Origin of the sequence: Asticcacaulis sp. AC466, from assembly GCF_000495815.1 — a bacterium.
GTDB lineage: Bacteria > Pseudomonadota > Alphaproteobacteria > Caulobacterales > Caulobacteraceae > Asticcacaulis.
On record NZ_AWGE01000001.1, the window covers coordinates 230,687 to 286,529 of the forward strand.

Annotated in this window: 56 protein-coding genes (2 of these 56 cut by a window edge); 35 read left to right on the top strand and 21 right to left on the bottom strand. The window is 60.1% G+C overall.

From position 1 onward, the window contains the following. From rlmH to rplU, 7 genes are all read right to left on the bottom strand, one after another. Positions 1–34, bottom strand: the start of a protein-coding gene (gene rlmH / locus AEAC466_RS24125) for a 23S rRNA (pseudouridine(1915)-N(3))-methyltransferase RlmH (protein ID WP_023456260.1). Its footprint begins 458 nt before the window's first position; only the first 34 of its 492 coding nucleotides appear in the window; its start codon is at positions 32–34; its stop codon lies beyond the left edge, outside the window. A gap of 11 nt (positions 35–45) precedes the next feature. Beyond that, positions 46–510, bottom strand: coding sequence for a ribosome silencing factor (rsfS, locus tag AEAC466_RS0121880; RefSeq protein WP_235074075.1), 465 nt, complete (start codon positions 508–510; stop codon positions 46–48). A 65-nt stretch (positions 511–575) separates the two neighbouring features. Further along, positions 576–1,199 (bottom strand): nicotinate-nucleotide adenylyltransferase, encoded by a 624-nt coding sequence (locus tag AEAC466_RS24130; RefSeq protein ID WP_369794467.1) that lies wholly within the window; start codon positions 1,197–1,199, stop codon positions 576–578. 30 nt (positions 1,200–1,229) lie between these two features. Beyond that, positions 1,230–2,276 (bottom strand): GTPase ObgE, encoded by a 1,047-nt coding sequence (obgE, locus tag AEAC466_RS24135; protein ID WP_023456263.1) that lies wholly within the window; start codon positions 2,274–2,276, stop codon positions 1,230–1,232. 74 nt (positions 2,277–2,350) lie between these two features. Then, complete coding sequence (locus AEAC466_RS24140) at positions 2,351–2,986, bottom strand: GNAT family N-acetyltransferase (protein WP_235074078.1); 636 nt, start codon at positions 2,984–2,986, stop codon at positions 2,351–2,353. Positions 2,987–3,272: 286 nt separating this feature from the next. After that, complete coding sequence (gene rpmA, locus AEAC466_RS24145) at positions 3,273–3,542, bottom strand: 50S ribosomal protein L27 (RefSeq protein ID WP_023456265.1); 270 nt, start codon at positions 3,540–3,542, stop codon at positions 3,273–3,275. 25 nt (positions 3,543–3,567) lie between these two features. After that, complete coding sequence (gene rplU, locus AEAC466_RS24150) at positions 3,568–4,095, bottom strand: 50S ribosomal protein L21 (RefSeq protein WP_023456266.1); 528 nt, start codon at positions 4,093–4,095, stop codon at positions 3,568–3,570. A gap of 371 nt (positions 4,096–4,466) precedes the next feature. Here rplU and AEAC466_RS24155 point away from each other — a divergent pair, with 371 nt between their 5' ends. From AEAC466_RS24155 to AEAC466_RS24170, 4 genes are all read left to right on the top strand, one after another. Further along, positions 4,467–5,585, top strand: a complete 1,119-nt coding sequence (locus AEAC466_RS24155) for a CobW family GTP-binding protein (RefSeq protein ID WP_023456267.1) — start codon at positions 4,467–4,469, stop codon at positions 5,583–5,585. Between the two features lie 94 nt (positions 5,586–5,679). Further along, entirely contained in the window at positions 5,680–6,672 is a 993-nt protein-coding gene (locus AEAC466_RS24160) for a WD40 repeat domain-containing protein (RefSeq protein WP_023456268.1), read from the top strand. Between the two features lie 19 nt (positions 6,673–6,691). Beyond that, on the top strand, positions 6,692–7,468 hold the full coding sequence (gene mtgA / locus AEAC466_RS24165; RefSeq protein ID WP_023456269.1) for a monofunctional biosynthetic peptidoglycan transglycosylase: 777 nt from the start codon (positions 6,692–6,694) through the stop codon (positions 7,466–7,468). 254 nt (positions 7,469–7,722) lie between these two features. Then, positions 7,723–9,597 (top strand): M2 family metallopeptidase, encoded by a 1,875-nt coding sequence (locus AEAC466_RS24170; protein WP_031238008.1) that lies wholly within the window; start codon positions 7,723–7,725, stop codon positions 9,595–9,597. Between the two features lie 118 nt (positions 9,598–9,715). Here AEAC466_RS24170 and AEAC466_RS24175 read toward each other — a convergent pair whose 3' ends face one another. Continuing rightward, the gene (locus AEAC466_RS24175; protein ID WP_023456271.1) at positions 9,716–10,705 is read right to left on the bottom strand and encodes an alpha/beta hydrolase; all 990 of its coding nucleotides are present in this window, start codon (positions 10,703–10,705) and stop codon (positions 9,716–9,718) included. Between the two features lie 90 nt (positions 10,706–10,795). Between AEAC466_RS24175 and AEAC466_RS43530 the strand changes: the two genes are divergently transcribed. Beyond that, the gene (locus AEAC466_RS43530) at positions 10,796–11,563 is read left to right on the top strand and encodes a LytTR family DNA-binding domain-containing protein (protein WP_162148913.1); all 768 of its coding nucleotides are present in this window, start codon (positions 10,796–10,798) and stop codon (positions 11,561–11,563) included. Between the two features lie 24 nt (positions 11,564–11,587). Here the strand turns inward: AEAC466_RS43530 and AEAC466_RS24185 are convergent, their stop codons facing one another. Beyond that, positions 11,588–12,538 carry an isopenicillin N synthase family dioxygenase gene (locus AEAC466_RS24185; RefSeq protein ID WP_023456273.1) on the bottom strand — a complete coding sequence of 317 codons (951 nt, stop codon included), beginning with the start codon at positions 12,536–12,538 and terminating at the stop codon, positions 11,588–11,590. A 233-nt stretch (positions 12,539–12,771) separates the two neighbouring features. Here AEAC466_RS24185 and AEAC466_RS24190 point away from each other — a divergent pair, with 233 nt between their 5' ends. From AEAC466_RS24190 to pseI, 7 genes are all read left to right on the top strand, one after another. After that, the gene (locus AEAC466_RS24190; RefSeq protein WP_235074080.1) at positions 12,772–14,559 is read left to right on the top strand and encodes a S1 family peptidase; all 1,788 of its coding nucleotides are present in this window, start codon (positions 12,772–12,774) and stop codon (positions 14,557–14,559) included. A 238-nt stretch (positions 14,560–14,797) separates the two neighbouring features. Next, the gene (locus AEAC466_RS24195) at positions 14,798–15,493 is read left to right on the top strand and encodes an OmpA family protein (RefSeq protein WP_235074083.1); all 696 of its coding nucleotides are present in this window, start codon (positions 14,798–14,800) and stop codon (positions 15,491–15,493) included. 59 nt (positions 15,494–15,552) lie between these two features. Beyond that, the gene (locus tag AEAC466_RS24200) at positions 15,553–16,368 is read left to right on the top strand and encodes a WecB/TagA/CpsF family glycosyltransferase (protein ID WP_023456276.1); all 816 of its coding nucleotides are present in this window, start codon (positions 15,553–15,555) and stop codon (positions 16,366–16,368) included. A 59-nt stretch (positions 16,369–16,427) separates the two neighbouring features. Beyond that, positions 16,428–17,414, top strand: a complete 987-nt coding sequence (locus tag AEAC466_RS24205; protein ID WP_023456277.1) for an SDR family oxidoreductase — start codon at positions 16,428–16,430, stop codon at positions 17,412–17,414. A 99-nt stretch (positions 17,415–17,513) separates the two neighbouring features. Further along, on the top strand, positions 17,514–18,557 hold the full coding sequence (gene pseB / locus AEAC466_RS24210; RefSeq protein WP_023456278.1) for a UDP-N-acetylglucosamine 4,6-dehydratase (inverting): 1,044 nt from the start codon (positions 17,514–17,516) through the stop codon (positions 18,555–18,557). A gap of 25 nt (positions 18,558–18,582) precedes the next feature. Further along, positions 18,583–19,767: a UDP-4-amino-4,6-dideoxy-N-acetyl-beta-L-altrosamine transaminase gene (gene pseC / locus AEAC466_RS24215; RefSeq protein WP_023456279.1), complete on the top strand. Its 1,185-nt coding sequence runs from the start codon at positions 18,583–18,585 to the stop codon at positions 19,765–19,767. Continuing rightward, the gene (gene pseI / locus AEAC466_RS24220) at positions 19,764–20,813 is read left to right on the top strand and encodes a pseudaminic acid synthase (RefSeq protein ID WP_023456280.1); all 1,050 of its coding nucleotides are present in this window, start codon (positions 19,764–19,766) and stop codon (positions 20,811–20,813) included. Before pseC ends, pseI begins: the two co-directional genes overlap by 4 nt. Here the strand turns inward: pseI and AEAC466_RS24225 are convergent. After that, entirely contained in the window at positions 20,810–21,670 is an 861-nt protein-coding gene (locus tag AEAC466_RS24225; RefSeq protein WP_023456281.1) for a pirin family protein, read from the bottom strand. The two genes, pseI and AEAC466_RS24225, sit on opposite strands and share 4 nt — an antisense overlap. Before the next feature lie 114 nt (positions 21,671–21,784). On the opposite strand from AEAC466_RS24225, the gene AEAC466_RS24230 reads away from it, so the two are divergent. Both AEAC466_RS24230 and AEAC466_RS24235 read left to right on the top strand, forming a co-directional pair. Further along, on the top strand, positions 21,785–22,396 hold the full coding sequence (locus tag AEAC466_RS24230) for a glycine zipper 2TM domain-containing protein (RefSeq protein ID WP_023456282.1): 612 nt from the start codon (positions 21,785–21,787) through the stop codon (positions 22,394–22,396). 47 nt (positions 22,397–22,443) lie between these two features. Beyond that, on the top strand, positions 22,444–23,076 hold the full coding sequence (locus tag AEAC466_RS24235) for a trimeric intracellular cation channel family protein (protein WP_023456283.1): 633 nt from the start codon (positions 22,444–22,446) through the stop codon (positions 23,074–23,076). Positions 23,077–23,137: 61 nt separating this feature from the next. Here the strand turns inward: AEAC466_RS24235 and AEAC466_RS24240 are convergent, their stop codons facing one another. The 3 genes from AEAC466_RS24240 to AEAC466_RS24250 are packed head-to-tail and all read right to left on the bottom strand — an operon-like array spanning position 23,138 to position 25,376. Further along, positions 23,138–24,379 carry a M24 family metallopeptidase gene (locus AEAC466_RS24240; RefSeq protein ID WP_023456284.1) on the bottom strand — a complete coding sequence of 414 codons (1,242 nt, stop codon included), beginning with the start codon at positions 24,377–24,379 and terminating at the stop codon, positions 23,138–23,140. A 40-nt stretch (positions 24,380–24,419) separates the two neighbouring features. Next, positions 24,420–25,109 carry a pseudaminic acid cytidylyltransferase gene (gene pseF / locus AEAC466_RS24245; protein WP_023456285.1) on the bottom strand — a complete coding sequence of 230 codons (690 nt, stop codon included), beginning with the start codon at positions 25,107–25,109 and terminating at the stop codon, positions 24,420–24,422. Between the two features lie 45 nt (positions 25,110–25,154). Continuing rightward, on the bottom strand, positions 25,155–25,376 hold the full coding sequence (locus AEAC466_RS24250; RefSeq protein ID WP_023456286.1) for a phosphopantetheine-binding protein: 222 nt from the start codon (positions 25,374–25,376) through the stop codon (positions 25,155–25,157). A 138-nt stretch (positions 25,377–25,514) separates the two neighbouring features. Between AEAC466_RS24250 and AEAC466_RS24255 the strand changes: the two genes are divergently transcribed. The 11 genes from AEAC466_RS24255 (at position 25,515) to msrB (ending at position 34,474) form a co-directional block, all read left to right on the top strand. Continuing rightward, positions 25,515–26,582, top strand: coding sequence for a 3-oxoacyl-ACP synthase III family protein (locus AEAC466_RS24255; protein ID WP_023456287.1), 1,068 nt, complete (start codon positions 25,515–25,517; stop codon positions 26,580–26,582). Beyond that, complete coding sequence (locus tag AEAC466_RS24260) at positions 26,519–27,697, top strand: aromatic ring-hydroxylating oxygenase subunit alpha (RefSeq protein WP_235074085.1); 1,179 nt, start codon at positions 26,519–26,521, stop codon at positions 27,695–27,697. The genes AEAC466_RS24255 and AEAC466_RS24260 overlap by 64 nt, the downstream gene beginning before the upstream one ends. Continuing rightward, entirely contained in the window at positions 27,687–28,460 is a 774-nt protein-coding gene (locus AEAC466_RS24265; RefSeq protein WP_023456289.1) for an SDR family NAD(P)-dependent oxidoreductase, read from the top strand. Before AEAC466_RS24260 ends, AEAC466_RS24265 begins: the two co-directional genes overlap by 11 nt. Next, a complete protein-coding gene (locus tag AEAC466_RS24270; protein WP_023456290.1) occupies positions 28,457–29,293 on the top strand; it encodes an alpha/beta fold hydrolase in 837 nt (278 codons plus the stop codon). Before AEAC466_RS24265 ends, AEAC466_RS24270 begins: the two co-directional genes overlap by 4 nt. Continuing rightward, on the top strand, positions 29,280–29,516 hold the full coding sequence (locus AEAC466_RS24275; protein WP_023456291.1) for an acyl carrier protein: 237 nt from the start codon (positions 29,280–29,282) through the stop codon (positions 29,514–29,516). The genes AEAC466_RS24270 and AEAC466_RS24275 overlap by 14 nt, the downstream gene beginning before the upstream one ends. Positions 29,517–29,519: 3 nt before the next feature. After that, positions 29,520–30,599 (top strand): AMP-binding protein, encoded by a 1,080-nt coding sequence (locus tag AEAC466_RS24280; RefSeq protein ID WP_023456292.1) that lies wholly within the window; start codon positions 29,520–29,522, stop codon positions 30,597–30,599. Then, positions 30,596–31,339 carry an SDR family NAD(P)-dependent oxidoreductase gene (locus AEAC466_RS24285; RefSeq protein ID WP_023456293.1) on the top strand — a complete coding sequence of 248 codons (744 nt, stop codon included), beginning with the start codon at positions 30,596–30,598 and terminating at the stop codon, positions 31,337–31,339. Before AEAC466_RS24280 ends, AEAC466_RS24285 begins: the two co-directional genes overlap by 4 nt. A gap of 13 nt (positions 31,340–31,352) precedes the next feature. Further along, entirely contained in the window at positions 31,353–32,357 is a 1,005-nt protein-coding gene (locus AEAC466_RS24290; RefSeq protein ID WP_031238014.1) for a ketoacyl-ACP synthase III, read from the top strand. Between the two features lie 65 nt (positions 32,358–32,422). Beyond that, positions 32,423–33,415 carry a UDP-2,4-diacetamido-2,4,6-trideoxy-beta-L-altropyranose hydrolase gene (pseG, locus tag AEAC466_RS24295; protein WP_023456295.1) on the top strand — a complete coding sequence of 331 codons (993 nt, stop codon included), beginning with the start codon at positions 32,423–32,425 and terminating at the stop codon, positions 33,413–33,415. Continuing rightward, a complete protein-coding gene (locus AEAC466_RS24300) occupies positions 33,408–33,980 on the top strand; it encodes a GNAT family N-acetyltransferase (protein WP_023456296.1) in 573 nt (190 codons plus the stop codon). The genes pseG and AEAC466_RS24300 overlap by 8 nt, the downstream gene beginning before the upstream one ends. Before the next feature lie 11 nt (positions 33,981–33,991). Continuing rightward, the gene (gene msrB, locus AEAC466_RS24305) at positions 33,992–34,474 is read left to right on the top strand and encodes a peptide-methionine (R)-S-oxide reductase MsrB (RefSeq protein WP_023456297.1); all 483 of its coding nucleotides are present in this window, start codon (positions 33,992–33,994) and stop codon (positions 34,472–34,474) included. A gap of 95 nt (positions 34,475–34,569) precedes the next feature. Here msrB and AEAC466_RS24310 read toward each other — a convergent pair whose 3' ends face one another. Continuing rightward, a complete protein-coding gene (locus AEAC466_RS24310; protein WP_023456298.1) occupies positions 34,570–36,003 on the bottom strand; it encodes an aldehyde dehydrogenase family protein in 1,434 nt (477 codons plus the stop codon). A 260-nt stretch (positions 36,004–36,263) separates the two neighbouring features. Here AEAC466_RS24310 and AEAC466_RS43535 point away from each other — a divergent pair, with 260 nt between their 5' ends. From AEAC466_RS43535 to AEAC466_RS24345, 8 genes are all read left to right on the top strand, one after another. Beyond that, positions 36,264–37,118: a hypothetical protein gene (locus AEAC466_RS43535; protein ID WP_023456299.1), complete on the top strand. Its 855-nt coding sequence runs from the start codon at positions 36,264–36,266 to the stop codon at positions 37,116–37,118. Between the two features lie 103 nt (positions 37,119–37,221). Beyond that, on the top strand, positions 37,222–38,388 hold the full coding sequence (locus AEAC466_RS24315) for a DegT/DnrJ/EryC1/StrS family aminotransferase (protein WP_031238016.1): 1,167 nt from the start codon (positions 37,222–37,224) through the stop codon (positions 38,386–38,388). A gap of 258 nt (positions 38,389–38,646) precedes the next feature. Beyond that, entirely contained in the window at positions 38,647–39,942 is a 1,296-nt protein-coding gene (locus AEAC466_RS24320) for an ammonium transporter (RefSeq protein ID WP_023456301.1), read from the top strand. Positions 39,943–40,241: 299 nt separating this feature from the next. After that, positions 40,242–41,711, top strand: coding sequence for an NAD(P)-dependent oxidoreductase (locus AEAC466_RS24325; protein ID WP_023456302.1), 1,470 nt, complete (start codon positions 40,242–40,244; stop codon positions 41,709–41,711). Between the two features lie 2 nt (positions 41,712–41,713). After that, a complete protein-coding gene (gene gltB, locus AEAC466_RS24330; RefSeq protein ID WP_023456303.1) occupies positions 41,714–46,225 on the top strand; it encodes a glutamate synthase large subunit in 4,512 nt (1,503 codons plus the stop codon). A 145-nt stretch (positions 46,226–46,370) separates the two neighbouring features. Further along, the gene (locus tag AEAC466_RS24335; RefSeq protein ID WP_023456304.1) at positions 46,371–46,793 is read left to right on the top strand and encodes a response regulator; all 423 of its coding nucleotides are present in this window, start codon (positions 46,371–46,373) and stop codon (positions 46,791–46,793) included. Positions 46,794–46,802: 9 nt separating this feature from the next. Continuing rightward, entirely contained in the window at positions 46,803–47,468 is a 666-nt protein-coding gene (locus tag AEAC466_RS24340; RefSeq protein ID WP_023456305.1) for a protein phosphatase CheZ, read from the top strand. Positions 47,469–47,572: 104 nt separating this feature from the next. Beyond that, a complete protein-coding gene (locus tag AEAC466_RS24345; protein WP_023456306.1) occupies positions 47,573–48,736 on the top strand; it encodes a sensor histidine kinase in 1,164 nt (387 codons plus the stop codon). Here the strand turns inward: AEAC466_RS24345 and AEAC466_RS45180 are convergent. Further along, positions 48,720–49,208: a BLUF domain-containing protein gene (locus tag AEAC466_RS45180; protein ID WP_369794470.1), complete on the bottom strand. Its 489-nt coding sequence runs from the start codon at positions 49,206–49,208 to the stop codon at positions 48,720–48,722. The two genes, AEAC466_RS24345 and AEAC466_RS45180, sit on opposite strands and share 17 nt — an antisense overlap. A 59-nt stretch (positions 49,209–49,267) precedes the next feature. Here AEAC466_RS45180 and AEAC466_RS24350 point away from each other — a divergent pair, with 59 nt between their 5' ends. Beyond that, positions 49,268–49,828 carry a lipocalin family protein gene (locus AEAC466_RS24350; RefSeq protein WP_023456309.1) on the top strand — a complete coding sequence of 187 codons (561 nt, stop codon included), beginning with the start codon at positions 49,268–49,270 and terminating at the stop codon, positions 49,826–49,828. 11 nt (positions 49,829–49,839) lie between these two features. On the opposite strand, the gene AEAC466_RS24355 is transcribed toward AEAC466_RS24350, so the two are convergent. From AEAC466_RS24355 to cysG, 5 genes are read right to left on the bottom strand one after another with little or no spacing between them, the layout of a single operon-like run. After that, positions 49,840–50,586 (bottom strand): phosphoadenylyl-sulfate reductase, encoded by a 747-nt coding sequence (locus tag AEAC466_RS24355; RefSeq protein WP_023456310.1) that lies wholly within the window; start codon positions 50,584–50,586, stop codon positions 49,840–49,842. An 11-nt stretch (positions 50,587–50,597) separates the two neighbouring features. Next, the gene (locus AEAC466_RS24360) at positions 50,598–51,107 is read right to left on the bottom strand and encodes a DUF934 domain-containing protein (RefSeq protein WP_023456311.1); all 510 of its coding nucleotides are present in this window, start codon (positions 51,105–51,107) and stop codon (positions 50,598–50,600) included. Further along, positions 51,094–52,737 carry a nitrite/sulfite reductase gene (locus AEAC466_RS24365; RefSeq protein WP_023456312.1) on the bottom strand — a complete coding sequence of 548 codons (1,644 nt, stop codon included), beginning with the start codon at positions 52,735–52,737 and terminating at the stop codon, positions 51,094–51,096. The genes AEAC466_RS24360 and AEAC466_RS24365 overlap by 14 nt, the downstream gene beginning before the upstream one ends. 1 nt (position 52,738) lies before the next feature. Further along, on the bottom strand, positions 52,739–53,044 hold the full coding sequence (locus tag AEAC466_RS24370; RefSeq protein ID WP_023456313.1) for a DUF2849 domain-containing protein: 306 nt from the start codon (positions 53,042–53,044) through the stop codon (positions 52,739–52,741). Continuing rightward, the gene (cysG, locus tag AEAC466_RS24375) at positions 53,041–54,420 is read right to left on the bottom strand and encodes a siroheme synthase CysG (protein ID WP_023456314.1); all 1,380 of its coding nucleotides are present in this window, start codon (positions 54,418–54,420) and stop codon (positions 53,041–53,043) included. The genes AEAC466_RS24370 and cysG overlap by 4 nt, the downstream gene beginning before the upstream one ends. 196 nt (positions 54,421–54,616) lie before the next feature. Between cysG and AEAC466_RS24380 the strand changes: the two genes are divergently transcribed. After that, positions 54,617–55,048 carry a group III truncated hemoglobin gene (locus AEAC466_RS24380; protein ID WP_023456315.1) on the top strand — a complete coding sequence of 144 codons (432 nt, stop codon included), beginning with the start codon at positions 54,617–54,619 and terminating at the stop codon, positions 55,046–55,048. Positions 55,049–55,111: 63 nt separating this feature from the next. Here the strand turns inward: AEAC466_RS24380 and AEAC466_RS24385 are convergent, their stop codons facing one another. Next, positions 55,112–55,843: the 3' portion of an NAD(P)/FAD-dependent oxidoreductase gene (locus AEAC466_RS24385; protein WP_023456316.1), read on the bottom strand. It continues 375 nt past the right edge of the window; only the last 732 of its 1,107 coding nucleotides appear in the window; the start codon falls outside the window, past its right edge; the stop codon is at positions 55,112–55,114.

Sequence of the window (55,843 nt, forward strand, 5' to 3'; positions counted from 1 at the left end):
CCAGTTTGCCGACGGCGCAGAGCGTCAGGCGCATTCAGGCAAGCTCTAGACCGGAATGGTGTGGCCCGTGCCGTCAGGCGACAGCGACCAGATCTTCTCGATATTATAGAAGCTGCGGACTTCCGGACGGAAAATATGCACCACGACATCGCCGACATCGATCAAAACCCAGTCGCAGGCCGGCAGGCCTTCGATCTTGGCCTTGCCGTGGCCGGCTTCCTTGAGCGCGCGCACGACGTGATCAGCCAGAGCGCCGACGTGACGGTGCGACCGGCCAGAGGCGATGATGAGGGTGTCGGCGACGGACGATTTGCCGCGCAGGTCGATACAGACAATATCTTGCGCCTTGTCGTCATCGAGCTTGTTGACGATGAGCGTTTCGAGCGGCAGCAACGTGTCGGAATTGAATTCTTCGTGGGCGTCGAGGGACGCGGGAGCCTCAAACTGAGGGGTTTCGGGCGCTGTGTGCGCAGGTTGACGAGACAGGGCTTGGGTTCCTTTATGATCCACGATGAATGACGCATAGCACAAAAAGCGCCTGAGGTCATCCATTGATGGGGAAGTAACGGGAATTTTTACGGACGGCGCTTTTGGGCGCGCAGGGCCGTAGACGAATGGGCGTGCAGCGGCCCCTTGATGTAGGTCCAGGCCGGCGCCTCACGGTACGCCAGTTGATGGGCGGCGCGCTCATCGATGCGGAAGCGCGAAAATCGAAGCGCCGCTGGCGAAAAACGTGCCTTCATCAGGGCGCCTGGCCGGGAGACGATGGCCATGGGCATCATATGCATCAACTGAACCCAGCCGCGCCATTTGTGAAAGCTGGCCAGACTGTCTCCGCCCATGAGCCAAACGAACTTGACGCCGGGATATCGCCCTTTGAGCGCCCGCAGCGTATCGAGGGTGTAGGTGGCGTGAATGCGCGTTTCGAAATCCGAAATCACGTCGTCCGGTCCGATAAAGGGGCGCAGGCCCGCCATGCGCTCGGCCAGGGGCGCGGTGTCGTTGCGGGACTTTAGCGGGTTTTGCGGCGACACCAGCCAGATGATCTTGTCCAGCCCCAGCTTTTGCCGGGCGGTCTCGGCCACGTGACGATGGCCTTCATGGGCCGGGTTGAACGACCCGCCGAACAATCCGACTGTCATCCCGGGTTCGAGATGAAAGCCGGAGCGCAGCCCCCCTGCGGGGACGGCCGGCGTCATGGGCGCTAAACCGGCGAACCACATCCCGCGTCAGTTATCCCAGGGGCTGTAGGGCGCATCGGCCTGAGGCGCATTGGCAGGCTTTTTCTCGCCCTGAATCGTGGCCAGGGCGGCAAACAGCATGTCGCGCACCCCTTCGCCGGTGACGCCGGAAATCATATGCGGCGTCTGGCCGCTGACCTTCTTGATCTTGGCGGCCAGCTTTTTACGGGCGTCGGCATCCAGCGAATCGACCTTGTTGATCGCTACCAGCTCGGTCTTGTCGCCCAGGATGTGATCGTAGGCGTTCAGTTCCTTGCGGATGATCTTGTACGCCTTGACCGGGTCTTCGCCCGTTCCATCGACCAGGTGGATCAACACTTTCGTGCGTTCGACGTGGCCCAGGAACTTGGTGCCGAGGCCGGCACCTTCCGACGCGCCCTCGATCAGGCCAGGGATGTCGGCCAGGACGAAGCGTTCCTCAGGCCCCAGGTCGATAACGCCGAGGTTCGGCACCAGGGTCGTGAAGGGATAGTCGGCAATCTTGGGCTTGGCCGATGACGAAGCCGCCAGGAAGGTGGACTTGCCGGCATTGGGCAGTCCGACCAGGCCCGCGTCGGCGATAAGCTTCAAGCGCAGCCAGATCCAGCGTTCTTCGCCGTCCTGGCCGGGCAGGGCGAAGGTGGGGGCCTGGTTGACCGGCCCCTTGAAACGCGTATTGCCCCAGCCGCCATTGCCGCCCTGGGCCAGCAGGTAGCGCTTGCCGACTTCGTCGAGATCGACAATCAGGGTCTCGTGGTCTTCCTCGAGCACCTCGGTGCCGACGGGAACACGCAACACGATATCTTCGGAATTGGCGCCGTGCATCTGACGGCCCTTGCCGTGCTCGCCTGTCCGAGCCTTGAAATGCTGCTGATAGCGATAGTCGATCAAGGTGTTGAGGCCTTCGGTGGCTTCGATCCACACGTCGCCGCCTTTGCCGCCGTCGCCGCCGTCGGGGCCGCCATTGGGAATGAACTTTTCACGGCGGAAGGAGACGGCGCCTGCGCCGCCGTTGCCGGACCGGATAAAGATTTTGCACTGATCGAGGAATTTCATCGCGTTTCTTTGAATGAAAACGCGCGCAAGATCAATGATCTTGCGCGCGGAATAAGGCTTTGCGAGGGAGTGTGCTACAGAATCCGGATCATATGCAGCGCCAGATGCTCGCCATCGCGGGCCAGCGAGGTCTCCAGGGTCTTGCGACCGGTGTACAGGAAATCGGCAGTAATCAAGGCACGCGCCGAAGCTTCGTTGTCGGCAAAATGGGCGGCGTGGATGATGCGATGCAGGCGGCGCTTCTTAACCCAGCGCAACAGACCGTCCGTCGCTTCGATCGCATATCCCTGACCCTGATGGGCGGGCGCGATAAAGACGCTAAGGTTTGGGCCGAAAGAATGGATGTCGCCGGCGGTTCCGCACGTCGAACGGGTCAGGCTGATGATGCCGATCAGTTGTTCATCCTCCAGGCGTATGGCCCAATGGCTGAAGGGCGTGGACGACATACGTGCCAGCAGACTTTCGGCTTCGCTACGGCTCAACGGGTGCGGGATCGCATGGGTCATCCGCGCTGAATTTTTGTCGGCAAAGACGGCCATGAAGGCGTCGATATCGCCCGGGCGCACTGGTAGCGCGCTCTGAGACGGGTTTGGGGTGGACGCACTCAGGGGCGTCAGGCTGAGACGCGTCGTCTCGACACTCAGGTTCTGGGGGTTGGGGGTGGCGTGCTTGGCGTGTCCGGGTTCCGGCCGGACGTGTTCGTTGCGCATGATCATCTCTCTCACTCCAGGCTTTCGCCGCGTTGTAAGCGCAGGCTGAGGCCTATTTAGGGTCGAACTGTGTCAGTTCCACCATCTTGCTTGCAGAGCGGGATCACGATCGGTTGTTTCTATAATCGGCGAGACCCGGAATCGGTCGGGCTTAAAAAACCAGTCAGGGTCAGAAACAATGGTCGAAAACGAAAACGGGAGCCCGGTAAAATCCGGACTCCCGCTCTAAACTCGGTCCGGATCGGCTTAAAAGGTCAAGCACGATCCGAAAATGTCGAGGTCGTACTTATTCGGCAGCGGCGGCTGTCGGGATGATCGACACGTAACAGCGGTCATCGCGCTTCGTCGTGAACTTCACATTGCCTGTCGCCGTGGCGAAGAGGGTGTGATCGCGGCCGAGGCCAACATTGTCACCGGCGAAGAACTTGGTGCCGCGTTGGCGGACCAGGATGTTGCCAGCGAGGACGGATTCACCGCCGTAACGCTTTACGCCGAGACGCTTGGATTGTGAGTCGCGGCCGTTGCGGGACGAACCACCGGATTTTTTGTGTGCCATGGGAGGTGCTCCTTAGGTTCGGAAATTATGCTTCGTCGGAGGTCGCTTCAGCGGCCTTCTTCTTTGCCGGGGCCTTCTTCTTCGGAGCGGACGTGGCATCTTCAGCCACGACCGGAACCGAAACGACTTCCGGGGTTTCGATGGCGGCTGCCAGGTTGCGCGGTGCCAGGTTACGGGCACGAGCGTCCATTTCAGCCTTAGTGGTCAGCGAAACGGTGCCTTCCCACTTCGCCGACTTGCCGGCGCCGAGGATCGAGGTGACGCGCAGAACCGACTGGATCTGACGGTGACCACGGGTCCGGCGATAGCCCTGACGGCGGGTCTTCTTGAAGATGCGGATCTTTTCGCCCTTGCGGGTTTCGATCAGGGTCGCTTCGACCGCGCCGCCTTCGACCAGCGGAGCGCCGACCACTGCGCCGGCATCATCGCCGATCATCAGTACGTCGTTGAAGGTGATAGCCGCGCCGGCTTCGCCTTCGAGCTTTTCGACAACCAGCAGATCGCCAGCCGAAACACGGTATTGCTTACCGCCTGTTTTGATGACCGCGTACATGGCCAGAACCTTATGCAGTGGCGCAAGGCTTCGACAAAGATTGTCAGCTTGCGCAGGAAAATGGAAAAACGCCCCAGGAACCACAGGGCTCCGGGCGAGAGGCGGCGACTTATACAAGGATATCTCGGTGAGTCAACGGGTTTTTACCCCATTACGAGCTTAAATGACTATGCTCTTAAAACATCGCCTGTCGGTGCACCGGGATCGGCTTGAGTTATACACGGTTCGTGCCTGGCCTGCCACCAGGCAAAGGCGCAGAATCGGGAAATTGTAGCCCTGAGTGCCGACTTCCGCTTGATTTCAGGCCGCAAAGGCATACTTAAGCCCCAGATCCATTTCTATTATAAAGTAACAGACCCGAAAGCCGCAAAATGCCCGATACCGCTGCTGTCTCCGCAAAAACCCCCGTCACTGTGCTTACCGGCTATCTGGGCGCGGGCAAGACCACCCTGCTCAACCGCATCCTGTCGGAAAACCACGGCCAGAAATATGCGGTCATCGTCAATGAATTCGGCGAAATCGGCATCGACAACGACCTGATCGTCGGTGCGGACGAAGAAGTCTTTGAAATGAACAATGGCTGCGTTTGCTGCACGGTTCGTGGCGATCTGATCCGTATCCTGTCGCAACTGATGAAGCGCAAGGGCCGTTTCGACGCCATCATCGTCGAGACGACCGGCCTGGCCGATCCCGGCCCTGTGGCCCAGACCTTCTTCGTCGATGAGGAGATCAAGGCCAAAACCTATCTCGATTCCGTCACAGCCCTGGTCGATGCCAAGCACTTCGACAGCGCGCTGAAAGAGGACCGCGTCGTGAAGGAGCAGATCGCCTTTGCTGATCACATCATCCTCAACAAGGCCGACTTGGTCGACGACGCAAAGCTGGACGAAATCGAAGGCCGGCTGAAAGGGCTTAACCCGCTAGCCCGCATCACGCGCGCCCAGCGCTCCTTTGTCGATATCTCAACCTTGCTCAACCAGCATCGCTTCGATCTGTCGAAGATGGACAGCATCGGTGCCGACGATCACGATCATCACCACCATGATCATGATCACGGGCATCATCACGATCACGACCGCGGGCACGCGCATCATGACCATGACCATGACCATCACCACGGGCCGGCCCATGGCGAAGCAGGCCACGTCCACGACGAGCATTGCAGCCATCACATCAATCCAATCCATGACGAAGAGATCAAGAGCCTGTCACTGACCGCCGACAGGCCGATCGACGGCATGCGGTTCACGCAATGGCTGGACAAGCTGCTGGCCGAAAAGGGGCAGGATATTCTGCGCGCCAAGGGCATTCTCGATGTCAAGGGCGAGGACAAGCGGCTGGTCTTCCAGGCGGTCCACATGATCCTTGAAGGCGAACTGCAAGGACAATGGAAGGACGGCGAAAAGCGCATATCGCGCGCCGTCTTCATCGGCCGCCATCTCGACACCGCGGCGCTCAAGGCCGGGTTCGAAGCGACCATCGCCGCCTGATCACCGTTTCCAGCTCGAAATCAGCTCCCTCTGACGGTCAGGGGGAGCTCTTTTTTGAGTATTCAAATGTCATTCCTGGACCTATAAGCGCGCCATGACCTTCGCCTATCAAAAATCATTCGAATCCTATGTCGTCGCCGCCCTGTTCGATGCGCTGGACGACCCCATCGTCGCCCTCGGTGACGGCCGTATTGTCTTTCCGGATGCGGATAAGGTCTTCGACGCCCATCCCAATGCGGGCGTCCTGTCGGCCGTGGTCCATCCGGCCGGGCTCGGCATCATCACCGGTGGTGACGACGGGCGCGTGGTCTGGACATCGAAGGATGCCGGCCCGATCGAGCTGGCCAGGCATCCGGGCGCCTGGATCGATGTGGTTGCGGTCGCGCCCGAGGGCCAGGTTATCGCCTATGCCGCTGCCAAGACCGTTTACGTCCTCGACCTGCTCAAGAAGGAAACCAAGACCTTCAAGCATGAACATTCGGTGTCGGATCTGTGTTTCGAACCGAAGGGACGCAAGCTTTATTGCGCCACCTATAACGGCGTCAGTATCTGGTTTTCGCGCATCGCCGAGCAGAAGCCGCAAAAGCTGTTCTGGGCGGGGTCGCACACCAAAATCGCTATGGCGCCGTCCGGCGAGTTCGTCGTTACCGCCATGCAGGAAAACGCCTTGCATGGCTGGCGTTTGAAGGATTCGAAAGACATGCGCATGGGCGGTTACCCGGCCAAGATCAAATCGCTCGATTTCTTTGCCAAGGGTAAGCTGCTGGCGACCTCCGGCGCCAATGGCGCGGTGGTCTGGCCTTTCCTGCGCCCCAATGGCCCGATGGGTGAGGAAGCTTCCGAAATCAATCCGCAAGAAGGTACGATGGTCAGTGTCGTCGCCGGTGCGCCCGAGGACACCATCCTCAGCGCCGGCACGGAAGATGGACGCGTCTGGCTGGCCGAACTGCAATCGACCCATGTCGAATGGATCAAACGCGAAAAGGGCGCGGCGATCACCGCCCTGGCCATGTCCGGAGAGGCCAATCGCTTAGTATTTGGCGATGAAGACGGTTTCGTCTATATCTTCCAGACCGAAGCCGAATAACGGCAGACGCGGGGGCGCGATGAGTGACGGTCATACTGACAAGCCGCAGCCGGAAGACGTCATTCCAGGCCTGAGCGATGCGGTCATCTATGACAAGGTGCCCGCCGCCGCGCCGCCGCGCAAGACGCGGACGCGCTTTAGACCCTTCCGTTTTATCGGGGCGCTTATCGTCGGATTTTTCGCCTTTTCCATCCTGTCGGTGGCCATTCACCGATTCGTACCCGTGCCCATTACCCTGCTGATGATCCAGCGCGTGATGGAAGGCGAGGGGCTGGACCATCGCTGGGTGCCCGCCTCGCAAATCAGTGACAATCTCAAACGCGCCGTCATCGCCTCGGAAGACGCCAAATTCTGCCTGCACTCTGGCTTCGACCTGACGGCAATCGAAAAGGCGGAGCGCTACAACAAGACGCACAAGAAGAAGCGTGGCGCCTCCACCATATCCCAGCAGACGGCCAAGAACGTCTTCCTGTGGCCGAACCGGTCGTGGGTGCGCAAGGGGTTTGAGGTCTATTACACCTTCCTGATCGAGCACATGTGGTCGAAGGATCGCATCATGGAGGTCTATCTCAATTCGATCGAGATGGGGCCTGGTGTTTACGGCGCCGAAGCCGGTTCGCAATATTGGTTCGGTCATAGCGCCAGCACACTCAGCCGCGGAGAGGCCGCGCAATTGGCGGCGATTTTGCCCAGCCCGATGAAGCGCAAGGCGAAGGGCAATAAGCGGTCCAGCCGCATTGCCGCCAATGCTCAGACCGTGGCCGGACGCGGTCTGGATACTTGTGCGGCAGAATAGGGCGCGGCGCCTTGACGTTGGATACAAAGACGCGTCCTTGTGAGGGTTCAACGACCTGGAAGGCTGAGATCATGAAAACCTGTCTTGTGCTGACGGCAATGGCCGCCATCGCGATCCTGCTGTCTGCGTGCGTAATGACGGCGCCGGCCATCTCCTGACTTGACGCTGTCGTCTAAATGGCATTTGCTCTCAAAATTAACGATTTGGCCAAAACCGAATTAGCGGGCCAAAACGAAATAGCTGGGAAGGCTGTCATGAAACATCTGTTGGTTTCCGCCGCGTGTATCGCGTTACTTACGGGGTGCGCCACGACCTCGATGCCGAAGGCGCCGCTGGCCGAGGCGACGCCCGTACCTGTCGCCCCGCCGCCGGCGGAGGCAGCACCGGCCAAGCCCACCCCTGCCGAAGCCAAGGCGTTCGTCGATGCCGCGGAGGCCAAGTTGGCCGAACTGGGCGAATATGATGCCCACGTCCAATGGGTGGGGGCGACCTACATCACCTACGACACCGAATGGCTCCAGACCCGTGCCGACGCGGCGCTGAACGAAGAAACCGTCAAGCTGGCCATGGCGGCCGCCAAGTACAACGATGTCGACGTCGATCCGGTCACCCGTCGCAAGCTCAACCTGCTGCGCCTGTCCCAGACCCTGCCGGCGGCCGACCGTCCCGGCGCCGCCAACGAACTGGCGGCGATCAGCACCAAGCTCAATTCGATCTATGCGACCGGCAAGTTCAATTATGCCGGCAAGACCTATAATCTGGACGATGCGTCGCGCACCATGGCGTCGTCGCGCGATCCGAAGGTCACGCGCGCCATGTGGGAAGGCTGGATGGCCGTCGCCGCGCCCATGAAGTCCGACTACGCCAAGCTGGCCCAGTTATCGAACGAAGGATCGCGTGGTCTCGGTTTCAAGGATACCGGCGCGCTGTGGCGGTCGGGTTACGACATGGACCCGGAGGCCTTCGCGGCGGAGACCGACCGTCTGTGGAACCAGGTCGCGCCCTTCTACAAGAACCTGCACTGCTACACGCGCCGCAAGCTGAACGAAAAATACGGCGACAGCGTTCAGCCGAAGTTCGGCCCTATCCGCGCCGACCTTCTCGGGAACATGTGGGCCCAGGATTGGACCAATATCTATGACGTCGTGGCGCCGAAGGGCATCAAGTCAAGCTACAGCCTCGACAAGCTGCTGGTGCAAAAGAAATACGATCCCATCCGTATGATGAAGACCGGCGAAAGCTTCTACACCTCGCTTGGCTTCGAAGCCCTGCCGCAAACCTTCTGGGAGCGGTCGCAATTTACGCGTCCGCGCGACCGTGAAGTCGTTTGTCACGCCTCCGCCTGGGACGTCGACAACATCTCCGATTTGCGCGTGAAGATGTGTACCGAAGTCAATGGGGAGGACTTCTATACGGTTCACCATGAACTGGGTCACAACTTCTATCAGCGCGCCTACAAGGATCAGCCCTTCCTGTTCAAGAATGGCGCCAATGACGGCTTCCACGAAGCGATCGGCGATTTCATCGGCCTGTCATCGGTGACGCCGACCTATCTCAACCAGATCGGTTTGCTGAGCACGGTGCCAAGCGATTCGGAAGACATTCCCTACCTGCTGAAAATGGCGCTGCAAAAGATCGCCTTCCTGCCGTTTGGTCTCGAAATCGACCGCTGGCGCTGGGAGGTCTTCAACGGCCAGATCACGGAAGCGCAATACAATAGCCGGTGGTGGGAATTGGTGAAGAAGTATCAGGGCCTGGAGGCGCCGGGTATCCGTCCGTCCTCCGCCTTCGATCCGGGTGGCAAGTATCACGTGGCTGCCAGCGTCCCCTACACCCGTTATTTCCTGGCCGACATCCTGCAATTCCAGTTCCAGCGCGCCGCTTGCCAACAAGCCGGCTGGACTGGCCCCCTGCACCGCTGCTCGGTCTATAACCAGAAGGCGGTTGGCCAGAAGCTGAACGCCATGCTGGAAATGGGTCAATCCAAACCGTGGCCAGACGCCCTCCAGGCCTTTACCGGCCAGCGTGATATGGACGCCTCGGCGATCCTCGATTATTTCGCGCCGCTCAATACCTGGCTGGAAGAGCAAAACAAGGGCCAGACTTGCGGCTGGGATGACTCAATATAGGCTTTGGCTTTGGGGCCTGTGGCCCCAAGCCTTTCCTAATCAAATAAAAACCCTGGTCATGAGGCCAGGGTTTTTATTTGAAGAGAAGATGTGGGGCAAGGACCCCACACCCCGGACCTTATTTGAGCATTTCTACGGCGGCGTCGGTTTCGGCCGCCAGCGCCTTGGTGTCGAACATCAGGGTCATATGGCCCTGACCGGGTAATACAGTCACCGGTATAGCCGGGTTCACCGCCTTGAAGGCCGGTGGATAGGCCTCGGCATGGAACAGTTCGTCATTCGCCCCGATCAGGACGCGGGTTGGCGCGTGGATGGCCGCCAGTTGCGCCTTCCATTGGCGTTGCAGGTTGGACGAAGACAGCAGGGCATGGGTGTAAAAGCGGGGACGGTGCTGCGCGTTCGGCGGCACCGCCATGGCCAGGACATTCAGATGGTCGAGCGCGGAAATGCCAAATCCATTGAGAATGCTCAATACGACAATACGCGGGACACTGACCACGGTCCAGCCGCCTTCGCCCGGCCGATCCATAGGGGTATTGGGCGCAATGAAGGGCGCCAGCGCCAGATAGCCGTTGAAATTGCCGGCATAGCGGCTGGCGGCGGTGCGCAGAATTACGGCGCCGCCCATGGAGTGACCGACCAGCAGGCGCTTTTCGCCGGGGTGCTCGCGCTGGATAAGGTCGGCCAGGTCGGCCAGATCGTCTTCATACTGGCCACGATAGACAACATCGCCCAATCGACCATTGGGACCGGGGCTCATGCCGTGACCGCGCAGATCGGGCGCATAGACGGTAATGCCGCTTGCTGCATAGGCCGTGGCCAGGCCATGCACGGCCAGGGAGGTGCCGGAAGAGCCGTGCACCACCACGGCGACGCCGCCGCCCGGTTTGCCCGGATAGTAGTGATAGGCCAGACGCGTGCCGTCGCGGGCCGTGAAATAGCGATAGGTGGGCAAGGCTCGCGCATAGGCGGCGAAGGGGTCGTTTGCCTTTTCAACCGCCGCTATGGCCGGGGGTGTTTTGGGCGCCGTGAAGGCAAGCGTGCCGGCGATAGCGGCGATGAGCAGGAGCGGTATTGCGATAGAGGCGCGGATAAGAAATTTCAGCATCGGGATCCCCGTTGAAGTGACCCGGCTTGCTTAGGTATGCTGAGCGCCCTAGTCTTGCGGGGTTTCGCCGATGGTCGCAAAATTTCGCCAATGGATATTTTTCGCTTTCTCATCTTCCGCTATTCGCCGCGCCGATCATGGAAGGCGCTCGTCGTCCTGCCCTGTCTGGGCCTCCTGCTGGCGCTCGCCGGGCCGTTCGGTAGCTATACCAGCATGGGCTTCTGGGAGAGGTGCGCCCACTTCGCCCTGTGCTTCATGATCATCGGGTGGATGATTATGGAAGGCGCCTATCGCCTGGCGCGGCATTTCTTTGCCGGTCATTGGCCGTTGTGGGCGTCGCTTCTCTTTGATGTGTCCCTGGCCGTACCATCGGCGGCAATTGTGTGGGCATCCCTGCACGTCTTTGGGCCGCGGGCCCTGCCGCATGTCGGCTTTATCGACCTGATCTGGCAGAACCTGTTTCTCACCCTGGCCGTGCAGGCTGCCATCGTGGTCGCGGCCCTGATGCGTGGCAGCCGACTATTGCAGGCCGACACGCCACCCGCCACGGGCGACGTTTATCCATTGGCGCATCGCCTGCCGTTTGCATTGCGGCGGTCGGCGGTGCTGGCCCTGTCGTCGGAAGACCACTACTTGCGGGTCTATACGGCGCGCGGCGAAGCCCTGATCCATATGACCTTGACCGAGGCGGTAGAGCTTCTCAAGGACGGGTTTCAAATACACCGTTCGCACTGGATCCATGACGGGGCGGTCCAAGATTACAAGGACAATCAGGTCGAATTGACCACCGGGTTGCGTCTGCCGTTGAGCCGGCATCGCAAAAAAGCGTTCGAGATGTGGCTGGCGAAGGTGGCGTGACGCTGAGTGCTAAAATCCGTTGCGCTAAACCAGTTTGATCTCGCGCAGGCGCTGCATCAGGAAGTCCTGCGCCGTGATCGGCTGTGCCCCCAGGTCCGGATGATCCGGTGTGATGCAGTTCGTTAGGGTTTCGATCAGATAGGGCGGCTCGAAATGCAGGAAGAATGGCGTCGAATAGCGCGGATAATCCTTGCGCGCTTCCGCCGGGTTGATGACGCGATGCTGAGTCGATGGCAGGACACCATTGGTCAGGCGCGACAGCATGTCTCCGATATTGCAGACGATGCAATCTGCCGGTGGGGTGATGGGCAGCCACTGGTCATCGCGGTCGAGCAGTTGCAGGCCGGGTTCCTCGGCCCCCAGCAGCAACGTAATGACGTTGATGTCGCCATGGGCGCCGGCACGCACCGATTCACCGGGCGTCGTGACCGGCGGATAGTGCAGAAGGCGCAGGACGCTGTTGCCTTCCTTGACCGGGGCATCGAAAAAATCCGGCGCCAGATCGAGATAGACAGCGATGGCGCGCAACACCTTCTTGCCCAACTGATCGAGGGCCTCATAGAGCGCATAGGTGCTGTCATGGAAATCGGCAATTTCCAACGGCCATACGTTTTGCGGCATAAATGGCGTATATGGGTGCCCCACGGGCAGTTCGCGCCCGATATGCCAGAATTCCTTAAGGTCGTGATGAACGTGACCCTTGGCAGTTTCTATGCCGAACGGCGTATAGCCGCGCTGTCCGCCGCCGGATGCCGCGTGATATTGGCGCTTGACGTCTTCGGGCAGGGCAAAAAAGGCCTTGGTTGCCGAAAGGGCGCGGTCCAGTAAAACCGGGTCCAGGCCGTGCCCACCCAGCACCGCGAAGCCATAACGCTCGAACGCCGCACCCAAGCTCTGCGAAAACGCATTAAAGTCGCTGTCGTAAAGCGCGAGCGGGACGGGAGGAATGGCGGAAACGGGGGCAGTGTCGGGCACAGAGCGTACTTTCGGCGATCTAGGGTAAAAGTTACCGAGGATATTAGAGCGCTTCCCGACAAAGTGGGAGTACTTTTTCGGGTCAAACTCATCGCGGCGCGCCTAAAATCCCACAGCCCGCATTAACCTTCCCGCAGGGGATGATTTTTAACGAGAACTCGTCTATGACCGCTTGATATGAACGCGACTCGCCAGAGGACGCGGTGTTTTGTGTTGCCAAGGCGGATTTGGGATTGTTTGCGGGTATGGGCGCGGGTCTGGTTCAACGGATGAAGGGGATAGGCCTCGGGCTTCTGGCTGCCGGTCTTCTGTGTCTGCCCGTTGATATGTCTCCCGCCTTTGCGCAGGATGCCAATTCGTCCAGTCTGTCGCAATTGTCCGACCCCGATTTTCAGCCCGTTAATTCGACGAAGGCGCTGAAGGCTTCCGAACAATCGGTGGTTCGTGTGCTGGTCGTCTATCGCGGCTATGGCGGCGTGCCGCTCGATACGGTCGGCATGGGCTCGGGATTTGTCGTCGCACCAGGCTATATCGTCACCAATTACCACGTCGTCCAGGTGCCGCCTGAGGCTTCGAGCGCTGATATCTATATCGTCCCGCACAAGGACTCCGGGGCCGGATATCAGCCGGTACAGCTGATGAAGTCCTGGATCCAGGGCGATCTGGTCCTGCTGTCTGCACCGAACCTCAAAATTCCGCCCCTGAAACTCTTCCTCACGCCTTACAAGAATGAGCGCGTGGTTTCGATGGGCTATCCCGACGTAACGGATCACCTGCTTAACCGGTCGGGCACGGCGCTTCTCGAACCGGCGGACGCCTACGTGACGCAAGGGTCCATCGCCCTGTTCGCCGCCACCAATCCGGACGGCAGTCGCGTCGAAACCCTGTTTCACACCGCGCCGATCAATCACGGCAATTCCGGCGGTCCGCTGCTGAACGAATGCGGCCAGGTCGTTGGCGTCAATACCTGGACCGCGCCGTCGACCCTGTCAGCAGGGGGTAACCTGGATATCTCGGCGGGCCAGTTCGTCGCCACCCACGTTTCGGCGTTGAATACCTTCCTCAGCTCGGCCGGTATATCGCCGGAGATCGTCAGCACGCCATGCTATGCCAAGAGCGAGGACGAGATCGTTAAGGACGACGCGCTCTCCAAGGTGCTGTCCGCCGCTGCGGAGGCCCAGGTTCAGCGCCTTGTCGAGCAGAAAAAGGCCGAAGCCGATCGCGCCCTGATGGAGCGTCTGCAACTGGGCGCCATGGTGGTCCTGTCCGTCCTGGTCCTGATTCTTATCGGCCTGATCATTCGCCGCGAAATCCGCCACCGTGCCGAAATCCACCGCTCACGTGAGCCCGATGCCCCGACAGCCTTCGACGAAGCGCCGGTCGAACGCGTCAAGCCGGAGCGCGTTCGCCACCGTATCGAACTGCGCGCACCGCCGCCAGTCAAGGTGCCGGGCATCAAGCATCCGATACCCTGGGGCTGGATCGCCTTGGCCGCCGTTATCGTCATTGTCGTTGCGTGGTTCCTGATCAAGGATCGCGACATCTATCGTCGCCTCAGCAAACCGAAGGTCGCCGCCCCTGTGGCAGAAGCTGTCACGGTGAAGATGTCCTGCGCCATCGACCCCACCGCCTCGCCTAATCCGCTAAGCGGAGCGGGGCCGATCGAGTTCGAATTTGACTCCGTCCATGCCTGCGTCAATGGACGTACGCCGTATGAGCGTCAACCGAACGGCTCCCTGCTGCGTTTTGCAATGGGCGAAGCCAATCCTGTGGCGGCGCGGATGGAATTTTCCGCCGACGGTCAGGTCTTCACCCGTTATGATTACCGGCTAGACCCGGTCCAATATACTAATTTCAATAACCAGATGAAGGCGCTGGGCACTTTGCGTTGTTCCACGCACAGCAATGCTGGTGCGCTTGCGGCGCTTGCCAATAACCTGGCCCGCGTGCGTACCCTGTCCCAGACCTACCTGACGATGGCGCCGGAAACTAAGACGGTATGGCGCTGCAAACAGACATGACCACACGTCATATCGGCGTCTTCATGTTGTGTTCAAAGTCAAAGTCGTAAGCCAGTATACATATCCTCTACGGCCCCTCGGAATCGGCGGATGGCCTTATGGGATTCTAACGAGTTTTTACTGCGTTCCGGTCAACGCCCTTACCCTGCCTCTGGCATAAGTGGAGGTAGTGGCCTGAGATCGGACCCGCAAATAGGGCCCTTGATCGGGACCAACAGCATCTGAGGAGTCTACAATAATGCCTGTATTAAATATGCCCAAACTGAATATTTCCGGCCGAAGCGCCATTTTGGCGGTGACCGGTATCGCTTTCCTTCTGACCGGCTGTGAGACCATTGATACGTCCAACGGTGTCAAGACACGCAGCAACACCAAGACAGGCGCTCTGATCGGCGCGGCGGTCGGTGCCGGCGTCGGCGCCCTGTCAAACAATGACCAGCGCCGCAAGAACGCCGTTATCGGTGCGGGTATCGGTGCTTTGGCGGGTGCGGGTGTCGGCGCCTACATGGATCGACAGCAGAAAGATTTGCGCGCCGAACTGGAAACGCGCGGCGTCTACGTTACCCGCCGTGGCAATGATATCGTCCTCAATCTGCCGTCCGACGTCACCTTCTCTTCGGGCAGTGCCGACATCGCCGGCTCCTTCCTGCCGGTGCTGGATGATGTTGCCACCATCCTCAATCAATATCCATCGACCTATATCGACGTGGTTGGTCACGCCGACGGCCAGGGTTCAGATGCCTACAATCTCGACCTGTCAGAGCGCCGCGCCAATGCGACAGCGGGGTATCTCGTTGCCCGTAAGGTCAAGGCCGAACGCATCTACGTCGCCGGCATGGGCAAGCGTCAGCCGATCGCGACCAATAGCACGCCCGAAGGCCGCGCCAAGAATCGCCGTGTCGAAATCACCCTGCGCCCGGTGGTTGAAAACTGAGCGGGCATTAACCCTGTCCTTTGAGGGTTTCTCAAAACTAACTGAGTAGGATTGGCGGTATGGACACATGCCGCCAATTCGTTTTTCACGACAGCCTGACTGAGGATCCACCTTATAAGCGCTTTTCGCTTTTGGGGGCCGAGGTCGATGCGGTGACCCCGACTTGCGTAATGGAGTTTGTCGGCGCCAAGGTGGTCGCCGGTGAGCGCGCCATCGTGGCCAACCATAATCTGCATAGCCTGTATCTGTTTCAGAAGCGGGCCGACATGCGCGCCTTTTACGCCAAGGCGGATCTGATCGAAATTGATTCGACGCCGATGATTGCCTGGGGCCGTCTTATGGGACTTCCGGTGTCGCGGCAGCATCGGGTCACCTATCTTGATTATCGCGAAGATTTCTGGGCGCGTGCTCAGGTTAATGGCTGGCGCGTCTATCATATCGGCGGCGAGGCGGCGCATAACGACCGCTCGAAAGCGGCGATTCTCAACCGCTATCCCGATGTGCATCTCGACCTGCATACCGGCTTCTTTGACATAGGGGGCGCGGAAAACGAGGCCTTGCTGGCGGATCTGGCGGCTAAAAAGCCTGATGTTCTGCTGGTTGGCATGGGCATGCCGCGTCAGGAAACCTGGATATTGGCCAATCTCGACCGTCTGCCGGATTGCGTTATCCTGCCGGTCGGAGCGGCGTTCGACTACGAGGCCGGTGTCATCTACACGCCGCCGCGCTGGACCGGGCGACTGGGTATAGAGTGGCTGGTGCGGTTTCTTCATGAACCGAAACGTCTGTTCGAACGCTACTTTGTCGAGCCCTGGCATCTTATCCCTCAGGCGTTGAACGACGTGTCGCGCCGTCTGGTCCCTATCGATTTTTGATGATGCGGCGGCTGTAATGGCGGCGGGGCAGGGGCTCCACGCTATCGCAAGGTCCGACCATGACACCGCTCGAGTATGAGGAGGAGGCGGAAGACACCGTCGCCATCCAGCGCGCCCTCCAGGCAGAACGACGACAAACCGACAAGAGGAAGTCAGAGGGCGAATCCAAGTCCGCCATGCAGGCCGGGGCGCGGATATATCCCGAGCCGCCCCTGCCGATGCAAACCCTCGATAAGCCCGGCAATGAAGCGGGTATGGTACTGCAACCTCTCTGTGACGCGCCCTACTATCGCGGGTCTGGCAAGCTCGAAGGCAAGGTGGCCCTGATCACGGGAGGCGACTCCGGTATCGGTCGCTCCGTTTCCATCCTCTACGCCCGTGAAGGGGCGGATGTCGCCATCGTCTTTCTGGACGAACACGAAGACGCCGAACTGACCCGAAGCCTGGTCGAGGCCGAAGGACAAAGATGCCTGTTGATTGCCGGAGATGTCGCCGACCGTCAGTTTTGCCGGGATGCTGTGGCCCAAACCGTCGCGCGCCTGGGCAAGCTTGATATCCTTGTCAACAACGCTGCATTCCAGCTTCACGCCAAATTTGCGGACTTGAGCGAAGAACAGTTCGACCGGACCGTGAAGACCAACCTCTACGGCTATTTTCACATGGCGCAGGCGGCGGCGGAACACATCCCTAATGGCGGCGCCATCGTCAATACCGGATCGGTCACGGGTATCGAAGGCAGCCCCATGCTCATCGACTATTCGATGACCAAGGGGGGCATTCACGCCTTTACGCGCTCTCTGGCCGGGCAGTTGGTCGAAAAGGGTATCCGCGTCAATTGCGTGGCGCCGGGGCCGGTCTGGACGCCGCTCAACCCCGCCGACAAGTCTCCGGAGGACGTCGCTGAGTTTGGCGCCCAGACGCCGATGAAGCGCCCCGCCCAGCCTGAGGAGATCGCACCGGCCTATGTCTTCCTGGCATCGCCACAGATGTCGTCCTACGTTACGGGCGAGGTCCTGCCGGTGATCGGCGGCTATGGCGGCGGCTGACCGCTGCGGGCGTAGATTTACTTAACGTGACTTTAACCGCCCGTGGGCAAGATGCCACCCACGGGCGAGATGCGTCCGGCTTTGAGTGCACGGATCGCCATGACCTATCGTGATTTTTCGCCGCAAACCGACCCGGTCAAGGGCAAGGTTGTCCTGATCACCGGCGGCACAGGTTCTTTCGGTCGTCGCATGACGCAGACCTTGCTTGAGCACCATGATCCGCGCAAGGTCATCATCCTGTCGCGCGACGAACTCAAGCAATACGAGATGCGCGGCGAACTGGAAGAGCGCTTCGATAAGGCGAAGATATCAAAATTAAGGTTCTTCCTTGGCGACGTGCGTGATCGTGAACGTTTGAAACTGGCCTTCCGCGGCGTCGACATCGTCATTCATGCGGCCGCTCTCAAGCAGGTGCCTGCCGCCGAATACAACCCGTCGGAATGCATCGCTACCAATATCAACGGCGCGGAAAATGTTGTGGCTGCCGCCTTCTCCGCTCGCGTCCAACGCGTGGTGGCGCTGTCAACCGACAAGGCCTGTTCCCCCATCAACCTGTATGGCGCGACCAAGCTGGCTTCGGACAAGATCTTCGTCGCCGCCAATAACATGGCCGGCGACATTGGTTCGCGCTTTTGCGTCGTCCGCTACGGCAATGTCGTAGGCTCGCGTGGTTCGGTGGTCCCCTTCTTCCAGCGCCTGCTGGCCAAGGGTGCGACGGAGTTGCCGATCACCGACCCGCGCATGACGCGCTTCTGGATATCGCTCGATCAGGGCGTCGCCTTCGTCCTCTCCTGCCTGGAACTGACCCAAGGCGGCGAAATCTTTGTGCCGAAAATTCCCGCGACCCTGGTCACCGACCTGGCTACTGCCCTGGCGCCCGAAGCGCAGCATAAGGTCGTCGGCATCCGCCCCGGCGAGAAATTGCACGAGATGATGATTTCCGCCGATGATGCGCGCTCAACCTATGAGCTGGACGACCGCTATGTCATTGAGCCGGAGTTCGTTGAATATACCCGCAAGAGCTTCTCCAAGGTGCGTGGCATCAAGAAGGTGGCCGAAGATTTCTATTATGCCAGCGATATCAACCCGGAGCGTCTGGACGCGGCCGGTATCCGCGATATGATGAAAGCCTATCTGGGGTGAGGCGATTTTTCGTGTGCGAGGCCCCATGACCTTTCTGCCCTATGGCCGCCAGTCTATCAGCGAAGCCGACATCGCCGCCGTCGCGGATGCCCTGCGCTCCGATTTCCTGACAACCGGCCCGTTGGTCGAGCGTTTTGAAAAAGCCTTGGCCGAAGCGGTTGGCGCCGCAGAAGCGGTCGTTGTATCGAACGGCACGGCGGCGCTGCATCTGGCGGTGATGAGCGAACAATTGTCGAAATGCTGCGTGGTCATCGTCCCGGCCATCACCTTCGCCGCCAGCGCCAATTGTGTCGCCTATTGCGGCGCCGAAGTGGTCTTTGCCGATGTCGATCCGGTGACCGGCCTGATCACGGACGACAGCTTTGACGAGGCGCTTAATATCATTGCCCGCGACTATCATGGCCATCGCTTCGCCGGTGTCATTCCGGTCCATTATGCCGGCCGGCCGGTCGATTTGCGTCACCTGCGCACGGTATGTGATGAATATGGCGCCTTTATCATCGAAGACGCCTGCCATGCCATTGGCACTGTCGGACCCCAAGGCCCAGTCGGTAGCTGCCAATCCTCCAACATGGCCTGCTTTTCGTTTCACCCGGTCAAGACGTTGACGACAGGAGAGGGGGGCGCGGTGACGACGAACGATCCCGTTCTGGCGGCGCGTCTGCGTACCCTGCGCAGTCACGGCATCGAACGCGACCCGGATCATTTTGTCGGCCTGCATTATGAAGGCGAAGGCGATGTGGGGCCTTGGGTCTACGAACAGCAATGCCTGGGCTACAATTATCGCCTGCCCGATATCAACTGTGCGCTGGGCCTGTCGCAATTAAAGCGCCTGCCGGAATTTGCCGCCCGCCGCAAGGCGCTGGTGCGCGCCTATCAGGCGGCGCTGGATCAATCGAATATTCCCGTAAGCTGGATGCAATCGGGCGACGATACGGTCTTTCACCTGTTTGCCGTCAATATCGACTTTGCCGCCCTGGGCACGACCCGGGCCCGCGTGATGGCCGGTCTGCGCGACCGCGGCATAGGCAGTCAGGTGCACTATATTCCGGTTCACCGCCAGCCCTATTGGCAACGTCACGCATTGGGCAAACGCGACCTGCCTGGTGCTGACGCCTTCTATCAGGGCACGCTTTCTTTACCGCTTTATGCGGAAATGAGCGACGAAGACCCGGTCCGGGTCATAAGCGCCTTGAGTGAAGTATTATGAGCCTTGACGTTACCATTGCCGGCCGCAAGATCGGCGCCGATCATGAGCCCTATATCATCTGCGAACTGTCGGGCAATCATAATGGCTCGCTCGATCGCGCCCTGACCATGATCGATGCCGCCGCCGACACCGGTTGCGACGCCATCAAGCTTCAGACCTATACCGCCGACACAATAACTCTGAAATCGGATCGGCCGGAATTCTTCATCCATGGCGGTCCCTGGGATGGCCGGGCCCTTTACGACCTGTACCAGGAGGCCCATACCCCGTGGGATTGGCACCCGGCTCTGTTCGAGCGGGCAAGGGCGCGTGGGGTGACGATCTTCTCATCGCCCTTTGACAATACCGCTGTCGATCTGCTCGAATCTTTGGGGGCTCCCGCTTACAAGATCGCGTCTTTCGAACTGGTTGACCTGCCTCTGGTCGCCTATGTGGCGCAACAGGGCAAGCCGATGATCATGTCGACGGGCATGGCCAATGACCGCGAAATCGACGCGGCGGTACAGACGGCGCGCAAGTTCGGTTCGGGGGAGATTATCCTGCTGCATTGCGTCTCCAACTATCCCGCCGATATCGCCGATGCCAATGTGCGCACGGTTCCGGCCCTGGGCGAACGTTATGGTTGCGTGCCGGGTCTGTCCGACCATACCCATGGCGTCGGTGCCTCCGTGGCGGCAATCGCGCTGGGCGGTGCAGTGATCGAAAAACACTTTACATTGGCGCGCGCCGATGGCGGCCCGGATTCGAGTTTCTCGCTGGAGCCGGCCGAATTTTCAGCGCTGGTTCGTGATTGCAAGGACGCCTGGAAAGCGCTGGGCCGGGTGCATTTTGACACCCTAGGCACTGAGCAGGGCTCCAAGACCTTCCGCCGTTCCCTCTATGTCGTCAGGGACGTCAGGCGGGGCGAGGCCTTCACCCATGACAATGTCCGCTCGATCCGTCCGGGTCTGGGCTTGCCGCCGTCGCGGCTATGGGATGTGGTGGGGAAGGTCGCCAGCCGCGATCTGTCGCGCGGCGAACCGCTGAGCGATGAGATGATCGCCTAGCCTATATCCGCCGGATTGCCGAACTTCCCGGCCTGATAGTCGGCATAGGCGTCATGGATTTCCTGCCCCGTATTCATCACGAACGGACCATGCGCCACGATCGGCTCGTTGATCGGTTCGGCATGGCCGAACAGGATGACGCTATCCGTCACGGCTTCGATATCGATCAGACCGCCGGGGCCGAATTCAACCAGGTTCCAATGCGGTGCGTCGGCGCCGTTGACGGCCACATTGCCGCGCACGACATAGAAAAAGACATCGCGGTCTTCGAGGTGATCGAATCGAATGCGGCTGCCGGGCGTCATGTCCAGCCAGGTCATGAACACACCGGTCAGCGAGTTCACGGGGCCGGTCTGCCCGCTCCATTCGCCGGAGACAAGATGCAGGGTCACGCCGTCGCCTTGGATGGCTGGGATCTGATCCTGCTGCACGCCGGTATAGCGCGGTGGCGTCATTTTAAGGCGGGACGGCAGGTTGACCCAGAGCTGAAGAATCTCCATCGGACCGCCCGCCCGTTTGAAGGCTTCGGGCGAGACTTCGGCATGCACCAGGCCGCTACCCGCCGTCATCCATTGGACGCCGCCGGCGTGGATGATGCTTTCGTGCCCCCCGGTATCGCGGTGCGCCAGGTCGCCCTCGAGGATGAAGGTCACGGTTTCAAAGCCGCGATGCGGATGCGGACCGAACGGCAGCCCACGATTGCCGGGGCGGTAGGTTTGCGGGCCATGGTGATTGAGGAACAGGAAGGCGCCGATATTATTCAGACGCTGGCTGGGGACCGGTCGTCGCGTTACCAAATCGCCGATGTCGTCGCGATAGGCGCTGTGAAGGGCGAGGACGGCTTTGGTTTCAGACATGTCATACTCCTGGTCCATAGCTGGGCTTAGTGGCTTAAATCGTCAAGCCCCAGGCCATGCGCCGGACATAATTTTGTGGTATGGTTTTCACATAGCGTGGAGTAGAGCGTCACTATGAAAAACCGGATATCCAAGGCCTGCCTGATTGCCAGTGTCGCCGTTATGCTGGCCCAACCTGTGCTAGCCCAAACGACACCGACCGACTCGCACCAGGCAACGCGCGGAGATGCGCAGCCGGAGATGCGTCCTTACAGCCAGGCTGAACTGCGCCAGGCCTATGACCGTGGCCGCGCGGATCAGGCCAGAGACATGGCAAGAGATAGCGGATTGCCGCCCCCCGGCCGCGAGCCCGTCGGGTATTGTTATCAGCGCAAGTCGAGCGCCCGTACGACCGGCACGATTGTCGGTGCGGTTCTGGGCGGCGTCATCGGCAATGGCCTATCCAATCGCTGGGATCGTGGCGGCAACACCATAGGCGGGGCCATGGTGGGCACCATGCTTGGCTCTGCCGTGGGTGATAACAGCGTCGACTGCTATGAGCAGGCCTATTATGCCTATGACGACGGTTATTATGCCCCGCCACCGCCGCCAAGCGGCTATACGACCGTTTTCTTTTCCTCCGAGCCGGTTTACGGGCATTATCATCGCTATTACCGTGAACCGCGCTGGGACAGAGGCTGGCACAGCGGTTTCGGCTACAGCTACGGTTTCGGTCGCCGCTGGTAGACCGTTTCCCCTTCCAAAGTCGCCGACGTCCATGCTAACGCAGGCGCATGGATGCCCTGCAAACCGCCTTTTACTGGCTTGATTACGCCGCCGTCGCCGTTTTTGGTGCATCCGGCGCGCTGGCTGCCGCGCGGCGCAAGCAGGACATCATCACCTTCGCCTTTTTCGCGGCCATTACCGGCGTTGGCGGCGGTACGTTGCGTGATGTGCTGATCGGTGCGCCGGTCTTCTGGGTTCAGCGGCCCGGCTATATCATTGTCTGTCTCATTGCCGCCGTCATCGTCTGGGTGACGGGTAAGCGAGGCTGGCGGTTTCGGGCGCTTCTGTGGCTCGATGCCATCGGTCTGGCGGCCTATGCCGTTGTGGGCACCGCGAAGGCGCTCAATCTCGGCGTCCATCCGTTTTCAGCCATGATCATGGGCGTGCTCACCACCTGTTTCGGCGGCATCATTCGGGATGTATTGGCGGGTGAGCCCAACCTCCTCATGACGCGGGAAATCTATGTCACAGCGGCCCTTCTGGGGGCGGGCGCATTCGTCTGCCTGACCCTGATGGGGCTGTCCTTTTGGCCGGCGGCGATTGTGGCTTTCTTTGCCGCCTTCATCTTGCGCGCGGCGGCCATTCGTTACCGGTTGGCGTTACCCGGCTTCCCCGGCGCCAGCGGCGACACCGAATATTGAAACGGATTCCTACAGCATTCGTCGACTCGGTTGAGCCGCCTCATAGCTCTCATATTTTGCTTTAAATCGGGTCGTCGATCGATTTCGCCAGCGGAGAAAACAGTTTTGGCCCGTTAACCGTCATGTACCAGCAATCTTCGAGCCGGATGCCGAACTCGCCGGGGATATAGAGGCCCGGTTCATCGGAAAAACACATGCCGGGTTGGAGCGGGGTCAGGTCGCTGTGGACCAGGTATGGCGATTCGTGGCCTTCCATGCCGATGCCGTGACCGGTGCGGTGCGATAGCCCGGGTAGGCGATAACCTGGCCCCCAGCCTTCCTTTTCATAATAGGCGCGCACGGCGTCGTCGATATGGCCTACGGGTACACCGACCTTTGCGGTTTCGAGGGCTATCTCCTGGCCGCGCCGCACGGTATTCCATACCTGACGTTGCCGGGCGGAGGGCTCACCGAATATCCAGGTGCGAGAGATATCCGATTCGTAGCCATTCACCGCGCATCCGCAATCCATCAGTATGACCGAGCCTTCACGCACCGTCTGGACCTGCTTTGAACCATGCGGATATGCGCTGGCTTCGTTGATCAAGGTCAGGGCGAATTCCGGCGCGCCGCCCAAGGCCACGGTCGCCGCGTTCATGATGGCGGCAATATCCTTGCCGGTCATGCCGGCCCTGACTTCGCCATGGGTATGACGCAGGGCGGCCAGGGTAATATTGTTGGCCGTCTGCATGAGGGCCAATTCGGCAGGCGATTTGATCTGGCGGCAGGCATTGACCAGTGCCGCGCCTGAGACCACCCGACCGGCGCTGGAAACCTGCCTCAGGCCATCTACGATGAAGAAGCGCGTCGTTGGCTCGATGGCGATGACGCCCGAAACCAACCCGCGCTCCTGGAGGGCCTGAACCATGACGGCCTCCGGGTTATCGGCCTCATTCCAGGGGCGTACCTGCGCCTCTATCAAAAGGCTTTCGCGCACGGACGGCTCTTCGAAGGCGGGCGTGACGATGATCGCCTGGCCTTGCGCAGGCAGGACCGCCGCCGTCACCCGCTCCGACCGTCCCCACCGCACGCCGGTGAAATAGTCGAGCGATGGCCCGCTTTCGACGATCAGGGCATCGATCTTCTGGGCCTGCATCAGGCCTTGCAGCTTGGCGATACGGGTGAGGCGTTCATCGGCGCCGATGGGTTTGGCATTTGCCGACAGCGAGACAGGCTCTCCCGCCCAAGCGGCCGTGGACAGGAGCGCCGCCGGCGTCGCGGTGCAGGCCGCTATGCCTGACAATAACAAACGCCTGGAAATCATGACCGTCGCCCCTTTGGTTGAATTGGCAACGGTACACCTCTCAGGCGCGGGATTTCAACACCTTGTATGTCAGCTCGGCGACATCCCAGTCTTCGGGCGTGTCAATATCGACCACTTCTGTGCGCGGCAGGATAACCGGTGCGGAAATCGGTGAGAAGGTGATCTCCCCGTTCAGCCAGGCGTCGGTCCAGCCCCAATAGAATTGCGCCGCGTCATGATAGGCGGGTTCCAGATCCTGGGACCGCTTTGTGAGGTTTTCGGGCCAGAACATGTCGACGCTGCCGTCGGGTGTCTGGCGCAGCGCACGCTGTATCGGAAAGGCGTAGGAGGTGACGGAAAAAGCGAACCGCTTGCCCTGGAGCCTGTCCCATCCTTCTTTCAGCCGGGCGGGGTCGAGAAGCGGCGCCGTGGCATAGATGCAGCAGGCGGCATCGTAGGGGGTGCCGTTCGTTGCGAACCAGTTCAGGGCATGGACGACGACTGAACCGGTTCCGGCATGGTCATTGGCCAGCTCGGGGGGGCGGATGAAAGGGGTTTCGGCGCCATAGGTCCGTGCGACCTCGGCAATCTCCGCATCGTCTGTCGATACGACCACCGCGTCGAACAGGCCCGACTCAAGCGCCGCCTCGATGGAATAGGCGATCATGGGCTTGCCGAAAAACGGCTTGATGTTCTTGCGCGGAATCCGTTTCGAACCGCCGCGCGCCGGGATGATGGCGACGGCTTTCATGTCAGGACGCGCGTCCCTCGGCGATCCTGCGGCCTAAGCATGTGCCTAGAGGCCGACGAGCGCGGCCAGGTCGTTCAACGTCTTTGCGTCTTTCAGTTTTTCTGCATCGACGATCTGATCCATATCCGAGTCAACCATGGCGACGAAGGAGATGACCGACAGGCTGTCCCAGTTGCCGATATCGTTTACCTGTTCTTCGCCGGTCAGGCCGGCCGGATCGGCTTCCAGAATTTCGGCGACGGCGGCAAAAAAAGCGGGCTTGTCCATGGTGTACTCCACATGATGTTCCTGGGTTAAGGAAAAGGGTGAATCCGTCAATATTCCCTTAAATTCTTGGTGCGCAGGGTTGTGATTGGTGATTACGCCGCGAATCACCGAACCTGTTGAGCGTTTGAGGATTTGGTCATGACCGAAGCGATGATGAAGGGCGTGAGTTTGCGGGGGATCCGTGCCTGCGTACCTGCCGAAACGCGCGACTTGGCGGCGGAAAACATCATCCCGGATGAAGCTGAACGTGAGCGCCTGATGGGATCTATCGGCGTGCGGTCGCGCCATGTCGCACGTCCCGGCATCCTGACCTCCGACCTGTGTCAAAAGGCCGCCGACGGCCTGCTCGATGAACTGGGCTGGGCACGCGATACCATCGACGTGTTGATCATGGTGACGCAAAGTGCCGATTACGTTATTCCCGCCACGGCCTGCGCCCTGCAATCGCGCCTGGGGCTTGGGTCATGCCTGGCCTTCGACATCAATCTCGGCTGTTCGGGCTATGCCTACGGCCTGTGGACCGCCGCTTCGCTGATGCAGACACTCAAGGTCGCCGGCCGTCCGGCGCGCGCCCTGGTGCTGGCCGGAGACGTATCGACATCGAAGTTGATGGAAGGCGACCGGGCCACCATCCCGCTGTTCGGTGATGCCGGTTCGGCCACAGCCCTGGAAATTGATCCGAAGGCGGATGATATGTTCGGCGTCTTCGGTACCGATGGATCTGGCGCCCAGCATATCCTGATCGAGGCCGGCGGTTTGAAGCACCCGTTACTGCCGCCGAAGGAGCCGCACAGTCCTGAACGCGCAGAAGAACTGTATCGCAAATCGCGCCTGCACTTGAACGGCACCGAGGTGTTCAATTTCACGCTGAAAAATGTGCCACTCCTGGTCAAGGGCATATTGGAAACGGCCAATACGACCATAGACGATGTCGATTACGTTCTGTTCCACCAGGCCAATCTCTTCATGCTCAATCACCTGCGCAAGAAGTCAGGCCTGCCCGAGGACAAGGTGCCCATTGCCATGGAGACCTTCGGCAATACCTCCTCCGCCTCAATCCCTCTGACCATAGCCGCGCGCCTGTCGGACAGGTTCGAGACGCCGCAAAGCCTCGTCATGATGGGCTTCGGCGTGGGCTGGTCATGGAGCGCCATCAAGATGACGGTGGGGCCAATGCCGGCGCCGCAAGTGGTGGAACTCGCCTGATGACCTACCAGGATCGCCTTGGCCGTATTCCTGCGGACCATTACTGGCGCGAAGACGTGCTGGCCGAAGAGATTGAGCGCATTTTCAAGCCGTCATGGTTGTGCGTGGGCTTTACCCAGGATTTGCAGGGCGACAAGGACTTCATCACCGCCCAGATTGGTCCCAATTCCATTGTGGTGCAGAATTTTAACGGTGAGCTGAAGGCTTTCCGCAATGTCTGTTCGCATCGCTTTTCACGCATTCAGTGCGGCAAGGGCAATCGCGTGCTGCAATGCCCGTATCATGGCTGGACCTATGATGCGGCGGGCAAGCCCATAGGCATCCCGCTCAATGCCCAGAGCTTTGGCTTGGATGCGGCGGACAAGGAGGCGCTGGCCCTCCACAGCTACGCTCTGGAAACCGTCGGTCATTTCGTCTTTGTACGGATGAGTTCCGAAGGGCCGGATCTGGCGACCTTTCTCGGCAGCTTTTACGACGATCTGAAACATGTCAGCGAGGTCTGCCCCGACTGTTTCGAACAGGCAAGCTACGATTGGGATGCCAACTGGAAGCTGGGCATGGACAATGCCGCCGAAGGCTATCACGTCCCCCTCGTCCATGCCGACAGCTTCGGCCTGATCCTAAGCATCGATCTGAAAATATCCGTCGATGCCGAACACAGCCGCTATGTCGGTAATCTCAAGGAGCGGTCGCTGAAGTGGTGGGGCAATGTCGCCAAAAGCATTAAGCTTGAGCCGTCGGACCGTTACCCGCAATACGGCAATTTCCTCATCTTCCCCAATATTGTCGTCACCTTCTCTTACGGGGCCTTCCTGACTTTCCAGACCTTCGACCCGACTGGACCGCAGACCCTGCGCATCAATTCCACGTCCTGGCTGGCGAAAAACAACGGCCGCGCCGCCCGCGGCCTGGTGGTTGACAGCCTGAAAGCTTTCTCAGAACAGGTCCGCAACGAAGACCGTGACATCTGCGCCCTGGCTCAGGCGGGCACGCGTGAGGCGCCGCCGGGGCGGCCGCCCCTGTTGGGTGAGCTTGAAGGCCGCATTGCCCATTTCCAGACGGCCTATGCCGCGCGCATGGCGGCGCAGGACACGGAGGGCCTCTATGTCGACTGATTCTCACCTTTTTAACCCCATGTCACTGGCAGGCCGCACCATTCTGGTCACCGGGGCGACCAGCGGCATCGGCAAGGCGACGGCCATATATCTGTCGCGCCTCGGCGCCCGTATCGTGGCGTCCGGCCGCAACCAAGACCGGCTAACCGACGTCCTGGGCCAGCTTCAAGGCGAGGGGCATATTGGGCGCCTGTTCGACCTGTCCGACCTAGAGGCCATCGTGCCCTGGCTCAAGGCATTGTGCGCCGAAATCGGCCCGCTTAACGGGATAGCCCATTGCGCCGGCGTGCAAGCCACGCGTCCGATTCAGGCAATCAAGCCGGACTTCGTTATGGAGGTTCTGAGCCAAAACCTGGGCGCGGCCCTGATGCTGGCGCAAGGCTTCCGCCTCAAGGCCTGTCATGGTGTGCCAGCGTCTCTGGTCTATTGCTCGTCATCGGCGGCGTTGAAAACCGCGCCGGGTAACGTCGTCTATGCTGCGTCCAAGGGCGGCATTGTCTCAGCGGTCAAAGGGCTGGGCGTCGAACTGGTCCGCGATGGCGTGCGCGTCAACGCCGTGGCCCCGGCCATGGTCGATACGCCCATGTCTGACCAGTTCCGCAGCATCCTGTCGGAAGACAATTTCAAACGCGTCGTCGATATGCATCCCCTGGGTCTTGGGCAACCTGACGACGTCGCCGCCGCCATCGCCTTTTTGCTCGCCGACACGTCGCGCTGGATCACCGGTTCGATCCTGACGGTCGATGGGGGCTTCCTGGCATGAATGCGCCCCTGCCGCGTCCGCGCCGCAAGATCAGCCTGTCGGTCAGCGACCGTCATGGCCATGGCGCGCTCGGCTACCTTGAAATGGGCAATCCGGCGGGCGAACCGGTCGTTTTCCTTCACGGCTTCGGCGCCGATCTTTTGACCTGGCAATTGTGTCTAGTGCCGCTGGCCGCCAGCCATCGCCTGATCGCCATCGATCTGCCCGGTCATGGGCGCAGCGCCGCCGACGCGGGCGATGCCACCCTGGGCTTTATGACCGGCTGGCTTGATGAGGCGCTGGACGTGCTCGACATTCGTACTGCCCACATGGTCGGCCACTCGATGGGGGCAAAAATCGCCCTCGGATATGCGTTGGCTTACGGTGAGCGCGTTCGCTCCCTGTCCCTGATATCGCCGGCCGGACTGGGCGGTGACTTCCACCACGACAGCCTTGACGCCTTTCTGGCCGCCGGTACGCCTCAGGCGGCTTCGGCCCTGGCCGATCATTTGCTAGGGCCGCGCGGGCGCAACATCGCCGTATCCGTCGCGGCATCGCTACAGGCCGCCGCGAGCGATCCGATACGCTCAGCCGCGCTGACGGCCCTTCTGGGCAACGCCAAGGCCTACGGGCTGGCCTTATCGCCCGAAGGGTTCGACTGGTCCCGTGTCCGCTGTCCGATCCAAATTTTGTGGGGCGACCATGACCGCCTCATTCCGGTGCCGGACGCCAGTCGCCTGCCGAAATCAGCCCCATTTCACCTTGTTCCCGGCGCGGGGCATCTGCCGCATATGGAAGATCCTGCCGTCGTCGTCGCCCATCTGAAGGAATTCCTGTCCCATGTCCGCTCTTGACCTGATCCGCGAGGAACTGACGCAAATCCTGGCCGACAAGGGGGCCGAGACGGGCGAAATCGCCGCCGACACGCCCCTGCTGAACGGGCCGCTGGATATCGATAGCCTCGACTTGGCGACCTTGGTGGTTGTGCTCGAAGAAAAAACGGGCCTGACGCCTTTTGCCGATGGTTTCGTTCTTTTCCATACGGCGGGCGAACTGGCCGCACTGTTCGGCGGCTAAATCATGCGCCTCGATCCCCATTTTCAGCTGATCGAGGGCGAAACGGCTACGTCCGGGGCGGATATTGTGCCGCGTTCGGCGTCCCTTATCGACATCAGGCAAAGCCCTGTGCGCGACCTGATTGCCGGCCTTGCCGCCGAAGGCGACCTCTATGTTTTGCGCGATGCATCAGCGCCGCCGCCGTTAGTGGATACGGATGCAGGACGGGTCTGGTTGCAAACCTCCGGTACAACCGGCATCCCGAAATGGGTCGGCCACGACCGCGAAACCTTGAGTGCCCGCATCGCTCCGGGCACGCTGGGTGATACCGCCCGCTGGCTCCTGACGTTCAATCCGGGCAGCTTTGCCGGGGTTCAGGTCATCTTGTCCGCCATGGCCGGGCCGCATGTGCTGATCGTGCCGGCGTTGGATGCGTCCGTGGCGGATATGGCCGATCTGGCGGTTAGAACAAATGTTACACATATCTCCGGAACGCCGACCTTCTGGCGTGCCTTTGTCATGGCGCTGGGATCGCGTCCTGTGTCCCTGAAAAGCCTCACCTTGGGCGGCGAGGCGTCCGATCAGACCTTGCTCGATATCCTGCGGATGCGTTTTCCCGACGCCGCCCTGCGCCACATCTATGCCACTACCGAGGCCGGCACGGTGTTTTCCGTCCGCGATGGCAAGGCGGGCTTTCCGCGTGATTGGCTCAGCGGCGACCTGACGCTGACCGATCGGGGCACACTGGCCGTCCGGGGGCGCGATACCGGCGATGTGATCGAAGTGACCGACGGTCGCGTCCTGTTCAAGGGGCGGATCGATGCCATGGTCAATATAGGGGGGGTGAAGGTCTATCCTGAGATGGTCGAGGCTCATCTGCTGACCTTGCCCATCGTCCAGGAGGCGCGCGTGTCGGCCCGTCCCAATCCGGTGACCGGACACGTTCTGGTCGCCGATATCGTGCTCAAACCAGATTCCGATTTGGCCGAAGCGCAAATCAAGGCACACTTGCAAACCCTGCCGCGTGCGCAGCGCCCGGTCAGTCTGCGTTTTGTCACGCATATCGATGTGGGCGCGACGGGCAAGAAATCGAGGGTGTCATGACTACCGACCACAGATGGCTGATCGTGAGTGGCGTCAGCCGCGGATTGGGCCTGGCCCTGGCGCGTGACCTGCTGGCGCAGGGTTATGGCGTGGCGGGGTGCAGCACGACCTTTGGCGATGACCTGGAGGCCCTCAAGGCGGTTCACGGCGATAAGTTCCTGTGGCAGGCGGTCGATATGGCCGATACACAGGCCATTGAGGGCTTCGTCTCCGCCGCCACGACGGCGTTCGCCGGCCAGCGCCTGTGGGGCGTGGTGAATAATGCAGGCATGTCGGTCGAAGGCATTCTCTCGACCTTGCCGGTCAGCGATATCGAGCAGGTCCTTCAGGTCAATCTGACGGGCGCCATCTGTCTGACCCGGTCCGCCTTGCGTCAAATGATGAAGACGCGCAAACCGGGGCGCGTGATTAATATTTCGTCGATTACGGGTCTGCGCGGTTATACCGGTCTGACGGCCTATGCAGCGTCGAAAGCTGGGCTTGATGGCTTTTCCCGCGCCCTGGCGCGCGAAGTCGGCCGTGTTGGCATCACGGTAAATTCGGTTGCGCCGGGCTATATGAAAACTGCCCTGTCAGAAGGGCTGGACGACCGGCAACTGGACCAGATCGTGCGCCGTACGCCGCTTAACCGCCTGTGCGAACTGGCCGATGTCGTCCATCTCGTGCGCTTTCTGGTGTCGGAAGAGGCCGGCTTTATCACGGGCCAGACGCTTGTCGTCGATGGCGGCCTCACCTCATGAAACGAGCGCATTGATGGTCACCTTTTCCACCCGCGCCCCGAAACTTTGTGGCATTGTCACCGCCTTACCGGAGACGGTCAGCGAAAACGCCGACTTAGGGATAACCTTTGGCGTGGACGCCATGGCCAAGATCATGTCGGTGACCGGCATCGAACGGCGACCGGTATCGACCCATCATACAGTCAGCGATCTGGGCGAGGCGGCGGCGGCGCAACTTATTGACAGGCTGGGCTGGGACCGCGCCAGTATCGGTCTGTTGATCGTCATTACTCAGACGCCGGATTATCCTCTGCCGTCAACGGCCTGTATCCTGCAAAACCGTCTGAAGCTGGGCATGCATACGGCGACCTTCGATCTGGCGCTGGGCTGTTCCGGTTACGGTTACGGCCTGTCCGTCGCCAATGCGATGATGCAGTCAGGCGGTATTACCCGCGCCCTGCTTGTCTCGGGCGATATCACCACACGCATGATTTCGGAGTCCAACCGGTCTCTGGCGCCGTTGTTCGGCGATGCCGTGGCGGTGACAGCGCTGGAACTGGACGACGGCGGACACATCGCCTTCGACCTCGGGTCAGATGGCTCGGGAGCGCCCTACCTGATATCAAAAACCGGCGGGCTGGCGGCGCCGGGGAAGCCTGAGCTATTCATGGACGGCACCCAGGTCATGGCCTTTTCCCTGAAGCAGGTCGCGCCGTCGATCGCCCGCGCCCTGGCGGCGGCCGGACGTGACATCGGCGACATCGATCACATCATCCTGCATCAGGCCAACGCCATGATGCTCAAGACCTTGGGGCAAAAGATCAAGGCGCGGGAGGATCAGCTGGTCTATGCCATACGCGACTTCGGCAACACCTCGTCCACCTCCATTCCCCTGGCGATATGCGACCATCTGAACCGGGTAGCGCCGCGGCCTGACCTGTCGCTTTTGCTGTGCGGTTTCGGTGTCGGCTGGTCCTGGGCGACGACCGTATGGCAAACGCCGTCGCCGGTCTGCCACGACATCATACGGGTGGCCTAGAATTTTATTTTTACGCACTTTTTAATCCGAAAAGTGCGTCACACTCTTCGGAAAGTGCTCCAGACATGCGGCTGTTGATCCGTACCGAGGCATCACCCCAGATCGGCATGGGCCATTTCATGCGCTGTTTCGCCATTGCCGAAACGGCGCGTGCACAGGGCATCCCCGTGACCTTCCTGCTCAATGAATTGGGCGATGCCGCGGCGGCGCGGTTGGATGAAATTGGTGCTGCGGGAGTGGCGGTCGGCGGCTCCCCCGGCTCGGCGGCGGACTTCATGGCCACGGGCGCGCTGAACCTCTCCCGCGACCGAGGCTGGCTGCTGATCGACAGCTATCAGGTGACGGAAGACTATCTGACGCTCCAGACTCACGCCGCCCGTGTGGCAGTGATCGACGATATGAACGCCTTGGCGCGCTATGATTGCGATCTGATCATCAATCCCGCGCAAGCGGCGCGTCGGACTGACTATGAACGCAAGACCTCGGCGCGGCTATGCCTCGGTGCCGATTATGCCTTGATCCGGAAGGAGTTTTTGCAGCATGGCGATGAGGCATGCGATGACGGCTTCATTGCAATACTGTTCGGCGGCAGCGATCCGCTGCAACTGAGTGGCCGATGCGCGCGCCTCTTGCGTGAGACGCTGCCGGATACGCCGATCCGAATTATTGCCGGGCCGGCAAATATCCATACCGCCGATCTGATGAGGTTGGAACAAGAGTTAAACGTGGTCTCCGTTGTGCAAAATCCGGCCAGTGTTGCGCAAGCGCTGCGTGGCGCGTCCTTGGTGCTGACGGCGGCCGGTGGCAGTGTCGGCGAGATGGCAGCCATGGGCTTGCCGGCGCTCGTTTTGGTCGTCTACGACAACCAGGCGTCGGCCCTAAAAGCCTGCCAGTATCCGGTCATCGATGTCCGCGCGGGCTTGCCGGACGATTTGGCGCGTGAAATCAAACAACTCATGGATGACCCAGCCCGCCGCGCCAATATAGCGCACCACGCGCATGCCGTGGTCGACGGAAATGGGCCCAAACGCATTGTGGAGGTAATGAAAAATGTATGAGTTCCTGTCCTACCGACCGGTCGTACCCGGTGATGCCCGCTTGTTATTGGACTGGCGCACGGCCCCGCATATCACCAAATACATGCTGACCGATGTGCCCTATGACATCGCGCGTCAGGAGCAGTGGATCGCGGCGTGCAATGCGCGCGATGACTACGAGCATTGTGTTATTCAGATTGAGGGTCGCGACGTTGGCTATGCGTCGATCACCGTCACCGACAAGCGGTCGAGCATCGGCGAAATCGGTGTCTATATTGGTGACAGTTCGGCGCCGAAAGAACTGACCGCCTACAACTTCGTAGGCACGCTCAATCATGCCTTCTTCACCATGGGGCTGCACAAGCTGGTCAATCATGTTGTCGACTGGAATGACCGCACGGTCCGTGCCCAGGCGTTCAACGGCTATCGCCATGTCGGTGTGCTGAAAGACCATGCGCTAAAGGACAGCATTCGCCACGATCTGCATATTTTCGAGCAGACGGCGGCGGAGTGGGCGGCTTTCCGTAAAAAATTTCGTGATACCCGTAACTGGTGGGGCGAAGAGACCGTATATAGGGGCCTATGAAGGAGCGTCCTATGAGCAAATCCAGCTTGGGTTTCGACCTGACACCGCCTACGCCGCAACAGATTGAGGACCTGGCCGCGCGCCTGGATCCCGAAGCGCGCCGCATCCTGCTTGACCACGGTACCGAGCCGCCATTTTGCGGCAAGTTCGACGAGTATGAGGATGAAGGCACCTATATCTGCAATCTGTGCGACCTGCCGTTATTCGACAGTCACGCCAAGTTCCATTCGGGATCGGGCTGGCCCAGCTTTTATCAGGGCATCGCCCCCGACCATATTCGCAATATCGCCGATCGGTCGCATGGCATGGTCCGCATCGAAATCCGCTGCGCCCGTTGTGACTCCCACCTTGGTCACGTCTTCGAAGACGGGCCGCGTCCAACGGGCCTGCGCTATTGCCTCAACTCGGTCGCCATGGACTTCGTGCCGGAGGCGCAGGCGCTGCCCGATCGCCTGGGGCGCGGCGCTCCGGAAGGTCAGCCAATCGGCGACTAAGGCGTTTATTGAGTGCCTAACAAAAAAGCGGCTCCGTAAGGAGCCGCTTTTCATTTTCCGTGTACGGATTATACAGCACCTAGGCTGCCAATTGACTAGACTGGCAATTGATAGGCCGTCTTGACGATGGTGTAGAATTCCTTGGCATAGGCGCCTTGTTCGCGTGGGCCGAAGGAGCTGGCCTTACGGCCGCCGAACGGGACGTGGTAGTCAACGCCGGCGGTCGGCAGGTTGACCATGACCATACCGGCCTGGATGCGGCGCTTGAAAGTTTCCGCCGACTTGAGCGACTTGGTGCAGATACCGGCCGACAGGCCCATTTCCGTGTCGTTGGCAACTTTGATGGCTTCTTCCAGATCCTTGACGCGGATGACAGAGGCAATGGGGCCGAAGACTTCTTCTTTGTTGATCGCCATGTCCGGGGTCGTCTTGTCGATCAGGGTCGGAGCGTAATAATAGCCCGGCGTCCCGAAGGTGAGGTCTTCACCGCCAGCGACGATAGCGCCGCCTTCGGCCTTGGCCTTGGCAACGGCGTCACGGGCGATGTTGAGTTGTTCCTGGCTAGCGATTGGGCCCATCTGGACGCCGTCAGCGCGGGAGTCACCCACCTTGATCGCCTTGGCGGCTTCGGCCAGCCGGGCCACGAAGATATCGGCGATGCCTTCGGTGACAATAATCCGCGAAGAGGCGGTGCAGCGGTGACCGGAGGAGAAGAAGGACGAGTTCAGCACCGAATTGACGGCGTTGTCGAGGTCGGCATCGTCAAGGACGACAACCGGGTTCTTGCCGCCCATTTCGCACTGGACGCGCTTGCCCTTGGCGACCGCCTGGTCACGGACGCGCGTACCCGTCGGCACCGAGCCGGTGAAGGAAATGGCGTCGCAGCCGTCGATCATCAGCGGACCGGCGACCGAACCACGGGCGAACACCATGTTCAGCACGCCCTTGGGCAGGCCGGCGCGGTTCAGAATGTCGGCCAGTTCCCAGGCGCAGGCCGGGGTGAGTTCGGCGGGCTTGAAGACAACCGTGTTGCCGAAGGCGATGGCGGGGGCCATCTTCCACGCCGGAATGGCGATGGGGAAGTTCCAGGGGCAGATCAAGCCGATGACGCCGACCGGCTCACGGGTGATTTCGACCTTTACGCCGGGACGAACCGAATCAAGCACTTCGCCGTGCGCGCGCAGGGCTTCGCCCGCGAAAAACTTGAAGATGTGGCCGGCGCGGGTGACTTCGCCGATGCCTTCGGGCAGGGTCTTGCCTTCTTCGCGCGACAGAAGCGCGCCCAGTTCGGCCTTGCGGGCCAGGATTTCCGTACCGGCATTGTCGAGCACGTCGAAACGCTGCTGCGGCGTCGAATACTGCCAGGTTTCGAAGGCGTCGCGGGCAGCCTTGACGGCGGCGTTGACTTCGGATTCGCCGGCGACGGCATAGGTGCCGATGATGTCGTTGGTGTCGGACGGGTTGATGTCGTTGAACGTCTTTTCCGTGACGACCCATTCGCCGTTAATCAGATTGCCCTTGGTGGTCATGACCTATGGTCTCCTCATTTAGGTGGCATTATTCGGGATACGCGTGATGCGGCTCTATAGGCCGTTGTGGTAGCGCTCACAAGGTGGATATTGTGAGCTCTTATATAGTCAGACAAATGTTTGATGGGAAGCCCGGTGGGTATAATTTATTCATTGTGTACAGGTTTTTTATTTTGACTGCGGCGGATAACCACAGGGTTGCGCTTTAATTTGGCGCTATGTTAGCGTGAAGGCGCGAAGCGCTTTCCCGGGGGGTATCTGTGCAAAACAAGAGTCTGAGTTTCACGACAATAAAAGGGTTTCCGGTTCGGCTGGACCGATCGGGCAAGACGGTTAAGGTCCTGCTTCAGGAAGGCGACATTCAGCACAAATTCGTCCTGGTTGACGTCGTTTCGGTGGGTGGCGACGAGTATGTGCTGGTGGTTGACACCGGCAGCAAGATTCGAATTTCCCGGGAAAATGCCGAAAAGGCAAAGGCGCTTCTTATTCTACCCGGAAAGTCGTTCGGTATTGGCAAATGGATAGCCATTGGTGCTGGCGTCCTGTTTGGGCTATATCTGATCGGCAGCCTTTCCGGCTCGAAAGACAAGCCGGCGACCGGGGGTACTGAGTCGTCGAGCAAACAAGCCGATTCATCCAGCTCACAAGTTGCGGCGTCAAGCGCCTCTTCGATAGCGACGAATTGGCGCTATCAGACTGAGACCGATACGATGAGTGGCAAGACGTCGCACAGCGCCGCTGTCGATAGTGAGAACACCGTCAATTTCAGCTTTCCCTACAACGGTGCTCAACACGGTGAATTAACGCTGCGCAAACATCCCCGATACGGCAACGACGTCATTCTCAGCATAACAAAGGGACAATTCCTTTGTAATTCTTATGATGGTTGCAGCGTGCTGGTCAAATTCGACGATAAGCCGCCCGTCAAGTTCACCGCTGCGGAGGCCGCTGACCACAGCACAGAGCTGCTGTTCATCCGCAATTACAAGCGCTTTTCCGAAAGTCTGCAAAGTGCCAAGCGCGTCGTGATCGAAGCGCCTGTTTACCAGGAAGGCAGCCCAGAGTTTGAATTCGACGTCAGCCAATTCGATGCCAAACAAATGGCGGGGTCCTGATTTACTGAAACCTTGGGAAATGCCTTTTGAGATGCATTGATCTCATATGCTGGTTAAAGCCAAAACGACCGCCAAGTTGGCGGGACAGTTGAAGGCAGGTATCATGGCTATTCCATTTATCGATCTCGGCATCCAGCGCGAACGTATCGGCGCGAAGATCGAGGACGCCGTTCTCAAGGTTATCAAGCATGGCGCCTACATCATGGGGCCGGAGGTCAAGGCGTTCGAAGCCGACATGTCCGCCTTTGCCGGCGCGAAGCATACCCTGTCCTGCGCCAACGGCACCGATGCTATCGAACTGATCCTTCTGAGCTTGGGCGTGGCTAAGGGCGATGCGGTGTTCGTGCCCGCCTTCACCTTTGTCGCTACGGCCGAAGTCGTGCCGATGACGGGCGCCGAGCCGGTCTTCTGCGATATCCAGGCTGACACCTATAATATCGACCCTGCCAAGCTGGAGGCGGCCATTCAGGCCGTGCAGGCTGAGGGCCGGTTGAAGCCCGCCGCCATCATCGCTGTCGATCTTTTCGGTCAGCCGGCGGATTATCCCGCTCTGTCGGACATCGCCAAAAAATACGGACTGCATTTGATTTGCGATTCGGCGCAGGGGTTTGGCGGCACCATCGACGGCCGGCAGCCGCTGGAGTGGTGCGTCGCCACGGCGACCAGCTTCTATCCGGCCAAGCCGCTGGGCTGCTACGGTGATGGCGGCGCGGTGGTGACCAATGACGACGCGCTGATGGAGAAGATGATTTCTTTCCGGGTGCACGGCGGCGCGACGCCGACCGACGCGGCCACGATGAACTACACGCACGAAGCCAAGTACCTCAATGTCCGCATTGGCATGAATTCGCGTTTGGACAGCATCCAGGCGGCCGTCCTGATCGAGAAGCTGGCTATTTTCGGTGAGGAAATCGAACTGCGCCAGACCGTAGCCCGGCGCTACAACGAACTCCTGGGCGGAAAGGTTATATCGGTGCCGCACGTCCGGGACGGATACGTGTCGACCTGGGCGCAATATACCATAGAGCATGAAAGCCGCGACGCCTTGCAGGCGCACCTTCGGGCCAAGGGCGTGCCGTCGGCGGTCTATTATCCGATCCCCTTGCATCAGCAACCGGGCTACGCCATGTTCACGTCGGGAACGGGTGATCTGGCGGTATCGGAGGCCAAGTCAAAGACGGTGATCAGCTTGCCGTTCAGCCCCTATCTCGATACGGCGACCCAGGACGAGATCGTCGCGGCGGTCCTGTCGTTCGAAAATCAGGGATAGGTCGGCGCGCGGGATATCGGCTTGAATAGGCCATTTATGCCCTTTGCTTGACGCTACTGCGCGAGTTTGTGGCATGTTGTCGGAAAATTTCTCAAATTTACTCGGCTTGCCGGTAAAATTTGTCTTTTCAAGCCGATAATCTTCCGCTATGGACAAAAAATACCCCTACTTCGCGTGTGCAAAACCCGGGCTTATGCTCCGTGGCGCGCCGGATGTGTGTTTGGGTGGCGATTGGTCTTTTTGGGGTGACGGGAAAACATGGCGCTTATTCAGTCAGGCACGAATGTCGTGGCGGCAGCTCCCAAGCTGCTGGCGCATCAGGCTGCCCTGAGCCTGAATGCCGGCGATACGGCGTGGATGATCGTAGCGACCGCCCTGGTTCTGTTCATGACTTTGCCTGGACTGGCATTGTTTTACGGCGGCATGGTTCGCAAGAAGAACCTTCTGTCAACTTTGGCGCAATCGGTGGCGGTCACGGTCATCGCGACGGTGCTGTGGATTCTGATCGGTTATAGCCTGGCATTTGGTGTCGGCGGCGGAAATGCTGATAGCGTCATAAACAAGATCGTCGGCGGATTCGATATCGCCTTGCTGAATGGCGTCAAGCTCGACACCGCTTATAAAGCCGCGCCGAACCTGCCGGAATATCTCTGGATCGCTTACCAGATGACCTTTGCCATCATAACGCCCGCCTTGATCGCCGGTTCGATCGTCGAGCGCATGAAATTTTCCGCTTTCTGTCTGTTCATCGCTCTATGGTCGGTGCTCGTCTACGCGCCGGTCTGCCATTGGGTATGGGGCGGCGGCTTTTTGGGCACCATGGGTGTTCTGGATTTCGCCGGCGGGGCGGTGGTGCACGTCAACTCCGGTGTCGCGGGTCTGGTCGCCTGTCTGGTGCTCGGCAAGCGTAAGGGCTTTGGCCGCGACAATATGGCCCCGCACAACCTCGGCTACACCATGATCGGTGCTTCGATGCTGCTGTTCGGGTGGATCGGCTTTAATGCCGGTTCGGAATGGGCCGCCGATAGCCGCGCGTCGGTCGCCATGCTCAACACCATCGTCGCCACCATGACCGGCGCCATCGGTTGGATCGTGCCGGAATGGTGGGAACGCAAACAGCCGACCCTGCTGGGCATGGTGTCCGGCATGATTGCTGGTCTTGTTGCCATCACGCCGGCGGCGGGTTTCGTAACCCCGGGTGGCGCCATGCTGATCGGCCTGATCACCGGCCCCGTTTGCTACCTGGCATCGACCTATATAAAGAACATATTTAAATACGACGACTCGCTCGACGCCTTCGGCGTCCATGCGGTCGGCGGATTTACCGGCGCCCTCCTGACAGCGGTCTTTGCCAATACCGCCATAAATCCGGCGGGGGCGGGCGCCTCTGTACTTAAACAGTTTATTGGCCTGGTAGTGGTCATAGGCTGGAGCGCCATTCTCACCTACCTCATTCTCATGGTCTGCAAGTTTACAACAGGCCTGCGAGTAACAGAGGAAGAGGAGATCGAGGGCCTCGATCAATCGCAGCACGGGGAGACCCTGCACGGATAAACTCAAAAGGCTGAAAGGCTGGACTGAAGTTTCCCCCTCGCGATTGATCTCCAGGCCCACCCCACACGGGGCGGCCGCGGGACCAGCCGAGGGGGTTCGCATGTCAGAGCCTTATGCGACGGCGGCGAACTGGTTACTTTGGAAACAACAACGGCAAATATGTCATCTGTGGTAAAAAAGCTGACAGACCCTTGCCGGAACTGAGATTTGAACTTTTCTTCGGAGGCGTTTTACGCTTTTAGCACCTGCGAAGAGTACCGGGCCTGAAAAGGTCGTTTTGAGTAGAAAAGGGTGATCGTATGGATACGAACCGTTTCGTGATTGAAGTCAAAAAGACGCCGTCGAAGACAGATGCGAAGACACGCATCGAAAACTTCAACGAAATCTACGCCGACTTCAAACCGACACAGGCCTCGCATCAGGCATCGCGCTGCGCGCAATGCGGCGTCCCCTTCTGCCAGCACGGCTGCCCGCTGTCGAACAACATCCCCGACTGGCTGCGCCTGACCGCCGAAGGGCGCCCGCAGGAGGCCTGGGAGCTGTCGTCGGCCACCTCGACCCTGCCGGAAATCTGCGGCCGCATCTGCCCGCAGGATCGCCTGTGCGAAGGCTCATGCGTGCTGGAACAGTCCGGCTGGCAGAACGTCACTATCGGCAGTGTCGAACGCTATCTCGGCGACATGGCCTTCGAAAACGGCTGGATCGAGCCGATCGTGCCGGAAACCGAGCGGTCGCAATCCATCGCCATCATCGGCGCGGGCCCGGCGGGCATCGCCGCTGCCGACCGTCTGCGCACCCTGGGTTACAAGGTCACCATCTATGACCGCTACGACCGGGCCGGTGGCCTGCTAGTCTATGGCATCCCCTCGTTCAAGCTGGAAAAGCACGTTGTTGCTCGCCGCACCGACCGCCTGGCCCAGTCCGGCGTCGAATATGTCATGAACTGCGATATCGGCACCGATATCAGCTTCGAGGAACTGCGTGAAAAGCACGACGCCATCCTGGTCGCCACTGGCGTCTACAAGGCGCGCCGCCTGAGCGTGCCGGGATGCGGATCAAAGGGCGTGGTCGCGGCGCTCGACTATCTGATTACCTCTAACAAGGTCGGCTTCGGCGACCAGATCGAAGACTTCGCCAACGGCCGCCTCGACGCCAATGGCAAGCATGTCGTCGTCATCGGCGGCGGCGATACGGCCATGGACTGCGTGCGCACGGCGACGCGCCAGGGCGCCAAGTCTGTGACTTGCGTCTACCGCCGCGACCGCGCCAACATGCCGGGCTCCGACCGTGAAGTCGCCAATGCCGAGGAAGAAGGCGTGCGTTTTGAATGGCTGTCGGCCCCCAAGGCGGTGCTCGGTGACGCCGAAACGGTCGAAGGCTTGAAGATCCAGCGCATGCGCCTGACGACTCCCGACGCGCAAGGTCGCCAGGGTATCGAGGATATCCATGGCAATGAAGCCGATCTCCCCGCCGATCTGATCATCGAAGCCTTGGGCTTCGAACCGGAAAACATGCCGCTGATGTTCAATGAACCGAAACTGGAAGTGACCCGCTGGGGTACGCTCAAGACGATGGCCGGCGAGTTCGCCACTACGGTAAAGGGTGTCTTCGCCGCCGGCGATATCGTGCGTGGCGCCTCGCTCGTCGTGTGGGCGGTCCGTGAAGGCCAGGACGCCGCCGCCGACATCCACCATTATCTTCAAACCGAACTCCTCGTTCCGGCCAACGCCAACGATGACGCTTCCTACGCGCTGGGAGCCGCGGAATAATCATGACCCATTTTGACTCGTACGCCCACTATCAAAACCAACGTCAGCGCCTCATCGACGGCCATGCCTATGATCCGGAATCGGAAATCTCGGCCTGCGGCGTCGGCGCCGTCTGCGCCATCGATGGCAAGGAACGCCGCGATGTCGTCGAACTGGCGATCAAGGCGCTGAAGGCTCTATTCCATCGTGGCGCGGTCGATGCCGACGGCAAGTCCGGCGACGGCGCGGGCATCATGATCAATGTGCCGCAGGAATTTTTCCGCGAACAGGTCGAGCGTATTGGCCACAAGCCGCGTCCTGGCCCCATCCTGGTTGGTCAGGTCTTCCTGCCGCGTGCCGATCTGGGCGCTCAAGAATCCGCGCGGACCATCGTCGAATCCGAAGTCCTGCGCTCCGGCTTTTTCCTCTATGGCTGGCGCCAGGCGCCGGTGGACGTCGCCCAACTTGGCGAACGCGCCTCGGCCACCCGCCCGGAAATCGAACAGATCATGATGGCGGCCCCGGCGGGCCTGGAAGGCGAAGCTCTGGAACGCGCCATGTTCCTGTGTCGCCGCCGCATCGAAAAGCGGGTCGATGACGCGCACATCAACGATTTCTACCTGTGTTCCTTCTCGGCCAAGACCCTGATCTACAAGGGTATGTTCCGTGCCGAACTGGTCGATGATTTCTATCTTGACCTCAAGGACCCGCGCTTTATTTCGTCGGTGGCCATTTTCCACCAACGCTTCTCGACGAATACCTTCCCCGAATGGCGTCTGGCGCAGCCCTTCCGCATGCTGGCGCACAATGGTGAAATCAACACCCTGCGCGGCAACATCAACTGGATGAAGTCGCACGAAATCCGCATGGCGGCCACGACCTTCGGCGGTGACGCCAGCGACGTGAAGCCGGTGATCCAGCCGCGCGGTTCGGATTCGGCAGCGCTCGACAATGTCTTTGAACTGCTGGTCCGTGCCGGGCGCTCGGCCCCGATGGCCAAGGCGCTCCTGATCCCCGAAGCGGCCGGTAAGGACGTGACGGTATCGGAGTCGAACAAGGCGCTGTATGCCTACTGCAACGCCGTCATGGAACCGTGGGACGGCCCGGCCGCCATCTGCGCCACTGACGGTCGCTGGGTTATTGCGGGCAAGGATCGCAACGGCTTGCGCCCGCTGCGCGTCACCGAGACCAAGGACGGCCTGCTGATCGTCGGTTCGGAAGCCGGCATGACCGGCGTGGCGGATGAACGCGTCACCCGCCGTATCCACATCGCGCCGGGCCGCATGATCGCGGTCGACCTGCAGGACGGCAAGCTCTATTCCGAAAACGAAATCATCGATCAACTGGCCCAGAAGCACGATTACAAGGGCTGGCTGGAAAACATGGTCGAGCTTGAACCCCTGATCGCGCCCGGACCTGAGCCGCGCCTGTATCAGGGCGAAGAGCTGCATCGCCGCCAGATCGCGGCTGGCTTTACCCTGGAAGACCTCGACAGCGTCCTCGACCCCATGGTCAAGGATGGCAAGGAAGCCATCGGCTCTATGGGTGACGACACGCCCCTGGCCGTCCTGTCGGAACAGTGGCGCCCGCTGGCTCACTATTTCCGCCAGAACTTCGCCCAGGTGACCAACCCCCCGATCGACCCTTTGCGTGAATCTCAGGGCATGTCGCTCAAGACGCGCTTCAAGAACCTCGGCAACATCCTGGCGGAAGACGAAGCCCAGACCGACGTGTTCGTTCTGGAATCTCCGTTCCTGACGACCTTGATGTATGAGCGCATGGTCACGTTCGACAATGTTGGCCATGTCGCCAAGCTCGACTGTACCTTCCCCGTGCCGCATGAAGACGCCCTGCCGGGCGCTGCCTTGCAGCAGGCGCTGGAAGCCCTGCGCGACGACGCCATATCGGCCGTCGCCAATGACAAGGCCAGCATGATCGTTCTGACCGACGAAGCGTTGGGAGCAGACCGTCTGGGCGTACCCATGATCCTGGCCGCAGCCGCGGTGCATTCGCGCCTGGTGCAAAAGGGCTTGCGTTCGTTCGTCTCTATCGTCGTGCGCACATCGGAAGCCATGGACCCGCATGCCTTCGCCGTGCTGGTTGGGGTCGGCGCTACCGCTATCAACCCCTATCTGTCGCTGGAACTCCTGCAGGAACGCCTGGCCCAGGGGCGCTATCCCGGCCTGGACGAGCACAAAGCCTTCCTGAACTACAAGAAGTCCATCGAAGCCGGCCTGATGAAGATTCTGGCCAAGAAGGGCATCAGTGTCATTTCCTCCTATCGTGGCGGCTACGAATTCGAGGCGCTCGGTTTGTCGCGGGCCCTTGTCGCCGAGTACTTCCCCGGCGTGACCTCGCGTATTTCCGGCATCGGCCTGTCCGGGATCGAACAGAAGCTGACCAAGCTCCATCTCAGCGCCTGGGCCAAGAAGCCGGTCACCCCGATCGGCGGCTTCTACAAGATGCGCGCCGCCGGTGAAACGCACTATTACCAGCCGAAGCTGATCCATCTGCTTCAGGACGCGACGACGCGTGACGATTACGAGGTCTTCAAGAAGTATTCAGGTCTGATCGCTGACATGTCGAAAAAGGCGCCGACCGCGCCGCGCGATCTGCTGGCCTGGGAAGGTAAGTCGCCGGCCATCGCCATCGAGGAAGTCGAAAGCGTCAACGAAATCCGCAAGCGCTTTGTTACGCCGGGCATGTCGCTCGGCGCCTTGTCGCCGGAAGCGCACGAAACCCTCAATATCGCTATGAACCGCATCGGCGCCCGTTCGGTGTCCGGTGAGGGCGGCGAAGACCCAGAGCGTTATCACCGCCGGCCTAACGGTGACAATCCGAACTCGGCCATCAAGCAGATTGCCTCGGGTCGCTTCGGTGTTACCGCCGAATATCTCAACAACTGCCGCGAGATCGAAATCAAGGTCGCCCAGGGTGCCAAGCCCGGCGAAGGCGGCCAATTGCCGGGCTTCAAGGTCACCGAATTCATCGCCCGCATGCGTCACTCGACGCCGGGTGTTGGCCTGATCTCGCCGCCGCCGCACCACGACATCTACTCGATCGAAGACCTGGCGCAGCTTATCTACGATCTCAAGCAGATCAATCCGCGTGCCCGCGTCACGGTCAAGCTGGTGTCCCAGTCTGGCATCGGTGCGGTTGCCGCCGGCGTGGCCAAGGCCAAGGCCGATGCGATCCTCGTCTCTGGCAATGTCGGCGGCACGGGTGCATCGCCCCTGTCTTCGATCAAGTTCGCTGGCCTGCCGTTCGAACTGGGTCTGTCCGAAGCCCATCAGGTCCTGACCCTGAACAATCTGCGCGGCCAGATCCGTCTGCGCGCCGACGGCGGTATGCGTACCGGCCGTGACATCGTCATCGCCGCCTTGCTCGGGGCCGAAGAGTTCGGCATCGGTACGGCATCTCTGGTGGCCATGGGCTGCCTGATGGTGCGTCAGTGCCAGTCGAACACCTGTCCGGTCGGAGTTTGCGTCCAGGACGAGCGCCTGCGCGCCAAGTTCACCGGCACACCGGAAAAGGTCATCAACCTGTTCACCTTCATTGCCCGTGAAGTGCGTGAAATCCTGGCGTCGCTCGGTCTGCGTTCGCTTCAGGAAGCGGTAGGCCGCACCGACCTGCTGCAACAGATATCGCGCGGCGGCATCCATCTCGACGATCTCGATTTGAACCCGTTGCTCGTTCGCGTCGATCTCGATCCGGGTGCGACCATCACAGCGGCCGATGAGATCAATGAAGTCGCCGATACGCTGGACGCCCAGATCGTCCGCGATGCCGCCTATATGTTAGAACGCAAGGAAAAAATGCAGTTGACCTATGACGTGCGCAATACCATGCGCGCCGTGGGCACCCGCACCTCATCTCACATTGTCAGCAAGTACGGCAATACGCTGGATGAAGGCCATCTCAAGCTCGAACTGCTGGGTTCGGTCGGTCAGTCCCTCGGTGCCTTCGCCGTCAAGGGCCTGACGATCAACCTCATCGGCGAGGCCAATGACTATGTCGGTAAGGGCCTGTCCGGCGCCACCATCGCCATCCGCCCGAAGGCCTGGCAGGAAAACCAGGCCCTGGCCGGCAACACCCTGCTGTACGGTGCCACCTCAGGTCAGCTCTACATTGCCGGTACGGTTGGCGAACGCTTCGCCGTGCGTAACTCTGGCGCGACGACGGTGGTCGAAGGTGTGGGGGCGCACGGTTGTGAATACATGACCGGTGGCGAAGTCGTCATCCTCGGTAAGGTCGGCGCTAACTTCGGCGCCGGCATGACCGGTGGTGTCGCCTATATCTACGATCCGGATCAAACCCTCGCCAGCTATGTCAATCCGGAAGGCATCACGCTGCGTGGCGTTCCTGACGCCAATATTGAGCGGCTGAAGGCCTTGGTTACAGCGCATCTTGTCCGGACGGCTTCACCGCGCGCTCAGGCCATACTGGACGACTGGGACAATAGCCTGAAAGCTTTTGTCGAGGTCATGCCGAATGAGATACTGGCTATCCAGCAGAAGCAGGCCAAATCGGCCTGAGCCCCTATAATAAAGGTCCGACAGGCATAATAGATTGGGGGCGGCTCATTGGGCCGCCCTTTTTATATCCAGTGCCAAACAGCAATAACTAGATATTAAGCGTTTTCTTTGCTTACTGAAATTGGAGACAAGCAAGGGGAATTTCATGTCCAGACGCGTCCTCATATTGGAAGACAGCCGGACCCAGGCCATTATCATCAGCAAGATGTTTCAGCGCGCTGGCTATGAAGCCATTTGCGTCGTCGATCAGACGGATGCTTTGGCACAATTACGCACCCAATCCTTCGGTTTGCTGGTGCTGGACGTCTTTATCGAGGCGCGCAATACGCTCGACGATCTCGAGGTGTATCGCGAAATGGCGCCTCAGGTGCCTATCGCCATCATGACCGCTGGCCAGCTTGACAATCCCGATGCTGGCGCAACCGCGCTGAACAAGGCGCGCCGGGCCCGTGTCAACTTCCTGCTGCCCAAGCCTTTTTTCTATGATGACGTGAAACAAGTGTGCGAAGACGTTGATGCCTTCTGGGCGCGAAGCGGGGCCGACAACTCCCTTTCGGCGGCTGGATAGGCCGCGCATATGACCCTTGCTGCCGCACCCAAGTCCGAGCCTGAATTTGATCCGATGCTTCAGACGGCCATGCGCACGTCCGAGGAGTTGGTCTCCCTCATGAACGCCTTCTTCGTCCGACTCGATACGCGTCGGTCGGGGGATTTCATTTCCATTGCCGATGAAATCAACAAGGCCAAGACTGAAATCCGTTCGCTGCGGCCTCAGGATATTTCCGAAACCCGACTGCCGACAGCCGGCGCAGAGTTGCTGGCCATCACGCGTGATACCGAAAACGCGACAAATGTCATTATGACGGCCGCCGAAACCATGTTGGGCCTCGATGCCTCCGCGCCCGACGTCAAGGACCGGGTTGATGACGAGGTGATGAAGATTTTCGAAGCCTGCTCGTTTCAAGATATTACGGGACAGCGCGTTTCAAAGATTGTTCAAGTCCTGACCCAGATCGAGCAACGCGTCAGCCGGTTGGCGGAAGCGATCGGCCTTGATGACGCGTCACCGCCCGAATTGACGGCGGAAGAAAAACGCCAACGCGACCTGCTGCTGAACGGCCCCGCTATAGGCGGACCGGAGACGCAGCAGGCGGATATCGATAATCTGTTTAGCTCGGACGTAACGGCCGCCGACGCAGATAAACAAAATTCTCAGGACGATATTGACGCCCTGTTCGACTAAATGCCGAATGCATGAAACAAAAATGTGATTTCATCGTACGGTTGCGTATGCTTAGTTTGATGCGGAATATTTCGATATAATCAAGTGACCAACTGGAGAGCGGCATGAGCGCGATCTCAACTCATCGCGCCGGCTATGGACCGGAGGTGACAGGCATGGACCCGCCCAGTATTCTCATTGTCGATGATCGTTGGCAGAATCTTCTGGCTACCGAAGCGCTGCTGAAACCCCTCGGGGCGGTCATGGTCACGGCGGATTCCGGCGAAAAAGCCCTCGACTTGGTGCTACAACGCGAATTTGCCCTTGTATTGATGGACGTTCAGATGCCGGGGATGGATGGGTTCGAAACCGCACGTCTCATGAAGACGCGGCCCTCCATGAGCGGCGTCCCCATATTGTTCGTTACGGCGATCAGCAAGGAAGATCATTTCGCTACCGAAGCTGCCGGCATCGGCGCCGCCGATTATATCTTCAAGCCGTTCAATCCGGAATTGATGAAGAGCAAGGTCAAGGTCTTCCTCGATCTCTATCTCCAGCGGCAGCAGATTCTCAAGCTCAATGCCACCCTGCGCCAATCCAACGAGGAGTTGGAACGCTTTGCTTATGTGTGTTCGCACGATATGCAGGAACCGGCGCGCATGATGCACGCCTTTGCGGGCATCCTGGCGGAGGAAGCGGCGGGCCAGCTTGACGAAGCCAATATGACCCACGTTCGCTATATCCGCGACAATGCCGTCCGTATGCAGACGATGATTAAGGACATCCTCGGCTTTTCCAGAATTGGCCGGGAAGAGGTCAAGCTGGAATCTGTCGACGTTCAGGCTGTTCTGGATGACCTCATGCCGGATTTTCAGGATGTCATGGCTGAAAAACAAGCGGTTATCACTGCGGGCGCTCTGCCGGTGGTTGAGACCAGCCCCACCTTGATGCGCATTTTGTTGCAGAACCTGATCGGCAACGCACTTAAGTTCCAGGATGGGACGCGCAGGCCGGAGATTGCCATCACCGCGATGCGGGAAACGCGTGGCCGGGGGGCGAATGGGCCCATGTGGCGTTTTGATGTGACAGACAACGGTATTGGCATAGATCCTGTCTTTCACGAACGTATTTTCCAGATCTTCCAACGTCTGCATAGCTTCGACGACTATGTCGGCACAGGTATCGGCCTGTCGACCTGCCGCAAGTTCCTGCGGCTGTGCGGCGGCGACATCACTGTGCGCTCCAAGCCGGGTGAAGGCAGCACGTTCAGCTTTACCTTACCGGCCTAGGGTGCGCCTCGCCTGACGCAACTGCTCGGAAGCGGCGAGGTCCTGGGCAAGGCCAATGACCTGATCCGCTGTCAGGCTCGATGCCTCCAGCCCGCCAGTCATGCCATGACGGGCGTAGATTTCTTTCGCTTCCGGCGATCCTATGAAGCCCCCCATAGCCCATTCCGGAAAGGCGCGGGTCGTTGCATATCCGCAGGTAGGTGTCTTCGACCATGCCGCGTTCACCTTCCAGAACCTGGACGAAACTCGATTTGTCGAAAATCAGAAAGCCGGTGACACCGTTGCGATAGTTGTTCGTTTCTGACGCTGAGAGGATGTTTCTGATCGTGTTCAGGCCGCTGGTGCTGATGGTATAGCGGCTGTGATAAATAAGCTGGAACATGGCATTGCGGCTGGAGCTGGGTGTTAACAACCACCTAGGTCGCCAAAATATTGAAAGCGCGTTAAGGCCGCTTTGCGACATGCACCTCATTGAAATTTTACTGCGAAATGTGGATTTTCCAGCGTGAAGTGCTTTTCCGGAGACGACTCATGAAGCCCAATCGCCTTGTTTTTCCTCTTGTTGTGCTCGGTAGCGCAGCGGTGGCCCTGACGGCCTGCGCCAGCCTTGCGTCTCTGGGGCCTGTCGGCAATCCGTCCGTTCCGCAGCCGCAGAAACCGGTAGACCTCGAACAATATGCCGGTCTGTGGTACGAGGTTGGACGGTATGAAAACCGCTTTGAAAAAGACTGTGAAGGTGTCACAGCCGAATATCGCGCCCGTCCGGACGGGCTGATCGATGTTATAAATTCCTGTCATAAGGGTGGGCTCAGTGGCCCAGTCAAAACATCGCACGGCAAGGCCAAGGTGCTCAGCGGCAGCGATAACGCCAAGCTGAAGGTCTCTTTCTTTGGCCCGTTCTACGTCGGCGATTACTGGGTGCTCGACCACGCCAGCGACTATTCCTGGTCGATTGTCGGAGAACCGTCGGGACGCTATCTGTGGCTGCTTAGTCGCACGTCCAAACCCGATGACATGACGCGCAACACCTTGGAGGCGCGCACCCGGGAGCTGGGTTATAATTGGGACATGGTGCGCATGACCCAGCACTAAATTGGGGTGGCCTAGATCCCGTCCCCACCGTAGATCGGGTTGTGGATGCCGCATTCAACCTTTTCAGTGCCGGCCCAGCGGCCCGAGCGCGCATCTTCGCCGGCGGCGACCGGTTTGGTGCAGGTAAAGCAGCCGATAGACGGAAAGCCTTGTTCGACCAGTGGATGCGGCGGCAGATCGTGGTTCTTGAAATAGGCTTCGACATCATCCGATGTCCATGTCGCCAGCGGATTAATTTTGAAGTGTCGGCCGTCGAATTCGACAATCGGCAACTTTGCACGGGTGGCGCTCTGGTGGCGTTTGCGGCCAGAAATCCAGGCGCCGTAGCCGTCCATGAAGCGGCTTAGGGGCCGCACCTTGCGCAAATCGCAGCAGGCATCCGGGTTGGTGCGCCAAAGGGTGCCCTTGGCGTCCTCATCGGCGGCTTCGCTTTCGTCCGCCTTCAGATTAATGACGTTTTTGAGGCCCAGGCGTGCCGCCAATTCGTCACGATATTGCAGAGTCTGGAAGAAGTGCCGGTCGGTATCGAGGAACAGAACGGGCAGGTCCGGTTCGATCTGGCCTACCATATGCAGCAGGGCAGCGGAATCGGCGCCGAAAGAAGACGACAGGGTGATATCCCCGACGAATTGCTCGTGAATCGCCTTTTGCAGGATTTCCTGCGCCGTCAGGTGTTCCCAGGCGTCGCTTAAATGCGCCGCGCGGGCCGCACCTTCCGTTGTTCTGTGGTCCTTTAGTATGTCTATCAAGACCGTCATGGTCGATGTCCTTAAGCGTTGTGACGCAACGCCCATGCGGGGCGGTTGGCATCGGCCGCGCCCTGATAAAATGTCGTGAAACGCGTCTTGGCGGCGGCGATGGCACCGGCCGGGTCGGAATCCTTCACCAGAAACTCGTTGAAACCGCACCGGAGCATGTGAAACAGCTGGTCGCGCAGCACGTCGCCGACGGCGCGAATGGCGCCGGTATAGCCCTCTTCACGCAGAATGCGCGCTGTCGAATAGCCGCGGCCGTCGCGATAGCCGGGGAAGGCGACCTCGATCAGGGTGATCTTTTCGATAAAGGGTAGAAGCAGGCGAACATCATCCGCCGGATTGACGCGCACGCCATAATGTCCGTTCAGACCGTCCAGCTCCCGCAGCGCCCGGTCGAAACCGAGCACATAGGGGCCGTCAACGCCGGTCGTATCTTCGTCATCGAGCAGAGTCCAGCCGTCCGGAATAATCTCGCCCTCAGAGGTCACGAGTTGAGGCGTATGGGATGAGTTAAGCGGGCTCATGGAGCGCCTCCGCGAAGGTGTCACGGCCAAGGCGTTCGAGCGCATCGATGAAGCGCTCGGACTCATCCGTCCGCAATTTGAGATACAACTGAACCACGCGCTCGATGGCGGCGGGTACGGCCTCGGCCGACAAACCCTTACCGGTGATCTGGCCCAAAGCGGCCTTTTCGTCGGCGCGCCCGCCCAGAAGAATCTGGTAAAATTCGATGCCCTGCTTGTCGACGCCCAATATGCCGATGTGGCCGACATGGTGGTGGCCGCACGCATTGATGCACCCGGAAATCTTGATCTGAAGATCGCCGATCTTGTCCGTTAACTCAGCATCGGCAAAACGCTGCGATATATCCTGGGCCAGCGGAATGGAGCGGGCATTGGCCAGGGTGCAATAGTCCAGGCCGGGACAGGCGATCATGTCGGTGATCTTGCCGCCATTGGCCGTGCTGAGATTGACGGCGTCAAGCTGGCGATAAAGTTCGTAGAGGTCGGTCTTGGCGACATGCGGCAGGATGATGTTCTGCTCATGACTGACACGCAGTTCGCCGTAGGCGAACTGGTCGGCGACATCGGCCATGACGTCCATCTGGGCGGACGACGCATCGCCCGGCGGCAACCCGACCGGCTTCAGCGAAATCGTCACCGACACATGGTCGTCGCGCTTATGGGCATGGGTGTTGTTCTTCACCCAGCGGGCAAAGGCGGGGTCGGCGATCTGAGCGCGTTCTAAGGCGACACGATCGAAGGTCTTGTCGGTAAAGACCGGGTCTGGAAAGAAACTCCGGATGCGGACGATTTCCGCCGAAGGGGCGTCAATCTTCGCCTTGTCGAGCGTATTCCACTCCTCTTCGACCTGACGGGCATATTCTTCCGGCCCCAGAGCTGACACCAGTATCTTGATGCGCGCCTTGTAGATATTGTCGCGGCGGCCATAGCGATTATAGACGCGCAGGGCGGCTTCGAGATAACTCAGCAACTGCTCGCCCGGCAGGCTTGACTTGATCAGGTGCCCCAGGTGCGGCGTGCGGCCCATGCCGCCACCGACATAGACATCAAAGCCTTCCGGCTTGGCATGCAGGCCGATATCGTGGACGCGGATGGCGGCCCGATCCTTCGCCGCGCCGGTAATCGCGATTTTGAACTTGCGCGGCAGGAAGGTGAATTCGGGATGGATCGATGACCACTGCCGGATCACTTCGGCCCAGGGGCGAGGATCGGTGTGTTCGTCGCGCGCGGCGCCGGCGAACTGGTCTGTTGTGGTGTTGCGGATGCAATTGCCCGATGTCTGAAGCGCGTGCATCTCAACCTCGGCCAGCTCTTCGAGGATCTTCGGCGTGTCGGCCAGCTTGATCCAGTTGAATTGCAGGTTCTGGCGCGTGGTGAAATGGCCGAAATCGCGGTCATAGGTGCGGGCAATGTGGGCCAGCTTGCGCACCTGCTTCGACGACAGGACGCCATAGGGCACGGCGATGCGCAACATGTAGGCGTGGAGTTGCAGATAAAGGCCATTCATCAGCCGCAACGGCTTGAACTGGTCCTCGCTCAGTTCGCCGGACAGGCGGCGGGCCACCTGATCGGCAAATTCGGCATTGCGTTCGCGGACAAACGTGTGGTCGAAGGAATCGTAAACGTACATCTCAGCTCTCGAAAATGTCAGCGCGGCCATGGGCCTGCGAAAGGGCGTCGGCGGTCTGGCCGATGGTCGGGCCGTTGGCGCGGATGAATTCGCGCACCTGTTCGCGTTGTACCGGATTGCCGTCGGGTGTCAGGGGTATGAGATAGGGCCCGACCACTTCCGTCTCGCGCGTCTTCCAATCGGTCAGCAGGGCGTCAGCCTGTTCGTCGTCGAGGCGGGCGGCGTGGGCGGCGTCTTCGCTCCATCCGGTTCCGGTATGCCAGAGCGTCACACCATCCGTCAGGCGATTGGCGGTCAGTAATTTCATGCGTTTATCCTGAGGGTCTCGGTAATTACGGCCGCGGCCGTATCCTGATAGAGGCTGGCGACTTCGCCGATAATGACCAAGGCCGGGCCTGTCGGCGGTGCGGCGCGGAGCGTGTCGGCGAGCGTGCCAAGCGATGACAATGTGCGGCGCTCATTTGGCCTTGTGCCGTTTTCGATGACCAGAACAGGCGTGTCGGGCATGCGCCCATGCGACATCAGCTTGTCCGAAATGATCTTTGCCGTCGCGACGCCCATGTAGACGACAAGGGTATGATGCGGTGCCGACAGGGCCGACCAATCGAGCATCAGCGGATTGTTATCGCTGTCGCCGTCCTTGGCGTGGCCGGTGATGAAGGTGACGGATTGGGCGTGGTCACGGTGCGTCAAAGGCACCGCAGCGGATGCGGCGCATCCCAGGGCGGCCGTGACGCCCGGCGTGATATGGACCTCGATCCCGGCTTGGCGCAGGGCGTCCACTTCTTCGCCGCCCCGGCCGAACACGAATGGGTCGCCACCTTTCAGGCGAACGACCCGTTTGCCCAGACGCGCCTGTTCGACCAGCAATTCGTGAATCTGTGCCTGCGGCACGGAATGATTCGAGCGTTCTTTACCGACATAGAAGCGGTCGGCATCGCGCCGCGCCAGGTCCATGATGCCGTCGCCGACCAGCCGGTCATAGACGATCACATCGGCTTCGCTGAGCAGGCGCAGAGCCTTGAGCGTCAGAAGCTCCGGATCGCCCGGACCCGCGCCGACCAGATGAACCACGCCGGTACGCGGCGCATTGATATTGGCCAGGGCATCGGCCAGGGCTTCATCAATGTGGCCCGTACGCGCCATTTCCGCGGCGGGCGATTGCAACACAGTTTCCCAGGCCCGGCGTCGATCGTCCGTGTTCGGAAAAATTTCGCGCAGGCTGGGGGACAAGGCGGTCGCAAAGGCAGCGACATGCGCTTCGGACGGCGGGACAGCCGCTTCGATCCTGCGCCGCGTTTCACGCGCCAGGACCGGCGCGGTGCCGCCCGTGGCGACGCCAATGCTCAAAGAGCCACGGTCGATAATGGCTGGCACGTGAAAATCGCTGAGATCGGGGAAATCTACGACATTGAGTGGCGCGCGCGAGGTGCGGGCCAGGGCCGCGCCTTTTTCCGCCAGGGCGCGGTCTTCGAACGCCACGATAATCAACGCGGCGTCGGCCAGTTCCGTGGGACTCGGCCAGCGCGGAAGTGCGTCGGCCAGGTCGGCCAGCGGGGCGAACAGGTGCAGGGTGGCAGGCGTTCGACGAAGCAGGGTCAACTTACGCGTCGCCCAAGCACCAGCTCCGATCAGGACGACCTGACGGTTTTCCAGCGGCCAAGACAAGGGCAAAGCAAGCATCGCGACAAACCAAAAGAGGGACCAGACATCCTGGCCCCTTTTAACCGCCTTACATGTAAGGTTTCAAACCCGTTATGAAAAGCGATGGTTTGTCGCCCATCGCATTAGGTTAGCTCAATGATGTCCTGCCCCGCCAGGACGACCGGAGACAACGCGTCGCATATATCCGCTTGCGTCAATGTGATAAACCGTCGGCATGAGTTCTGAACACGCCCTTGCCGCCCGCCAGAAAATCCGCCAGGAGGCGGCCGCCATCGGGATAGACGAAGCCTTTATTTCGCGCCTGGTCGATGAATTTTATGATCGGGTGCGCTTACATCCGCACCTGGGACCAGTGTTCAATGGCGCGGTCGAAGACTGGCCCGAGCATCTCGCCAAGCTCAAGCAGTTCTGGGAATCGGTGGCGCTCAATGCCGGCGTTTATTCCGGCCGTCCGATGCAGGCGCATTTGAAGGTCAGGACCATAGAGGCGGCTCACTTCGGCGAGTGGCTATATATGTTCGAACAGACCCTGCGCGATATCGCCCCCGGTGAGGCGGCGGTGGAATATTTCATGATCCGCGCCAGCCGCATCGGGGAAAGCCTGAAACTGGGGCTGTTTTTCCGGCCGGACAACGCCACACACTGAAGCGCCTCTCCGTCAGGGACGAAGAGGCGCCGTAACCGAATGGGTGCAGGGACGATGACCCTGCTATTTTACACCCATCTTCTTTTGCAGTTCCGACGAAGAGGTCGTGTATTGGAAGCGCAGCTTCTTGTCAGGATAGACGTAGCGGAAGGCTTGCTGAGCCATTAGCGCGGCTTCGTGGAAGCCCGACAGGATGAGCTTCAGCTTGCCCGGATAATGGTTGATATCGCCGATGGCGAAGATGCCCTTCGTCGATGTCTCGAATTTTTCGGTATCCACCGGAATCAGGTTTTCGTGCAGGTTGAGACCGAACTCGGCCACCGGCCCCAGCTTCATGGTCAGGCCGAAGAACGGCAGGAAGGCGTCTGCCTTCAGGTCTGACGCCGTGCCGTCGGCGTCTTCGATATGCACGGCTTCGAGGTAATGCGAGGTCTCGCCCTTGAGCGCCGTCGCCTGAGCGATCACCAGGTCCATTTTCCCTTCGGCGACCAATTCACGCATCTTGGCGACGCTGTGCGGTGCCGCGCGGAAATCGTCACGGCGATGGATCAGGGTGACGCGCTTGGCGATGGGTTGCAAATTGAGCGTCCAGTCGAGCGCGGAATCGCCGCCGCCTGAAATGACGATTTCCTTGTCGCGGAAGGCGTCCATCTTGCGGACGGCATAGTGGACGCCGACGCCTGGCCCGATGTTTTCGAAGCCGTCAATGCCGGGAATGGGCGGTTTCTTGGGCTGGAACGAGCCACCGCCCGCGGCGATAACGATCACCTTGGCGCGGACGATCGTTTGCTGGTC

Bases quoted from the DNA above. Each gene is read 5' to 3' on its own strand.
- AEAC466_RS24130 (WP_369794467.1), bottom strand. From the start codon at position 1,199: ATGACGCCGGCCGTCCCCGCAGGGGGGCTGCGCTCCGGCTTTCATCTC.
- obgE (WP_023456263.1), bottom strand. From the start codon at position 2,276: ATGAAATTCCTCGATCAGTGCAAAATCTTTATCCGGTCCGGCAACGGC.
- AEAC466_RS24140 (WP_235074078.1), bottom strand. From the start codon at position 2,986: ATGCGCAACGAACACGTCCGGCCGGAACCCGGACACGCCAAGCACGCC.
- rpmA (WP_023456265.1), bottom strand. From the start codon at position 3,542: ATGGCACACAAAAAATCCGGTGGTTCGTCCCGCAACGGCCGCGACTCA.
- rplU (WP_023456266.1), bottom strand. From the start codon at position 4,095: ATGTACGCGGTCATCAAAACAGGCGGTAAGCAATACCGTGTTTCGGCT.
- AEAC466_RS24155 (WP_023456267.1), top strand. From the start codon at position 4,467: ATGCCCGATACCGCTGCTGTCTCCGCAAAAACCCCCGTCACTGTGCTT.
- AEAC466_RS24160 (WP_023456268.1), top strand. From the start codon at position 5,680: ATGACCTTCGCCTATCAAAAATCATTCGAATCCTATGTCGTCGCCGCC.
- mtgA (WP_023456269.1), top strand. From the start codon at position 6,692: ATGAGTGACGGTCATACTGACAAGCCGCAGCCGGAAGACGTCATTCCA.
- AEAC466_RS24170 (WP_031238008.1), top strand. From the start codon at position 7,723: ATGAAACATCTGTTGGTTTCCGCCGCGTGTATCGCGTTACTTACGGGG.
- AEAC466_RS24175 (WP_023456271.1), bottom strand. From the start codon at position 10,705: ATGCTGAAATTTCTTATCCGCGCCTCTATCGCAATACCGCTCCTGCTC.
- AEAC466_RS43530 (WP_162148913.1), top strand. From the start codon at position 10,796: ATGGATATTTTTCGCTTTCTCATCTTCCGCTATTCGCCGCGCCGATCA.
- AEAC466_RS24195 (WP_235074083.1), top strand. From the start codon at position 14,798: ATGCCTGTATTAAATATGCCCAAACTGAATATTTCCGGCCGAAGCGCC.
- AEAC466_RS24200 (WP_023456276.1), top strand. From the start codon at position 15,553: ATGGACACATGCCGCCAATTCGTTTTTCACGACAGCCTGACTGAGGAT.
- AEAC466_RS24205 (WP_023456277.1), top strand. From the start codon at position 16,428: ATGACACCGCTCGAGTATGAGGAGGAGGCGGAAGACACCGTCGCCATC.
- pseB (WP_023456278.1), top strand. From the start codon at position 17,514: ATGACCTATCGTGATTTTTCGCCGCAAACCGACCCGGTCAAGGGCAAG.
- pseC (WP_023456279.1), top strand. From the start codon at position 18,583: ATGACCTTTCTGCCCTATGGCCGCCAGTCTATCAGCGAAGCCGACATC.
- pseI (WP_023456280.1), top strand. From the start codon at position 19,764: ATGAGCCTTGACGTTACCATTGCCGGCCGCAAGATCGGCGCCGATCAT.
- AEAC466_RS24225 (WP_023456281.1), bottom strand. From the start codon at position 21,670: ATGTCTGAAACCAAAGCCGTCCTCGCCCTTCACAGCGCCTATCGCGAC.
- AEAC466_RS24230 (WP_023456282.1), top strand. From the start codon at position 21,785: ATGAAAAACCGGATATCCAAGGCCTGCCTGATTGCCAGTGTCGCCGTT.
- AEAC466_RS24235 (WP_023456283.1), top strand. From the start codon at position 22,444: ATGGATGCCCTGCAAACCGCCTTTTACTGGCTTGATTACGCCGCCGTC.
- AEAC466_RS24240 (WP_023456284.1), bottom strand. From the start codon at position 24,379: ATGATTTCCAGGCGTTTGTTATTGTCAGGCATAGCGGCCTGCACCGCG.
- pseF (WP_023456285.1), bottom strand. From the start codon at position 25,109: ATGAAAGCCGTCGCCATCATCCCGGCGCGCGGCGGTTCGAAACGGATT.
- AEAC466_RS24250 (WP_023456286.1), bottom strand. From the start codon at position 25,376: ATGGACAAGCCCGCTTTTTTTGCCGCCGTCGCCGAAATTCTGGAAGCC.
- AEAC466_RS24255 (WP_023456287.1), top strand. From the start codon at position 25,515: ATGACCGAAGCGATGATGAAGGGCGTGAGTTTGCGGGGGATCCGTGCC.
- AEAC466_RS24260 (WP_235074085.1), top strand. From the start codon at position 26,519: ATGGAGCGCCATCAAGATGACGGTGGGGCCAATGCCGGCGCCGCAAGT.
- AEAC466_RS24265 (WP_023456289.1), top strand. From the start codon at position 27,687: ATGTCGACTGATTCTCACCTTTTTAACCCCATGTCACTGGCAGGCCGC.
- AEAC466_RS24270 (WP_023456290.1), top strand. From the start codon at position 28,457: ATGAATGCGCCCCTGCCGCGTCCGCGCCGCAAGATCAGCCTGTCGGTC.
- AEAC466_RS24275 (WP_023456291.1), top strand. From the start codon at position 29,280: ATGTCCGCTCTTGACCTGATCCGCGAGGAACTGACGCAAATCCTGGCC.
- AEAC466_RS24280 (WP_023456292.1), top strand. From the start codon at position 29,520: ATGCGCCTCGATCCCCATTTTCAGCTGATCGAGGGCGAAACGGCTACG.
- AEAC466_RS24285 (WP_023456293.1), top strand. From the start codon at position 30,596: ATGACTACCGACCACAGATGGCTGATCGTGAGTGGCGTCAGCCGCGGA.
- AEAC466_RS24290 (WP_031238014.1), top strand. From the start codon at position 31,353: ATGGTCACCTTTTCCACCCGCGCCCCGAAACTTTGTGGCATTGTCACC.
- pseG (WP_023456295.1), top strand. From the start codon at position 32,423: ATGCGGCTGTTGATCCGTACCGAGGCATCACCCCAGATCGGCATGGGC.
- AEAC466_RS24300 (WP_023456296.1), top strand. From the start codon at position 33,408: ATGTATGAGTTCCTGTCCTACCGACCGGTCGTACCCGGTGATGCCCGC.
- msrB (WP_023456297.1), top strand. From the start codon at position 33,992: ATGAGCAAATCCAGCTTGGGTTTCGACCTGACACCGCCTACGCCGCAA.
- AEAC466_RS24310 (WP_023456298.1), bottom strand. From the start codon at position 36,003: ATGACCACCAAGGGCAATCTGATTAACGGCGAATGGGTCGTCACGGAA.
- AEAC466_RS24315 (WP_031238016.1), top strand. From the start codon at position 37,222: ATGGCTATTCCATTTATCGATCTCGGCATCCAGCGCGAACGTATCGGC.
- AEAC466_RS24320 (WP_023456301.1), top strand. From the start codon at position 38,647: ATGGCGCTTATTCAGTCAGGCACGAATGTCGTGGCGGCAGCTCCCAAG.
- AEAC466_RS24325 (WP_023456302.1), top strand. From the start codon at position 40,242: ATGGATACGAACCGTTTCGTGATTGAAGTCAAAAAGACGCCGTCGAAG.
- gltB (WP_023456303.1), top strand. From the start codon at position 41,714: ATGACCCATTTTGACTCGTACGCCCACTATCAAAACCAACGTCAGCGC.
- AEAC466_RS24335 (WP_023456304.1), top strand. From the start codon at position 46,371: ATGTCCAGACGCGTCCTCATATTGGAAGACAGCCGGACCCAGGCCATT.
- AEAC466_RS24340 (WP_023456305.1), top strand. From the start codon at position 46,803: ATGACCCTTGCTGCCGCACCCAAGTCCGAGCCTGAATTTGATCCGATG.
- AEAC466_RS24345 (WP_023456306.1), top strand. From the start codon at position 47,573: ATGAGCGCGATCTCAACTCATCGCGCCGGCTATGGACCGGAGGTGACA.
- AEAC466_RS45180 (WP_369794470.1), bottom strand. From the start codon at position 49,208: ATGAGGTGCATGTCGCAAAGCGGCCTTAACGCGCTTTCAATATTTTGG.
- AEAC466_RS24350 (WP_023456309.1), top strand. From the start codon at position 49,268: ATGAAGCCCAATCGCCTTGTTTTTCCTCTTGTTGTGCTCGGTAGCGCA.
- AEAC466_RS24355 (WP_023456310.1), bottom strand. From the start codon at position 50,586: ATGACGGTCTTGATAGACATACTAAAGGACCACAGAACAACGGAAGGT.
- AEAC466_RS24360 (WP_023456311.1), bottom strand. From the start codon at position 51,107: ATGAGCCCGCTTAACTCATCCCATACGCCTCAACTCGTGACCTCTGAG.
- AEAC466_RS24365 (WP_023456312.1), bottom strand. From the start codon at position 52,737: ATGTACGTTTACGATTCCTTCGACCACACGTTTGTCCGCGAACGCAAT.
- AEAC466_RS24370 (WP_023456313.1), bottom strand. From the start codon at position 53,044: ATGAAATTACTGACCGCCAATCGCCTGACGGATGGTGTGACGCTCTGG.
- cysG (WP_023456314.1), bottom strand. From the start codon at position 54,420: ATGCTTGCTTTGCCCTTGTCTTGGCCGCTGGAAAACCGTCAGGTCGTC.
- AEAC466_RS24380 (WP_023456315.1), top strand. From the start codon at position 54,617: ATGAGTTCTGAACACGCCCTTGCCGCCCGCCAGAAAATCCGCCAGGAG.